Origin of the sequence: Bacillus sp. Pc3 (assembly GCF_000815145.1) — a bacterium.
Classification (GTDB): Bacteria; Bacillota; Bacilli; order Bacillales; family Bacillaceae; genus Bacillus; species Bacillus velezensis.
On record NZ_CP010406.1, the window covers coordinates 3,917,973 to 3,973,937 of the forward strand.

Genomic DNA, 55,965 nt, shown 5'->3' on the forward strand with positions numbered 1-55,965 from the left:
GAAATTAGAAGAAATCAAAGAGCGCAGCGGGGTGATTGGGGATGTCCGCGGTAAAGGCCTCCTGATCGGGGTTGAATTCGTTAAGGATAAAACGACGAAGGACGTTTTTTCGAAAAAACAGGCCTTCACCGAAAAAATCATTAAAGCGGCAAAAAAACGGGGCCTGCTTATTTACCCTGCAAAGCCCGGTATTGACAGCGGAGAAGGAGACGCCGTCATCATCGCCCCGCCGTTCACGATTTCATATGCCGAGCTGGATGAGCTGTCAGATCTATTTTCACAGGCCGCAGAAGAAGTTGAAAAAATGATGAAGAAGGATTGAGCTGATATGTCTATTTTTCATAAAAAAATCGATATTCATGAAGCAATTGCCGATGTCAAGGACGAATCTGTCATTATGTTCGGCGGTTTTGGGGGAGTGGGTTCACCTCCGTCATTAATCGAAGCGATTTTGGAAAGCGGCGTTAAAGAGCTGACCGTCATCTGCAATGATGCCGGATTTCCGGAAATCGGCATCGGCCCGCTTATCGTTCATAAGCGGGTAAAAAGGCTGATCGCTTCCCATATCGGCTCAAATCCTGTCGCGGGCAGACAAATGACTGACGGAGCGCTTGAGGTGGAATTTTCGCCGCAAGGGACGCTTGCTGAACGGATTCGCGCAGGCGGAGCGGGGCTAGGCGGTATTTTAACTGATATCGGCATTGATAACGCAACCGTTTGTGAAAACAAAGAAACCGTAACGATTGACGGAAAGTCCTATTTAGTTGAAAAAGCGCTGACGGCTGATTTCGCTTTTGTGTCCGCACATACTGCTGATGAATTCGGGAATCTGACGTTTGACAAAACGGCGCGCAACATGAACCCTCTGATGGCTGCGGCGGCCGAAAGAACATTTGCTGAGGCGGCAGAGATTGTGCCTGCCGGCGAACTTGACAGCGAGCATATTGTAACGCCGGGCGTTTTCGTGGAGGGTGTCGTGCAAAGTGAAGGAGTGAAGTGGAAATGGGCTTGGGAATAGCGGAAAGAGAGAGTATCGCGAGGCGGGCCGCCAGTGAAGTTACCTCAGGTATGATTGTCAACCTGGGGATCGGCATTCCTTCTTTAGTGCCGAACTTTCTGCCGGCCGGCATGGAGGTCATGCTGCAGGCGGAAAACGGCGTCCTCGGGATCGGCGGCAGTCCGGAGCGCGGAGAGGAGGATGAGCTTTTATGCAATGCGGCCGGATTTCCTGTCAGTACAGTTAAGGGAGCCTCCTATTTTGATTCAGCTCTGTCTTTTGCCATGATCAGAAAAGGGCTGATAGATATTACCATTTTAGGCGCGCTCCAAGTCAGCAGGACAGGTGATCTCGCCAATTGGCTCGTGCCGGGGAAAAAAGTGCCCGGAATGGGCGGGGCGATGGAGCTTGCCCAAGGCGCGAAAAAAGTGGTTGTCGTCATGAGCCACACCGATCAGAAAGGCCGGCCGAAGCTGGTCGAAAGCTGTTCATTGCCGCTTACAGCAGCGGGCTGTGCAGATCTCATCATTACAGAGAAAGCCGTCATCAGCATAGATGATGGGGCTTTTGTTCTTGAGGAACTGCTGAATGGCACGACCATAGACGATGTCATTCAAACAACGGATGCCGAAATCAGATTGGGAGAATGTTTTCTTAAAAGGGGGCCTGTCCATGGATCAATTAGAAAAGAAAGTCACTGAGTGGGCGGAAGAAAACACAGAAAAAGCGGTAAGCCTGCTGAAACGGCTGATCGGGGAAAAAAGCACGTTCCGCCATGAATTTAACGCACAGGCAGTCGTTTTGGAAAAACTGAGACAGTTTGACATGGATATTGATGTATGGGAGCCGAGTGTCAAACAATTGAAAGAGCATCCTTATTTCGTATCGGAACGCGAAGACTTCCATGAAAGCCCGAATATCACAGCCGTAAAGAAAGGGGCCGGGGGCGGAAGATCACTGATACTGAACGGACATATTGATGTTGTCCCGGAAGGAAATCCCGCCGCATGGACGTATGAACCGTTTACCGCTGTTGAAAAGGACGGCAAAGTTTACGGACGCGGTTCAACGGATATGAAAGGCGGCAATACAGCCCTCTTGTTTGCGTTAGAAGCGCTTGAAGCCTGCGGGATTACATTAAAAGGAGATGTTCTGTTTCAAAGTGTCGTAGATGAAGAATGCGGCGGCGCGGGAACACTGGCGGCTGTTATGAGGGGCTACAAGGCTGACGGGGCGCTTATTCCCGAACCGACTAATTTAAAGCTGTTTGTTAAGCAGCAAGGGTCTATGTGGTTCCGCATTACGGTAAGGGGATTGTCCGCACACGGAGGCACCCGCTATGAAGGGGTGAGCGCCATTGAAAAAAGCCTGCATGTCATCACAGCCCTTAAAGAGCTTGAACACGTCCGCAACGCCCGTATCACAGACCCGCTTTATCGGGACGTTCCGATTCCGGTTCCCATTAATATCGGCACCGTCCAAGGGGGAACGTGGCCATCATCGGTAGCTGACCGTGTGGTGATAGAAGGCAGGTGCGGAATAGCGCCGGATGAAACGCCCGAAGCAGTAAAAGAAGAGCTGGCAAGCTGGCTGAAAGATTTGGAGTACCGGGATGAATGGTTTAAACACCACCCCGCGGAAATAGAATGGTTTGGGGCTCAGTGGCTTCCGAATGATCTCCCGGATGAGCATCCGCTGATTTCCGCTCTGGAATCTTCTTTTGAGAAAATGAAAGGGGCAAAACCGGTTCGTGAAGCGTCCCCGTGGGGAACGGACGGAGGGCTTTTGCAGCACGCGGGACAGACGCCGGTCATCGTCTTCGGGCCGGGAGAAGTCAAGGCGGCGCATCAGGCGAATGAATACATTGAAATCCGGGCGTTAATCGATGCCGTCAAAATCATTTCTCTTTTTATCATGGAATGGTGCGGGGTGGCAGATGGGGGTGACGGAGCTGATAAAGGAACTGAGGGCTGAAAAGGGAGCGGCCGAGATTGATGCAGACCGTTTCAATGAGCGGCTCAGAGTCATTCGTTATGACGGACAGATCACGGCGCTTATTCCGGCCGTTTTGGCAGAAGCAAAGCAAGAAGGAGCCCAAAAGGTAATTTTCTTTGCCAAGCGCGGCGATGAGCCGGAATTTGTCAAGCATCTTTTTATTGTTGAGGGTGTCATAGACGGGTATTACAACGGGCATGAGGCTGTTGTGGTGGTGCGCTATTTAGCAGAGGAGCGGAGACGGTCAGATTCATATGTATCAGAAGATTCGACTGTTGACCGTTTATATGAGACACCGCGGCGGGGACTGACTCAGACAGAAAGCACGCTGATGTTCAGAAAAGCGGACGAAGATGATGCAGACCGTTTAACGCATTTATATAAACATGTTTTTCTTACCTATCCGACTCCTGTCTTTAATCCCCTTTATATTAAAAAAACAATGAGAGAAAACACCATCTATTATGCCGCATTCGATCAGGATCGTCTCATTGGGGCGGCAAGCGCAGATATCAATCCGGTATTGGGGCACGCTGAAATGACCGATTGCGCGGTTCTGTCAGTTTACAGGGGGAACTCCGTAACGGCACACTTGTTTAAAGCGTTGGAGCAGGAACTCGCGGGCCGGGGAATCTTCCATCTTTTTTCCTTGGCCCGTGCAGCGTCTTACGGGATGAATGCCGTTTTGTACCATGCGGGATACGGCTACAGAGGCAGGCTTGTGAACAACTGCCGCATTTCAGAAGGGCTCGAAAATATGAATATATGGTGCAAGACTTTACGTTTGGCCATTCATAAGGAGGAATTCGTTTGACAAACAAATGGTTTCAGCCGAAGCGTCATTGGAAGGAGATTGAATTGTGGAAAGATGTGCCGGAAGACAAGTGGAATGATTGGCTGTGGCAGCTCACCCATACTGTAAGAACCGTCGATGATCTGAAAAAAGTCATTCATTTGACCGAAGAGGAAGAAGAAGGCGTCAGGATGTCTGTAAAAACCATTCCCCTGAACATTACGCCTTATTATGCTTCTTTAATGGATCCCGATAACCCGAGATGTCCGATCCGCATGCAGTCCGTGCCGCTGTCAGAAGAAATGCACAAAACGAAATATGACCTTGAAGATCCGCTGTTTGAAGATGAAGATTCACCGGTTCCCGGTCTTACGCACCGCTATCCCGACCGCGTTCTTTTTCTGGTGACAAATCAATGCTCGATGTATTGCCGATATTGCACAAGAAGGCGTTTTTCCGGACAGATCGGAATGGGGGTGCCGAAAAAACAGCTTGATGCGGCCATCGCTTACATCCGGGAAACGCCGGAAATCCGTGACTGCCTGATTTCCGGCGGAGACGGGCTTTTAATCAACGATCAGATTCTGGAATATATTTTAAAAAACCTGCGTGACATTCCCCACCTTGAAATTATCCGGATCGGAACGAGAGCACCCGTCGTATTTCCGCAGCGGATAACGGATAACCTTTGTCAGATTTTGAAAAAGTATCATCCGGTCTGGCTGAACACTCATTTTAATACGAGCATTGAACTGACGGAAGAATCGGTTGCGGCGTGTGAAAAGCTCGTTAACGCAGGTGTTCCGGTCGGTAACCAGGCCGTTATTTTAGCAGGCATTAACGATTCGGTGCCGATTATGAAAAAACTCATGCATGATTTAGTGAAAATCCGCGTGCGTCCGTATTATATTTATCAATGTGATTTGTCAGAGGGGATCGGCCATTTCAGAGCGCCTGTGTCGAAAGGGCTGGAAATCATTGAAGGACTGAGGGGCCACACAACTGGCTTTGCCGTGCCGACCTTTGTCGTCGACGCCCCGGGCGGAGGCGGTAAAATCGCCCTGCAGCCGAACTACTTGCTCTCCCAAAGTCCGGAGAAAGTTGTGATCAGAAACTTCGAAGGGGTGATTACATCTTATCCCGAGCCGGAAAACTATATCCCGAATCAAGCCGACGACTATTTTGAATCTGTTTTTCCGGGAACGATGGCCAAACGCGAGCCGGTCGGACTGAGCGCCATTTTCGCGGACAAAGAGGTTTCGTTCACACCGGAAAATGTATCGAGGATCGACAGAAGGAAAACGTTTACATCCAACCCTGATCATGAAACGCTGAAAGACCGCAGGGAAAAAAGAGATGAATTGAAAGAAAAGAAATTTATTGCACAGCAAAAGAAAGAGCAAAAAGCAGGATCGGAAGTCGGAGGTGAGTCGCCGTGAAGCCATGCGAGTGGTGCGGCAATCAGAAGGCGTCAGCTTGTCAGGCGGCTGTGTACTGGGAGCTTCCTGACGGTACGAGGGCCATAGAAATTACAGAAACACCCTCATTCGCCTGTTCCTCCTGCGGCATGACTTATCAGGAGGAAGCGGTCATAGCGGAAATCGAAAATCAGCTTTTTTTAGTCAATGCAAAAAAATTACCGGAAACACTCACATATCAAGAGCTGATGGAGACAGAACGGATCTTGAAACGGAATTATTTTGACTTCTCCTAGTCTTCTTTTGTTGTAATTTCACACTTGAATTGTATAATAGTACAACAAAAGACAGTCATCAGGAGGGGAAACCCATGAAATCCTTTTATCACTATTTGATGAAATACAGGCATCCCAAGCCGCAGGACGCAATCAGCCAGTTTGCGAATCAGGCATACGAAGATCACGGCTTTCCGAAAACGTCAAGCGATTATCACGAGCTCAGTTCTTATTTAGAACTGAGCGCCGACTATTTAGAAACGATGGCGACATTTGATGAAGCTTGGGAAAAATATGAGACCGAGGTACATCACGCCTGACGAAAAACCGCACATTGTGCGGTTTTTTTCTGTTGAAATCACTCGCTTATGAGGTGCCGTATGATCAAATCCCGCAACGCCGTCCGTTTTGATCAGCACGTAAACAAATCTTCCTGACGGCACGTATCATAATCAGGAAGGAGAAGGTATAGCTGCAGAGTTCACCGGATCAGGCCTGCTGCCGGCGGGGTCCCGGGTAAGGAACCACTTTTCACGGAGAAATAATCAAACATTTAAATGAAGTGAGAGGAATCAAATGATCCATTAGGTAAGACTGATGAGGCACTGACGTTTGGACGGAAAAGGGGATTTTATGTGACAAGGTTGAAGCGGATTGAAGTTGTGGCTTCATTGAAAGCCGAGACGAGTTTGATTGTTTATGATAAACAAGCCATTGCAAATATGCAGCCGGAATTGAGTCTCCATACATCTTCGATGATGTGTTTCACGGCAAATCTTGAACATCACGGCGGTGATATTGTCAACATGCCTTCGGGCCGGGTATTTACCTTTGCGTCATACAAAGACTCATAAAAAATAGAAGCTTTTTGTCTCAGCACTGTTACTGCTCAGTCGATCGAGAGCGGAATGTCATCGGACGCTTCTGTTACGGTAAGTGAAAAAACGCACAAGCATGTTGCGGTTTTTGCCATTTTGAACAGGTGCAGAAATAGATATTTCCTGTGGTTTTCATGCCCATGCGAAATGATGGCGGCCGGCATACGATAGCGTATGACAGTCCGCGGCAAGGGGGAGACAGCATGAAGCCAGATAAACCGAAATTTCAAGTGGGAGACATCGTGGTCGTCGTGATGTACGGAACCGTCGGCACCATTACGAAGGTTCATCAAATTGATAAACATTATCTTTACGAAGTCAATCATAATGAAGTGCTTTATTTTGAATCGTCCATCCAGCTTTATAAAGATTATGAGGGCGTGATCGTCGATATGGAGAAATTGGATATTGAATATGAATTTCTGATCGGCGACGTCGTATATGTAAAGGACTACGGAAAGGAATTATTCCGTGTCATCGGCCACAGAACTGAAATATGGAGATATTTAGAGGATGGCTGGGAGGATATTATTTATGAGCTGACTCGGCTGAAAGACGGAGAGTGGCTTGAAACGGAGGAAGAGGATCTCACGCTGGTTCTGAGAAAATATGAAATGGATCAGTTTGTGCATCAGCTGCTGTTTGTCCACTATGTTGGGGAAGCATCTCATGAGATCGGCGAGGATACCGTCGCGTCTGCTCTTCTTCAGTTTGAAGGCGATGCTGATGATCCCGATGCCCTGCATGTGCTGGCGGTATCGATTGTAGATGAGCTGCTTGATATTTATAACGATTATAAGATTCTTTATCATTTGTTCGGTGACGAAGAATATAAAGATATGATGAATTTTGTGCTGGAAAGCCTGCGGGAGCATTTCAGCTAGCCGGCAAAAAAACGGACGGTGACATATAAAAACCAGGGCAGACAGCCGGCAAAGATGACAAACGACATTCCTTTCAGCACTTTTTCCAATACGATATCAAATCCATCTCCGTCCAATAAAGCCATCATTTTCGTCATCATCTTTTCTCCCTCCGGGGCTTGTTTTTTAAAAGTATATGAGCGGACAAAACGTTTAGAACTTTCGGGTATAATTTGAACGGTTTTTTCATAAAACATAAAAAAGGAGGCGGTGTTTGCATGAAAGAAATAGATCTTGTGATTGACACAGAAGAAATAGCTGATTATTTTTACAGTCAGCTTGCTATGCGCGGGTACATACCGAGTGAAGAGGAAATCTTCGAAATAGCCGACATCACCTTTGATTATTTATTAGAAAAATGTATGATAGACGAAGAGCTTGATGAAGACTGAAACTGCGGAACCGAAGTGAAAAAGCTTCGGTTTTTTCAATCAGCTCGGGAGAATGAAACATGGGGGGAAAACGTTGTACAAGCCAGCAAGCCTTTTCGCATTGTTTATTCTGCTCGCAGCAGCGATCCGGATAGAAGCCGTCCGGGTTTTTGATGAGCGTGTCATAGAAGCGGCTGTCAGGATCAGGGCTGCCTGGCTGAATGAATTGATGTTATGGATAACGGAGCTCGGCACGACCGCGGTGCTTTTGCCGCTTCTTCTTTTGACAGGCGCGGCTCTGTATATGTACAAAAAAACGCCGGATGTTGTTTTTTTGCCGCTTCTCTTTCTCATTGAACGGATTGTAAACATAAAAATAAAAGAATTGATTGAAAGAGCCAGACCCGCTTTTGAACCGCTCGTCCATGAAACCTCATACAGTTTTCCGAGCGGCCACTCCATGAATTCGGCAGTGATGTATCCCGTCATCGCTTACTTTTTGATCAAGCATGTTCCGTTTTTCACGAAAAGAAAACGGGTCGTCACCGTCTTTACCGGGGTTCTCGTCATTCTGATCGGATTCAGCAGAATTTATTTGGGCGCGCATTTTCCGACGGATGTGCTTGCCGGATTCAGTCTCGGACTTTGCCTCGTTTCGCTTTTTGCGCTCTTTGACGAAAAGTATCATCCGTTTCGACAAAAATAGAGACAGGAGAAATGAGAAAAAACGCTAATACTATTAAGAAATAAGAGGGAGGGATCTTGATGCTGTTATCGCTGCCCGTGTTTAAAAAAAAGACTTGCGCCTATGATGTGACGATTTTTCAAACACCCCGCTACGGCGAGAAAAAGGGATACAGGGTCGTCTATCGGACAGAGCTGGCCGCTGACAATCATCAAGACGCACTGGAAAGGGCATTTTCTGTTTTTAATGTGCCTGATACGGTCCCAAACGACTATCAAGCCAGATTCATAGCGACCGGAGATGTCATACTCATAGACGAAGGAAGAAAAGGAAAGACCTATTACAGGCTTAACCCTGCGGGATGGAGCAAAATTAACCGGCTGCTCGTCCAGCCGAGGTAAGATGGGGCCGGCTGAATCTTCAGCCGGCTTCCGTATTGTCTGGGAAACACAGTGTTAAGGCTTCCGTTTAGCGGCGGAATGCTCTTTTCCATGCGCTTCATCAGCTGCAATGACGTCTGAAACGGGCACGTGATTGTTCTTTTTCTGGCCGGTCACCCGGTTGCGCTGTTTTTTGCCCATTATGTTCACTCCTTTTTCTTTAGGCTTGTCATCCCGCATATTCTGCCCAAGATCGCCCTGATCATGCTGATGATTGTCTCTTACCGTTATTCAGTGTACAATGGGTGGGAGTTTGAATAGGCAGGAGGAAAAGGAAATGAGTGTACATATAAACGCTGAAAAAGGCCAAATTGCGGATACAGTGCTTTTGCCGGGAGATCCGCTCCGAGCGAAATTTATTGCGGAAACGTATCTTGAAAATGTGGAATGCTATAATGAAGTCAGAGGAATGTACGGATTTACGGGTACATATAACGGCAAAAAAGTATCAGTTCAAGGCACCGGCATGGGTGTTCCGTCTATCTCTATTTATGTGAATGAACTGATTCAAAGCTATGATGTTCAAAACTTAATCAGAGTCGGCTCATGCGGAGCCATCCGTAATGACGTGAAGGTGCGTGACGTGATTTTGGCTATGACGTCTTCAACGGATTCACAGATGAACCGTGTCGCCTTCGGCAGTGTAGATTATGCTCCTTGCGCAGACTTCGAACTGCTTCATAAAGCGTACCAGGAAGCGCAAAAAAACAATCTTCCCGTAGCGGTCGGAAGCGTATTCACCGCCGATCAGTTTTACAATGAAGACTCCCAAATCGAAAAGCTTGCCAGATACGGCGTTCTCGGCGTAGAGATGGAAACGACTGCTTTATATACGCTTGCCGCTAAATACGGCAAAAAAGCGCTGTCTATCCTGACTGTAAGCGATCACGTATTAACGGGAGAAGAAACAACGGCAGAGGAGCGTCAAACGACTTTTCATGATATGATTAAACTGGCGCTGCATACTGTTTCGTAAACTTGAGATGAGGGTTATGCTGATTAAAGCAGCCCTCTTCTTTATGCATCGCCCTGATTCAAAAAAAGAAAGGTAAGTGTAAAATGAAGAAATCCACTAAATGGTTCTCGCTCGCTGCCGCTCTCAGCGTAACCGCAATCGTGGGAACCGGCTGCAGCATTTCAGGCGGCGACAGCCACAAGGACACAAAAACAGCAGCTGAAACAAAACAATCAGATGACACATCAAGCAAAAAAACAACGAAGGCAGAAAACAGCGATTTTGTATTGGAGAGCAAATATTTTAATGATATTAAAGAAGTGAACGGGCTTGAGACCATTCAAAACCCGACAAATACACTTGCGCTCGTGAATAAGACATACACGCTGCCGGGAGATTATAAACCGAATGATCTCGTGATCCCGAAAGTCGAATTTTCTTTTACTGAGAAAATCGAGAAACGATATATCCGCAAACCTGCCGCCGATGCTTTGGCGAAACTATTCAGCGCCGGGAAAAAAGAAGGTTATGACCTGGTTGCCGTTTCAGGATACCGCTCTTATGACAGACAGAAAGTTATTTTCGATAATGAAGTCAGTCTGAAAGGTGAAAAAAAGGCGAAAGAAGCCGTCGCATATCCGGGGCAAAGCGAACACCAGACGGGGCTTGCCATGGACATTTCCAGCAAAAGCAACGGATATGAGCTGAATGAAGCGTTCGGAAACACGGCGGACGGCAAATGGGTGAAAGACCATGCGTATGAATACGGCTTTATCATCCGCTATCCTAAAGGCAAAGAAAATGTCACAAAGTATGAGTATGAACCATGGCATTTACGCTATGTAGGCAAAAAAGCGGCAAAAGCCATCCATGACCATCAATTAACGCTTGAAGAATATTTTAATGAAGTAAAGAAAGTGTAATAAGAAGAAGCCCGCTTGAAAAATAGAAAGCGGGCTTTCTTTATTACCAGAAGAGTAAACCTCCAAGCGCAAATCCGGTAATTAAACCAAGGCCGATACCGTAGGCTGCTCCCCAGCCTCCCCAGCCTCCCCAATAGCCGAACCCGTATCCTCTGTGACGGCCGCCGACAGGGGCGATATACACTTTGCTGTTAGTCACCCGTACGATTCTTCCGACGTGGACTCTGCCGTTTCGTTCTGTAATCCTTGCTACTTTTCCCTGGTGCTGCCGGCAAAGATGATAATAGTTTTGCATCTTTTCTCCTCCTATCCAACCTATCTTTCTATGTCAGCTTATGATAGAGTGCGGTAAAAAGGTTGGACGAAAACAGGAGGACAATCGCCGTTTTACTTGTAAGCGACAAAAGCGCAGTGTCCCATATATTCACGGTACGTCTGCATAAGCTCGTAATGAGCCGTCAGCGTATCGTAGTGAACCGGCTGAATAACGGGCGATAAATCCATTTCTGTAGTCGGCTCCTGCGCATTGTTTTCATAGACAGCGGGAATGAAATCCGCTTTTTGAAAGCCTTGCTGAAGCAATCTCTGTTTCCATGACGTTTCATCCTGCAATACGGTAAAACCGTAGAAGTCTTTTATCTGCGTGATGGCATTTTCCGGCATGGGCTTTTGTAAAGCAGCTTCAATGCCGATCAGCATACCCCCGGGTTTAAGGACCCGCAGGATTTCAGACAGCGATGAATCAAGATTTGAAAAGGTGAGAACTGATTCGGAAAGAACGGCGGAAAATTGATTTTCAGCAAACGGGAGCCGCTCAAGCTCCGCCAAATAGCCCGGAATGGTTAAGCCTTCAGCGGCAAATCGTTTTGCTGCTTTTTCAAGCATAAGGGGATCCTTATCAACACAGGTGACGGGGTACAGCAGGTGGCCGAGATAAGCGGCCGTCTGTCCCGTTCCGCAGCCGGCGTCAAGAATCGGTTCGCCAGGAGGAGGAGCCGCTTTTGTGAGAACGGCTTTGGAAAAAGCGAGCCCGCCCGGGTGAGCCCCTCCGACTCCGAATAAGGACAGCATTTCTAAATATTTGCTCAAAGGCCGAATCCTCCTTTTTTCCTCAGCATATGTTGAGAGAAAAACATAGGTTTGGGTAAACGGGAAAGAAGGGCGCCTCACGTTTGAAGTTGACGAATGAGCGTTCGTCTATGATAATAATGTAAGAATAAAAAGGTGGTGTTTTCTTGAAGCGGCAATTTAAACTGTTTTTTATTATATTGATCACCGCGGTCGCAGCCTCGGCGCTTACGCTGTTTATCACGGGCAATACGACCATTTTCGGACAAGGCTCGGCTGCTTTGACGAACAGCAAATTTGAGAAATTCAATAAAGCCTACGAACAGATTAAAAGTGATTACTATCAAAAAACAGATGACAGCAAATTAGTAGACGGAGCGATAAAAGGCATGATCAGTTCCCTGGATGATCCATATTCTTCTTATATGGACCCGCAGGAAGGAAAGTCTTTTGAAGAAACAATTTCCGCTTCGTTTGAAGGCATCGGCGCACAAGTGGAAGAAAAGGACGGCAGTATCCTGATCGTATCGCCGATTAAAGGGTCACCCGCGGAAAAAGCGGGGGTTAAACCGAATGACCAGATTTTGAAGGTCAACGGCAAAAGCGTTAAGGGCCTTAATGTAAACGAAGCCGTCGCATTAATCCGCGGCAAAAAGGGAACAAACGTCAAGCTCGTGCTGCACAGAGCGGGTGTCGGCGATCTGAACCTGTCGATCAAACGTGACACCATTCCGGTTGAAACGGTGTACTCTGAAATGAAAAAAGGAGACATCGGCGAAATCCAAATCACATCCTTCTCCGAATCGACGGCAAAAGAGCTGAATTCAGCCATTGACAGCCTCGAAAAACAAGGAGCGAAAGGATACATTCTCGATTTAAGGGGCAACCCGGGCGGACTGATGGATGAAGCCATCAAAATGAGCAACATGTTTATCGATAAAGGGAAAAATATCATGCAGGTCGAATACAAAGACGGCACGAAAGAGGTTATGAAAGCGACGAAAGAGCGCAAAGTGACAAAACCGACAGTCGTCCTCGTCAATGACGGCACCGCGAGCGCCGCAGAAATCATGTCGGCTGCGCTGCATGAATCATCGGGCATTCCGCTGATCGGCGAGAAAACGTTCGGAAAAGGAACCGTGCAGACGGCAAAAGATTACAGCGACGGTTCTACCGTTAAACTGACAATCGCTAAATGGCTGACAGCGGACGGAGAGTGGATTCATAAAAAAGGCATCAAACCGCAATATCAGGTTAAGCTTCCTGAATATGCGAACCTGCCGTATTTAGATGCGAAAAAAACATACAAATACGGGGATTCCGGAACGACCGTCACAAATGCGCAAAAAATGCTGAAAGCGCTGGGGTACAGCGTGAAAGTAAACGGCACGTATGATAAAGCATTTGAACAAGCCGTTAAACAATTCCAAGCAAAAGAGAAACTGAAACAAACAGGCATTATAAAGGGAGACACAACGGCAAAATTGATGACGGATCTGCAAAAACAGCTTGCGGACAACGATACACAAATGAAAAAAGCCGTTGAAACATTAAATAAGAATATGAAATAGTAAAAAACACCCGATGCGCCGCTCGCGCATTGGGTGTTTTCTGTTTGCGAAAAGCCCGTCTTATGTCGTTTCCTGTTCAAAAAGGTGGCTGTTCGCCTGAATGAAAAACTGTGATTGCTCATAGTGATAGGTGACTTTTGAGAAGTCAAACGGCTGGCCGTTGGTTAAATGAAAAATCGTTTCAACGCAAAGCTTAGGCGCTCCTGTAAACAGGCCTAAGTACTCCGCTTCTTCCTCATTTAACATCCCCGCGTACAGATATAAATCTGAAAAACCGCGCTTTAATCCGAGACCTTCTCTAATATAATCAAATATTGATTCTGCCACGATCTCTTTATTCAAATACGTAATAATCGATTTGTTGTAAAATGACTCTTCGATACACAATGTCAGCCCGTCAATATATCGGATTCGCTTGACATAATACACGTCGCCGTCAGGCGGCATATTCAGATTTTGGGCAGCCTCAGGCGTGGGTTTTCTCACTTCCAGCGCTAATAATTTGGAAGTGACATTAAAATCTTCCAGCGATTCTTTAAATCCCTGATTAGAAAGCAGACTGATATACCCTTTTCTTTTATTCCGTCTGACAAAAATGCCGCTTCCCCTCACTTGAAACACAATCCCCTTTTTTTCTAATAAATCTAAGGACTTGGTGATCGTGCTTTTGCTCACGTTAAACCGGGTCATTAAGGTTTGCAGCACAGGCAGTTTATCCCCTTGCTGCAGCTGATGTTCTTCTATGTATTTTTCAATATCTATCGCGATTTGCTGGTATTTTAACATATACATTCCTCATTCATTTATTGTCCCGCTTCTTCCAGAATTATAGCATAATCGTTTTTAAAAGCCATTTCGTAAATTAACTATAATTGTTTATGTATTGATAAATTATACCGGTACAATTATAATGTAAACGTATAATATGAAAATGAAGGCAGGAATTCTTCTGCACTTGCGAAGCGGATGCTTGAAGCGGCTGCAGTGCATTTATTCGGCATGCAAGCGGCAGTCAAATAAAGGAGGATATAAACGATGGGGACATTGCCAAAAGATTTTTTATGGGGAGGCGCTCTGGCCGCCCACCAATTTGAAGGGGGATGGAATAAAGGCGGCAAGGGACCGAGTGTAGTGGACGTTATGACAGCAGGTGCGCATGGTGTGCCCCGGAAAATAACAGATACAATTGAAGAGCGGGAATTTTATCCGAATCATGAAGCGATTGATTTTTATCATCGTTATAAAGAGGACATCGCATTATTCAGCGAGCTGGGTCTGAAATGTTTAAGAACGTCCATCGGCTGGAGCAGAATTTTTCCTAAAGGTGATGAAGCCGAGCCCAATGAGGAAGGATTGGCTTTTTACGACCGGGTGTTTGATGAATTGCTGAAACATGGGATTGAACCGGTAATCACGTTGTCACATTTTGAGATGCCGCTGCATTTGGCGAGAGAATACGGCGGTTTCAGAAACAGAAAAACAGTCGGATTTTTTGTAAAATTCGCTGAAGTGTGTTTTGAACGCTATAAACATAAGGTGAAGTATTGGATGACGTTTAACGAAATCAATAATAAGATGGATGTGAATAATCCTATCTTTTTATGGACGAACTCGGGCGTCGCCGTCAAAGAAAACGAAAACGCAAAAGAAGTCATGTATCAGGCCGGCCATCACGAACTGCTGGCAAGCGCATTGGCTGTTTCGAAGGGAAGGAAAATCAATCCCGAGTTCAGGATCGGCGCGATGGTATCACATGTTCCGATTTACCCGTACTCATCTCACCCCGACGATGTGATGCTGGCTGAAGAAACGATGAGACAGCGTTTTTTCTTCCCGGACGTGCAGGTTCGCGGATATTATCCAAGCTATGCGTTAAAAGAATTTGAAAGAGAAGGCTATCAGATACACTTTGAAGACGGTGATGAAGAGATTTTGAAAAACGGCCGAGTGGACTACCTCGGATTCAGCTATTACATGTCTACAACCGTAAAAAGTGATGTATCAAACGATAATACCGGGGATGTCGTAAACGGAGGATTGCCAAACGGCGTGGAAAATCCTTATATTACAGCGAGTGATTGGGGCTGGGCGATTGACCCGACCGGTTTACGATACACATTAAACCGCTTATACGACCGCTACCAGATTCCATTATTTATCGTGGAAAACGGATTCGGCGCCATCGACACATTAGAAGAGGACGGTTCAATTCATGACACTTCAAGAATTGAATATTTATCGTCACATATAAAAGCTTTGAAAAAAGCAATCACATATGATGGTGTGGATGTAATGGGCTATACACCATGGGGAATTATTGATATCGTGTCATTTACAACCGGAGAAATGAAAAAACGCTACGGCATGATTTATGTTGATCGGGATAATGAAGGCAACGGTTCAATGAGGCGGCTTAAGAAAGACTCATTTGAATGGTATAAAAAAGTGATTGAAACAAACGGCTCATATGTATCTTAAAGGTGTAAAAAGGGAAGGCTTCACCGTTGTGTGAAGCCGGCTTTTTATCAGTAATTTTGAAAGCGTATTCATTTAAGCGGAAAGGAGGTGACTGTCCGGCTTTTCATTTAGAATCGCTTATAAAAATAAGGAAAGGGATGGTGGTTCATGTTTTTTAAAAAAGGTCTGCACATGACCCTGGTTTTTCTTATGTTTTTCTTTTTCATATCAAGCAGCACGGAAACCGAAGTGTATGCGGCTGATCGGAAGGCTTCAGACAAAAACAAAGTAAGGGTGTGGTTCAGTTCTGAAAAAGATCCGGCTTCCCGTACGTGGTATGACGGGCCGCTGGAAGTGAAATACGCCTTAGACGAACAAACACCGCTTACATTGACAAAAAAGAAGGCTTCTGACTCCGCCGCTGTGTATATTGATCCGTCGCGCCGCTATCAAAGTGTGTTAGGCGTAGGATCGTCCCTGGAAGAATCCACAATCCATAATTTATCAAAAATGACACCCGCAAAAAGAAAAGAAGTGCTGAAAAAACTGGTTGATCCCAAAGATGGTATCGGAATGGACGTTATGCGCATAACGATCGGGACATCTGATTTTACGGCACAGGAATTTTATACGTATGACGATATGCCTGAAGGCCAAACAGATCCTAAGCTCCATCATTTCTCGATTCAAAAGGATATTGATTTACACATTACAGCAACCATCAAGGAAGCGCTGGCGATAAATCCGGAACTGAAAATCATTGCCTCGCCGTGGAGTCCGCCGGCTTGGATGAAAACGAATGAAAACCTCAAGCGGGGAAAGCTGAAAGATAAATATATCGGCGCACTGGCCGTTTACTTCCGCAAATTTATTGAGGCGTACGAAAAGCAAGGAATTCCGATTTATGCCATGACCCTTCAAAATGAACCTTTGCTGGAAATCGACTATCCGAGCATGTATATGCCGCCGTCTCAGCAGCGCAAACTGGCACTGGCCTTAAAAAAAGAAATGAAAAAACACATAATTGACACGAAAATTTGGATTTATGATCACAATGCGAGCGGGGCGTGGAACTATATTCCGCCGATTTTAGATGATAAAAAAGGAAACCGGGCGGCAGACGGCATCGCTTTTCACGATTATGACGGTGATCTTTCCGTCATGTCGGAGATCGGAAAGAGATATCCTGATCAATCTATTCACTTAACGGAGCGGTCTGTCTGGGGGACGGCAGGGGCGGACCGGATCGCGCAGTATTTCCGCAACGGCGCGTCGAGCTACAATGCGTGGGTGACGATGCTCGACAGTCAAATCAAGACGCATCATTGGATAGGCACCCCAGACCCGACGCTGTTTATTCAGGATGCTAAAAACCCTGACCGCTATTGGAATATCCCGATCTTTCATATGACAGGCAACTTTTCAAAATTTATCGACCGGGGAGCAAAGCGGATAGAAAGTAATTACGGCTCCAAAAACACAGTCTCGAATGTATCGTTCCTTAATCCTGATCAATCCGTTGTGACAGTCGTAATCAACCAGACATCCGCCGATCAGAAATTCCATGTCGTTTCAGAAAATCGGCAGTTTGAAGCCGTCATCCCGGCTAAAACCGTAGCTACCTACAAATGGAAGTGGAAAAAGTAAAAAACCGGCACATTTACGTGCCGGCTTCTTTCTGTTAAGCGCCTTTTTGGTTCAGTTCATCAGAAGGCGCTTTATTGAATAAACCGTCTTTGACGGCGTTTGAAGCCGCTTTTTTTACAAAAAACGGGTTGAGGACAATAACGGCTGCCATATTAGCGGTCAAACCCCAAAAGCCTTCATATATACCGTGGGCGGATTGGGTGATATTTACCGTGAATGTCACGATAAGACCGACGAGAAGACCGATAATTGTCGCTTCTTTCGTTTGATTCTTCCAAAACAGACTGACGGCGATAGCCGGAAAGATCTGAACCATGCCGGAAACACCGAGAAGCTGAAGGGTAACGAGCGCAGTCGGGAACAGCATGCCGAATAAAAGCGCGAGCCCGATGACGACAAATACCATTGAACGGGTGATCATCGTCAGCTTGCTTGGTGACACATTCGGGTGAATCAAATCCCGATATAAGTTATTCGCAAATAAGTTTGATGCTCCGATGGCCATGATAGAGCAGGGAATCAATGACGCAAGAGCAATCGTGGAGTAAGCAAAGCCCTGCGCGACTCCGCCGTAAGACGTTTGAATCAGCTTCAATAAAGCGAGCCGCGGATTGGTATCTTCCGGCAGGACAAGAAACGCGATAAAGCCGAGAAAAATAACAAGAATCAAAACAATATTATAAAGCGGCAGAAACATGCTGTTTTTGCGGACGGCATCTGCGCTTTTTGCCGTAAATACGCCGGTTGCCGCATGCGCCCACATAAAGAGCGCCAGCGCAGATACGATGGAAGCTGTGATAAACCAAGGAATTCCTTTCGGCCCCGAGTCCGGAATCGTCAGCATTTGCGGCGCTTTTTCAGCCAAAGTGTGAATCATCGGCGTCCAGCCGTGAAAATGGATCAGCGGGAGTGAGACGACCATAAACAGCATAATCACCCACACGAGAATGTCTTTAATAATCGCCGTAAACGTCGGCCCTTTAATTCCGCTGAAAAAAGTATACAGCGCTACAAGAATAAAAGAGATGATGACGACCATATTGACATTAATGACACCCGTTCCGGCCACCTGAAGCGTATCTTGAATTCCGCTCAGCTGGAGACAAATATAAGGAATGAGCATAAGTACGCCGACAATGGCGACAAGACTGGCCAAAAGTTTACTGTCAAAACGCTCACGGGCATAATCGGCAAGCGTCGTTAATTTGTGTATTTTTGCCACTTTCCACAGCTTCGGCAGAAAGAAATACGCGATAAAATACGCCAAAACAGAATACGGGATTGCAAAAAAAGCAACGCTTCCCCCTGTGTAGGCAGTGCTTGTTAAGCCTAAAAACGTATAAGCCGTATAGAGATCCGCGCCGACTAAAAACCAGACGAGGAGCCCCCCGAACCGTCTGCCGCCGACAGACCATTCCTCAACAGAAGTGCGTGATGATTTGTCTCTCCCGGCTATAAAGCCGATACAGACAACGGTTAAAACGATGACGGCTGTAATGATCAATGCTGTTATATTTGCGGGCATCAGTCCAGTCCTCCTTGTTTCTTCTGCAGCCTATAAATAAGAAACGAACATAATGGAGTGACTGCGATCCATAAAAGCAGCCAGAAATGAAAAAAAGGCAGCCCGATAATGATCGGATGAACCCGATTAGCGACTGACAGCAGGGCCAGCTGGCTGAAAGGGATTAAGATGAGAACGAAAATTAGTGCTTTTCTGACCATTTACTTTCCTCCTGAAACTTGATAATGCTCCTTATCATAGCAGGTGTCAGATAAGATCACAAGATATTTTTCAGAAAAAAAAGAATTCTATTACTTTTTTAACTGAAACACTTTAGTTGCATCTTCATTCATATTAAATTAGAATAGTTAATATCTCGAAATCAAGATATTTAGGAGTGAATACATTGAATACACAAGGATTGCACCATGTTACCGCATTTGCAAAAGATCCTGCTGAAAATCTTCGGTTTTATACTGAAGTGCTGGGTTTGCGGCTCGTTAAAAAAACCGTTAATTTTGACGACCCGGCCACTTATCACTTTTATTTCGGCAACCAAAACGGAGAGCCGGGTACGATCATTACATTTTTTCCTTTTCAGGGAAGCCGCCCGGGAACCGTGGGAAAAGGGCAGGCCGGAAGAATTTATTTCTCCGTGCCGAAAGGAGCACTCGCGTTTTGGAAGCGCCGGCTTGAAGAAAACGGCTTGTCTGTAAAAGAACAGATCATGCTGTCTGAACAAGTGCTTCTCTTTAATGATACAGAAGACCTGCCGCTTGCCATAATGGAAGATGAAAGAAGCGGACAGAGTGAATGGTCTCCTGAGGGCATTACTGAAAAAGAAGCGATCACAGGCATGAGAGGTGTTCTTCTGTACTCGTACCGTCCTGAAGCAACCATTCAATTTCTCATAGAACGCTTCGGTTATTCAAAGACAGGAGAAGAACAGCAGATTGTCAGGCTGCAATCGGAGGCGCGGATCGGACATATTATAGATGTTGATCTCGCGCCGAAAGAAGCAGGTATCGGCGGTTACGGGACGGTTCATCATGTCGCTTTCCGCACTAGCGAAAAAGAGCAGGCGGAATGGAAGGATATTCTTGCTGATTCTCATCTTGTTTCATCTGACATTCTTGACAGGTCTTACTTTACATCAATCTATTTCAGGGAAAGCGGCGGCATTTTATTTGAAATGGCAACCGATGAACCGGGGTTTATGACGGATGAATCCTTTGAAAATCTCGGAACAGAGCTGAAGCTTCCGGAATGGCTGGAAGAGCATCGCAGCCAGATTACAGCTGTTCTGCCCAAAATGGAGAAAGGAGAATGATGATGAAACATGTGTTTGAACAGGGAACGTCAGAAAATGTTCTGCTGCTTTTGCACGGAACGGGAGGAAATGAACATGATCTTCTGTCGCTCGGACGTTTTATCGATCCGAACGCAAGTCTGCTCGGGGTCAGAGGATCAGTGTCGGAAAACGGCATGCCCCGTTTTTTTAAGCGGCTGAAAGAAGGCGTATTTGACGAGAAAGATTTAATTGAACGGACGGAAGAATTAAAGAATTTTATTGATGAAGCGGCGCAAATGTACGGATTCAGCAGAGAAAACGTGATTGCTGCCGGCTATTCAAACGGCGCCAATATTGCAGCAAGTCTTTTGTTTCATTATAAAGATGTACTGAAAGGAGCGGTTCTGCATCATCCGATGGTGCCGATACGCGGAGTGAAGCTGCCTGATATGGAAGGGATGCCTGTGTTTATCGGTGCGGGAAAACGCGATCCCCTATGTACAAAAGAAGAATCGGAGGAGCTTTATCAGTATCTGACAGATGCCCATGCATCCGTTTCTCTTGTTTGGCAGGAAGGCGGTCATCAGCTCACACAGCAGGAAGCAGAGCAGGCACGAACCTGGTACAGTGAGCGATTCCTATAAAAAACCCTTAGTCCGCTTAAGCGGACTAAGGGTTTCTTTCATCTTACAGCCAAGTTGACACTTTAGATACAGGCAGCCGGTTGCTTTTATGCGCCGGCTTAACGGCTTTACCGATTGAAATCAGCATGACGGGCACGAAACGCTCGCTCACGTCGAATTCCTTAACGAATTGCTCTTTATTGAATCCGCCGATCGCGCAAGTGTCGTAGCCTTTTGCTTTAGCGGCAAGCATCAGCTGCATCGCTGCTAAAGAAGCGTTTAAAAATGCTGAATCACGGGCAAACTGATCATTTTGATATGCACCGTTAATCTGGCCTAAAAGCGTTTGTTTAATCTCTTCTGTGATATTGCCTTGCTCAGCCAGTTCAGCATAAACGTCTTCACCATTTTCATTTGCTTTTAAATCGCCTAATACGGCAATAACTGCTGATGAATCAATAATCTGTTTTTGATTAAAAGCAACCGGAAGCAGGGCAGCTTTTGCTTCATCACTGTGAAAGACTTGAAAATGCCAATGCTGAAGGTTCCAGGCGGAAGGCGCTTGCGTTGTGATTTCAAGGAGTTCTGTTAATTCCTCTTTTGTAATGACCGCGTCTTTATCGTATTCTTTAACAGATGCGCGTTCTTTTAAAACGTCTAATACGGATGTCATCATGTTTCCTCCTTCGGATAAACGTGTTATCATAATAGAAAAGTTAGAAGCTTACTAAATGTAACTCGAAAACTAATTTTAATGGATCACAAAAAACTTGTCAATTCATAGATGAAGGGATGAACTCACGTGGGATATACAATGTGTCCTAAAATGGAATCCGCTTTTTCTCTTTTGGGAAAGCGCTGGAACGGCCTCATTATCCATGTACTGATGGACGGGCCGAAACGATTTAAAGATATGACCGAAACGATACCGACAATCAGCCAAAAAATGCTCGCGGAGCGGCTCAAAGAGCTGGAACAAAATGAAATCGTCGAGCGTCAGGTGCTGCCTGAAACACCTGTCAAAGTCATTTATAAACTGACTGATAAAGGCTTGGCCCTGCAAGCCGTTTTTCAGGAAATGCAAAAATGGGCAGACAGTTTTTGCGAGCCCGGGGGATCTGACAACGACACATGTGATGAATAACAAAGGCTGCCCAAGGCAGCCTTTTCTTAATGATCATGTTTACTCGTCATAAAAACCATTAATATCAAAATTGTTCAGATTGAGATTCAAGTCTTTTAATTGCTTTAATAAAGCATCGAATGTAAGGAAATGATCATTTTTATATTCCGCCGGGACATCATTTGGAGAAAATAGTTTCATTCCTCCCTCAATCCACTGTTTCCGGTATAACTGAAATGCCGCTTCAATTAAATGATCAGGCGTTACAATAAACCCTAAGCTTACGTCATGGTCCTCGCTGTAGCCGAATTCAAACCCGCAGCAGGGGCAAATATCAAATGTTTTTTGATATTCGCCGTTATAAACGGGACTTGTCTCTAATCCTTTAAATCCGCATATTAAACAAGGATACAACTCACTAACCAACATACATCCCTCTTTTATTCAGTTTGCAATCATTCAGAACAAGCCGGGAGGCCTTTTACAGTTTCCCGGTTAAAAACTGAGCCTCACCAAGCCCGAAGCTCCAATCGGCGTTCCCGTTTTCTGTAATGGAAATCATGACGTCCTCGGGTGATATGCCGCATTCTGTTTTAAGCTGATCAGCCATCAGTTGATATAACGTTTCTTTTTGATGTTCGGTGCGCGCTTTGCTGACAATGCTGATGATGACAAGATCTTTGCTTCTTTTGAAACCGAGCCCGGTATCTTCAATGATAAGCTCATGAGGCCGATGCTGGTGAACGATCTGATAACGGTCCGTTACAGGGACGTCAAAAGCTTTAACCATGGCGTAATGGGCGGTATCCAGTAATTTCTTTAATGCTGCGTCATCCCGGCCTTCAATAACGTCAAAACGAAGTAATGGCATATTTTATTCCCCCTGATGGTTTTTTATCATGTCGCAACTTGTAAAAAAGTATAACAGTTAATCAAAATGTAATCAAATTATAACCAAAATATTTATACATTAATGCAATATCACAGAGAGGCACATGTTGTTACAATCGCCCAATCAATTTCCTCATTTTATGAATACGCTTAAGAATAGGCAGACATAAAGGAGGAAAAACATGTACCCTCGTCATGCATTGTATCGCGGGAATTTCGGTCCTGCCGGATTTCCGGCGAGAAGTCCTTTTTTGTTCGGCGCTCCTTTATTCGGCGGATTTTTAGGCGGTCTTCTCGGAGGCGTGATTGCCACAGGCTTTACAAGACCCCGCTATCCGTACGGGTTCGCCGGTTACGGATACGGAGGCGTCCCATACGGCGGTTTCGGGCCGGGTGCCGGCGGTTATCCGCCATTTTATTAAAGAAAAAACGGCCTGCATCGCGCGGGCCGTTTTTTTATCTTAAAATCTCCACTTCCGATAGATTGTAGTCTTCCTGTTTTGAAAACATAACTTCAATCATCCCGTCTTTATAGACTGCTTTTGTTCCTTTCCGTTTGACGAGGCTCGGAAGGACGATTTCTTTTTTTCCTTCTCCCAGACTGCTGTTCTCTACAACGAGGCTGTGTGACGTATGCTTAATCCTGATACGGTCGAGTTCCTCTTGTTCGGCGGGAATTTTCGCAAAAACATGATCGGATGTTTCAAAAAGGTCAATTTCCGGCTTGGGCGGTTCCGCTTCGACCGGCTCGGCCTTTTTGGACATTGGGTCGCGAAAAGGGAACTGTCCGGCATAACCGGCGCCGAATACGCTTTCCATCACTCGGTTGACATATGTCTCGACATCTTTCGGATCAGCATTTTTAAACGTTTCTTTAGAGAACTGATTTTGGAAGGGAAAATATCTGTTCCAATCAAACACGGCATCTCACCCTTTCTTAACGGACAACATAGTATATGCCCGCCGGAAGCTTCCCGTGATATAATATAATCTGTTTACAGAAAGGAAGGGGAAGGCCGTGCAAGGGAATAACGCAAGAAAAGGAATCATTTATACCGCTTGTTCTTTCGTCATGTGGGGGCTGTTTCCGGTCTATTGGAAACTTCTTGAACAAATACCCGCATTGGACATTTTAGCTCACCGGATTTTATGGTCATTTGTTTTCATGTGTGTGCTTTTAACTGTGCTTAAGAAGTGGAAAACCGGATGGCGTGAACTGCGTCTTTTGAAATCGGAAGGGGGCCTGCTGGCGCTTTTTTTCGCTTCCGTTTTAATTTCCGTTAATTGGTTTGTGTACATATGGGCCGTCAATCACGGCTTTTTGCTTGAAGCAAGTCTCGGGTACTACATTAATCCGCTCGTTTCCGTTCTTTTGGGCATCCTATTCTTAAAAGAAAAGCTTAACAAGATGCAAACAGCAGCCGTTTCTATTGCCGGGGCGGCCGTGATCATATCTGCGTTTCAATATGGCGCGGTTCCTTATATCGCATTGCTGCTTGCATTCAGCTTCGGTCTGTACGGCTTATGTAAAAAAAGAACCCGCATGTCCAGCACGATCGGACTGACGCTGGAGACGCTTTTGATTACCCCGGCTGCACTTATTTATTTAGGATATACAGCTGACGGGAGCACTCCCGGGTCCTTGGGGGCAGGAACATGGGCGCTCCTATTCTTCGCAGGCGTATTTACGGCTCTGCCGCTGTTGCTGTTTGCAGAGGGGGCAAAGCGTCTGCCGCTGTATCAAGTCGGCATTTTGCAATATATAGCGCCGACCATTACCCTTATGCTCGGCGTATTTGTGTATCATGAACCGTTTTCCGGGCAAAAAGCGTTTACCTTCATTTGTATATGGGCAGCATTGCTTTTGTTTACCTTTTCACAGATAAAATGGAAGCGGCCGATAAAAAGCCGCTAAGCCTTTCGCTTTCCAGCGATAGCTTAAATTATGTATAATCATTACGAGTATGTAAAGGAGCTGTACAATGGGCACTGATAAAGACATAGCAAAAGCCTATCAGGCACTGTGGAATAACCGCACTCTCCCGGCTTCAACTCTTGAAGAAGCGGAGAAGGCAATTGATCTTGAACTGCTTGATCAAAGAACACATCCGAGGCTCCGGAAGTCACCCGAGGAAAAGTTTGCTCTGGCGGTGCAGCGAATTGTAGATTCCCGGCTGCGGCCGATTGAGAAATATGAATTGGTTGAACTACATACGAAGCGTTTGCAATTTTTAAAAGAAGAAAGAGGGGAGCAGCTATGAAAGCGATCATAAAAGAAGATGTGCAAACTTCTTTAGAGCGATATGCCGATCGTCCTGTATATATCCATTTGGAAACAACGACCGGTTCTTATTCAGCGCATCTGAATGAGAAAAACATGACGGTTGTAGCCTATATACGCAATGCAAAAGTGACGTACCATCAGGCGAAAATCAAAGGAAACGGCCCGTACCGCGTCGGTTTGAAAACGGAAGAAGGCTGGATTTACGCAGAAGGTCTGACTGAATATACAGTAGATGACGAAGACCGCTTGTTAATGGCAGGGCATCTGCCGGGCGGAAAATTGGCGATTTCGCTTCAAATCAGCGAAAAGCCGTTTACAGTTTAAAGAAAAGGGTGAAAATCATGAAAGAACATGTACTCGTCATCCTGCCTCACCCTGATGATGAATCATACGGAGTGGCAGGGCTGATTGCTTTACACAGACAAAAAGATATTCCCGTTACGTATGCATGCGCAACGCTTGGCGAAATGGGCCGGAACATGGGAGATCCTTTTTTCGCGAACCGTGAAACACTGCCGCTGTTAAGAAAACAAGAGCTGATCGACGCATGCAAAGCAATGGACGTTACTGACCTTAGAATGCTCGGGCTTCGTGATAAAACACTTGAATTTGAAGATGACGAGTGGCTCGCGGATATGATGGAAGAGATTATCGACGATGTAAAACCGAGTCTGATTGTCACATTCTATCCGGAGCACGGCGTCCATCCGGATCATGATGCATGCGGCGAAGCGGTTATCAGAGCGCTTTACAGAAAGAAAAAAGAGGACCGCCCGCGCACGCTTTGCATGGCAATCACCCGCAACAGGGAGGAAGCCGTCGGCAAGCCTGATGTTATTCTTGATATTAAAGAGGTTGCCGATATTAAAATGAATGCCTTAAAAGCGCACCGCACCCAAACGGAAGGCATGCTGAGAGAGCTGGAAGAAAAAATAAAAAATAACGAGCCGGTTCTTCAGACATGGTTTGAAGAAGAAGTGTATTGGACATATCCGTGGAAAGACTGATAAAAAAAGGGATAAGGCTGAAATGCCTTATCCCTTTTTTTGTGTCAGATCGGAAGCGATCGCTTCTGCAAGCGAAGACCTTATTGATAAATTTGAAAAACTCAGTCCGAGCTGCACTGCGGTTTGGGCGATTTCAGGACGGATTCCGGATATTGTCGCTTTCACGCCGAGCATTCCGAGTGATTCAATTAAGGTGAAAAGCTGTTGGGCAACCATCGTATCAATCATGGCTACGCCCGATAAATCAATGTACAGCTGCGTGATGCGCTTCTCTGAACACTGGTGCAGCGTATTCTCCAAGATCATTTTTGCTCTTGCCGTGTCAATATCCCCGATCAGCGGCAGCAGTCCGACATTGTCAAAAAGCACAATTACCGGCGAGCTCAGCTCGGTGATCAATTCTTTTTGCGCTTCAAGCTGAATGTTTGTGTTTTTATACATTTCCTCTATGAAAATATGAATCACCACATCAAACGATTTAATCAGCGTATGGAATATATCTTCGGCATCTTCTTCTGTCAAGGTGTCTGAATGAAGTCTGGTAAACTGCTTGACATGGCCGACATACAAATCACGAACTCTGATAAACTCGCGAATGATGTAATGGATGGGAGTTTTTAAATGTTCTTCATCCCGTGCGGCTTCAAACGCCCACTTTTCCAATGCCGCTGTATATACTTCCTTCTCTTCAGAAAAAATCCGATTGAGCTGATAATTAAACGCCAGATTTTGTTTTTTCAGATTCGTGAGTACAGCCGGGTCAGTAGAAGCATAAACAGAATCAGGATCCGTATCATGAAGCGTATCAAACCATGTCTGACTGATGTCCTCCGCCCGTTCAGTTAAATAATCGTACAGCAGTTTATGTTTTGGCATTGCTGCTCCTCCTTTATGAAATTATCATTTTTTTTACATAACGCGTTTGCAGCTTCATCAGTCTGAAGAATAAACCGACAGCTCCTGCGGCAAGTCCCGCAATTAAACCGATCCAGTAGCCGTATGCCCCGAGGCTCGTATAAGTGCCGACTGCGTAACCGAGCGGAAGCCCGATGATCCAATACGACACAAAAGCCGCGCCAAGTGTATAGTTGACATCCTTATATCCTCTCAGAGCGCCTTGTATCGGAGCTGCTACGGCATCAGAAAGCTGGAAAAACAGCGCATAGATTAAAAAGTGCTGCGTCAACATGAGCACCGCCGGATCTGATGTATACATTCCGGCGATTTGCGGCCTGAACAGTAAAATGAAAGCCGCCGTGCATAAAGAAAAACTAAGCGCCATCACGATCCCGATATAGCTGTATGAGCGGGCATCTCTATAGCGATTTGCACCTGCTTCAAAGCCGACCAAAATGGTCATGGCCATGGATACGCTGAGCGGCAGCATATACAAGAGGGAAGCAAAATTCATTGCCGCTTGGTGGGCTGCAATCGTCACCGTCTGAAAATGGCTCATAAGCAGTGTGACAGCCGCAAAAATGCTCGTTTCAAAAAATACCGCAAAACCGATAGGCAATCCGATTTTCAAAAGCTTCCTGCATTCAGACGGAGAAAAACGGTACAGTTTCCGAAATACAGAGTACCCGGCAAACGGCTCAAATCTGCAGACGATAAAAAAGCTGATGGCGCAAATACACCAGTAAGTCAGGGCGGAAGCGAGCCCCGCCCCGACTCCTCCCAATGCCGGCATGTTGAATTTCCCGAAAATAAATACATAATTTAAAACAAAATTAATAGGCAATGAGCAAAGCGTAATAAGCATTGTGACTCGCGTTTTGCCGAGTGCGTCAATAAACGAGCGCAAAACGTTGTACACAAACAAAGGAAAAATACCGAGGGATAAAAATCCTAAAAAGTGTTTTGCGATCGTCCGGACACGAGGTTCCAGGCCCAAATGTCCCAAGATCATATCAACGGTGAAAAAGCCGATCAGGATAACCGCCGCACTGAGAACGGCCGCTACATAAACGGCCTGGATGACGGAAAACGGCACTTCCTTTTGTCTGCCGGCTCCAAACAGCTGCGAAACAACGGGCGTAACGGCCATTAATATTCCTGCCAGGCCCGTATAAACCGGCGTCCACAGGCTTGAACCGATTGCAACCCCGGCTAAATCGGCAGCGCTCACTTTCCCTGACATCACCGTATCCAAAAAGGTGATCAGGGAAAGGCCCGCCTGTGTGATTAAAATCGGAATGAAGATATGTAACAGCTGTCTGACCTTTTGGCCGATCGTGTTCGTTTCTCTCAAGTTAGGTTCCCCGTTTCTTTATTTTAACGAGAGAAATTATAACATTTTATGTATAAAAAGCAATGAAAGCCGGCCTACTCTTTTTTGTCCGGTTTCGGCTTTTTAAACATCTTGGCATAAATGAATGAAAGTGAAATGACCCCTAAAAAGGTGCAGATATATTGCATCAGCCGTGCGAATTCCATATGATGTGCGCCTCCTTTCATGATTATGGTGCACACAGCGGCGCATATCCATGCGCACGATGCAGAAAATAAGGGAAAGGAGCTGATGTGACATGCGCCACACTCAAATGACGGAAAGCGCGTTTACCGCTGCCGTTCAAACGTATTTGAAACAAATTACAGAGGATGCCGGAATGATACTGCGGACATTGAATGAAAAAGACCAATGCCTTCTTTGCGAATTAGATGAACTGGGACATACGTTTCAGGAAATGCAGGCTGTCGCTTCGTCGTTTTACCTGCAGTCATATATCGAACATTTCACGCCTTCCTATACAGAGCTGGCGAGGGCCGTGCAGCATCTGGCGGAAGAAAAACACGGAGCGCTGATTGTGATTGAACGTGCAGATCCGCTGGACGGAATGATACAAAAAGGGACCAGCCTGCATGCCGAGATCAGTGCAGCTTTAATTGAGAGTATTTTTTATCCCGGCAATCCGCTTCATGACGGAGCCGTATTGGTCAGAGAAAACCGAGTTGTATCAGCAGCCAATGTGCTTCCGCTCACAACAAAACATGTCGATCTCAAATACGGGACGCGCCACAGGGCCGCGATGGGACTTTCGGCCGTGACTGATGCACTCGTGCTCGTTGTTTCAGAAGAAACGGGAAAAATGTCCTTTGCTAAAGACGGCGGACTGTATCCGCTTGTTTCGCCGCGGGCGCTTCATACGAAATAATAAGAAAATGGGAATATTGTACCCATTTAATATTAATAAGGTGAACATCTTTACCTTTTTCTGTATTGATGTTATCGTTTAAATATACATAAAATTTAAAAGAATAGGGAGTGGAAAGATGGCAAATGTATTGATGATCGGCTTTCCGGGAGAAGGCCATATCAATCCGTCTTTAGGCGTCGTAAAAGAACTGAAGGCAAAAGGGGAACATGTCGTATATTACGGCGTGAAGGAATATGAGAACAAAATCGCGTCAAGCGGAGCGGAATTCCGTGAATATGAAGATTTCCGAAAAGATGAATTCGGAAAAAACGCAACGGGTGATGAACAGCGGGACGCTACCGAGTTTTTGCTTTTAATGATTGAGACTTCCAAAAAAGCCGCACTCCGTATTCTTGAGGAAGTAAAAGATGAATCCTACGACTACATCCTGTATGATCATCATTTTCTGGCAGGAAGGCTCGTGAGAAACCAGCTGAAACTGCCGGCATATTCACTTTGTACGACATTTGCAATGAATGAAGCATTTATTAAAGAAGTGTTTTCAAATACAAACCTTGTATCAGAGGAATCATCTCATTATCCGGCTTATACCGAAGCGGTCAGCCGGCTCAATGAAGAATTCAGCGCAGACATTAAAACGCCGTATGATATTTTCTCAAATGACGGCAGAAAAACCATCGTATTTACTTCAAGAGCGTTTCAGCCGAAAGAAGAAGAGTTTGGCGATTCTTATCTCTTTGTCGGTCCGTCCATAACCGAAAGGGCGGCGGCTCAAGATTTCCCGTTTGAACAGCTTGCAGGAGAAAAAGTCCTGTTTATTTCCATGGGCACGATTTTTAACAATCAGAAGGAATTGTTTAATAAATGCTTAAAAGCGGTCAGAAACTTTAACGGAAAAGCCGTCATGTCAATCGGCAAACATCTTGATCCTGCGGAGCTTGATGAAATTCCTGATAATGTCATTGTCAAGCCTTATGTTCCGCAGCTTGAGATCCTGAAAAGAGCGGACTTATTTATCACTCACGGCGGAATGAACAGTACGAGCGAAGGGCTTTACTACAAAACCCCGATGATCGTCATTCCGATGGGCGCAGATCAGTTCGCCGTCGGAAGCCAAGTGGAAAACACGGGCGCGGGCAAAATGTTTAAAAAAGAAGATGTAACAGCGGAACTGCTCACTGAAGCAATAAAAGAATTGAGCGAAAATCCTGAATATCAGACAAAAGCTTCTGAAATCGGAGAATCCCTGAAAGCGGCCGGCGGAGCACAGCGTGCAGCGGAATTGATAGCAGAAGACGTGAAAACTGCCGAGACCCGGGTTCTGTAATCAGCCGTCACCCGCTTCCTTTAAAGGAAGCGGGCTTTTTTTGATTGTTTTTCGGGAGGATTTTTCACGCCGTAAAGAGAATTGTATGAAAAACAGACAAGAAAGGTGGAATGTCGCGGAAAAAAGCCATGTTATGAAAATGATTCCAAAGTCTTTTGTGAAATGTTCTCAATTTATGTAAAATGTGTGGCATTGGTGATGATCTAAGGCCAAATGAATCGGAATTAATGTCGACTTCTGAATGAATCCTGCATAACAGGCGGCGTCCAAAAAAAAGGAATGTCCCTTTCAGCAATGATAAATAGGAGGTTTTTCGTTATATGAAGAAAAAAATCGCAGCCGGACTGGCTGTATCTGCAGTAATGACTTCAACCTTCGCCGTGCATCCCGCTGAAGCAAAAACCATTCAAGTAAAAAGCGGCGACTCTCTTTGGAAGCTTTCCCGGCAATATCATACCAGTATTTCAGCCCTGCAGGCGGAAAATAAACTGAAATCAACGATACTCCACCCAGGACAGCGGCTGCACATTCCTGACGGCAGCGGCACACATAAAACGGGGCAAAAGGGAAAACGAAGCACGGGTGCCTACACAGTTACATACGGAGACTCGTTATGGGTGATCGCAAAAAAATACAAAATGAGCGTTTCTGAGCTGAGAAGCCTGAACCGTTTGAGTTCAGATGTCATCTATCCCGGCCAGAAACTGAAAATTAAAGGGTCTGCCGGCGGCACGGACGGAGGCGGCAGACAGACAAAGCCTGATAAAGGCGCATCAGGGACTTACACTGTGAAGCCGGGTGACTCGCTGTGGAAAATCGCCAATCAAACCGGCATCACCATCGCCGATCTGAAAAAGCTGAATCAATTAACATCAGACATGCTGTATCCGAATCAAGTGTTAAAGATCAAAGGTTCTTCACATAACGGAAACAGCGGCACAACACCGCCATCTCATTCAAACCCTTCTGAGAAGCCATCCACTTACAAAGTAAAAGCAGGCGATTCCCTCTGGAAAATTGCTAATCGGTTCGGCATCACCGCTCAGCTCATCAGAGAAAAAAATAAATTGACAACTGATGTGCTTCAAATCGGACAAGTTCTGGTGATTAACGGAACGGGAAAAACAGAAGATCCTGTACGGCAGCCGGATAACAAACCGGCAAAACCAAACAAGCCGAATACTCCCGAACCTCCGGTGACAGGGTCAAAGATTGACAGAATGATAGGCGAGGCGAAAAAACATGTCGGCGTGCCTTACCGCTGGGGAGGCAATACGCCTGCGGGCTTCGATTGCAGCGGTTACATCTATTACCTTTTAAATAAGGTAAGCTCTGTTTCCCGTCTGAGCACGGCCGGATATTGGAATACGATGAAACATATCAGCCAGCCGTCAGCAGGCGACTTTGTCTTCTTTACGACATATAAAGCGGGCCCTTCTCATATGGGAATGTATTTAGGCGGAGGAGATTTTATTCACGCAAGCTCCTCCGGGGTTGAAGTTTCAAACTTAAGCAATCCGTATTGGAAAAAAGCTTATTTAGGAGCGCGCAGTTATTTTTAAAAAAAGCCTTTCGGGGCTTTTTTTGTTTACCATTTTCACGTTTTGACAAGACTGATGGGTAAAAAAATAAGGGGGAGGAAGCATGAATCGTCTCTTGCTTTTTCTCATGCTCGCATCAATTACGCTTTGCGGCTGCGGGGGGAGACCCGCTCCTGTTCCGCCCAAAAAACATGGGGAAAGCCGCGCATTGGAAGCATCTGCATACCGTGAGCATGCCGGACTCATCAATCAAAACGGAAAAACGATCGGATATATCGAAGTGAGGGAATCTGATGATGAAGGGTCAGACATTCATATATCAGCGGGGCATCTGCCGCCCGGCACTTCTCTCGGGTTTCATATTTATGAAAAAGGGACATGTCAGGCACCTGATTTCGAATCAGCCGGCGGTCCGTTCAACCCTTTGAACAAAGAACACGGCTTCAACAATCCGATGGGTCATCACGCCGGGGATCTCCCCAATCTTGAAGTGGGGGCTGACGGTAAAGTGGATGTCATTATGAACGCGCCGCAAACTTCATTAAAAGAAGGGAGCAGACTCAGCCTGCTCGACCGGGACGGAAGCGCGTTCGTCATTCATGAACATACGGACGATTATTTGACAAACCCGAGCGGAAATTCCGGAGCCAGAATCGCCTGCGCTCCCCTGACAAAAAGCGCCCGCAGGGAATGAGCCCTTTTGTATTGAGTATACAAGGGCTTTTTTAGTATACTCGGTTATGGAATACAAATGGAAAGGAAACATCACCTATGACTTCAGAATTACAGCACCTATCACTTCCGGAAGATATACAAAACAAACTGCAGGCTTATCAAAATCATCCCGTTTCCCAAGAATTCCGGGATTTAATCGGATCATCAGGCTATGAGGCCGAAGATAAAGCGATTGTATTCGATGCCGTCATTGCTTTGACAATGGGAAAAAATATCTTATTAAAAGGACCGACGGGTTCAGGGAAAACAAAATTGGCGGAAACGCTTTCGAACTATTTTCATAAACCGATGCACAGCGTCAACTGCTCCGTAGACCTCGATGCAGAAGCGCTTGTCGGCTATAAAACGATTGAAAATGAACAGGGACAGGCGACAATTGAATTCGTTCCCGGACCTGTAACAACCGCAATGAACGAGGGACATTTGTTATACATTGACGAAATCAATATGGCAAAGCCTGAAACCCTTCCGATTCTAAACGGCGTGCTAGATTACAGAAAAATGATGACAAATCCCTTTACAGGAGAAGTGATTAAGGCAAGCGAAGGATTCGGTGTTATCGCCGCGATTAATGAAGGCTACGTCGGCACCGTTCCGCTGAACGAAGCCCTTAAAAACCGTTTTGTCATCATTGATGTTCCGTATATTAAAGGAAGCCTCCTGAAACAGGTGCTGACCTCTCAGTCTGTTTTAAAAGATGAGAAATTAATTGAGCGTTTTATGACGCTGTCTTCTGATTTAATCGCACAAGCGCATAACGGACAAGTGTCAGAAGAAGCGGCGTCCATCAGGGCTCTCATTGATACGTGCGACTTGGCTGCGTACATCCCGCCGAAACGGGCGATTGAAAGAGGCATCGTAGAAAAACTTGACGACGACAGGGAAAAAGCCGCTGTCAGAAATATTGCAGAAACGCTGTTCGAATGAGGGATATACAATGAAGTTTATCAAATTTAATGACAGCACGATTGATTCGTTTTTGTTCATGATGCTGACTGATCTGGCCAAAACACTGACCAGAAGCAGTGAAGTTGAAGTGGAATACGGCGTGCAGTCTTACTACAATCCCTTTGAAAAGAAAATTTACATGAGCCACTTTTGGAAAGACCGATCAGCCGGGGATATGGAAGCCGGCCTGAAAAGCGATGTCTATTTGCGCGCTGTCGGAACACGCAGCAGCTCATTTCGGGTATTTGCGGGGTTTTTAAATGACGTTCACCGGCACTTCACCCGCCAAAGCTTTGCCAAGCAGCTGTTTATGCTGCTTGAGGATATCAGAATTGAAGAGCTGATCAAAAAAGAACGGCCGGGAACGAAACGTGTTTTTCAGAAGCGGAGGGAGATGTACAGGAAATATTTCACGACGCAGCTGACATTGAATTTAGAACGGAGCATTTTCACCGACGCTTTGTATTGCGCGATGTTTGTCAAGCTGACGGCTGAGTCTCCGCTTGAAGGCATTCCTTCCATGCATGAACATATTGATATGATGATACCGTATATTGAACGTCAGCTCATCCGGGTGTATGAGGCGGATTCTACGGAACAAATCGCAAAAATAACGGAAGACCTCATGGAAGGCCTTGATGAAGTGCTTGAGAAAGATATGCTGAACACGTACTTTTTTCTGCCGGAACTTGATTACGAAAAAGCGGCTGAAGAGCCTTTATTCGAAAGTGTAAAAAAAGAGCCTTCGTTAAGTGACGATCTCACGCTCCCTGAGTCTTCCGACGGAGATGAAGAAATCCTTGAAGAGAAAATGAATACGTGGCACCGGGAAACCGAAGCGCCGTCAAAAAGTTTCCTTCAATTTGATATTGAGCACGGCGCGAAATCAGATCTTGGGAAAGACGCGGCCAGAGAAGGCGATGACGGTGACCAGGCGCTCGGCTCCGTCCAAGGTTCCGCACGTCAGACGAAAAGAGAGGATTACTCCAAACTGGAAGCGCTTGAATCCATTCAGGATGAACATGAGGGCGCGGGGCTGGCTGACGGAAAAGAAAACAAATTTGCCTTCCCGGTTTATCAAACGCCTCATAAAGCGTCTCCTGAAGAGGAGCAGTCTTATAAAGAACAGGCAAAAACGATAGAATCATATCAAAAACGCCTGAAGCAGATGATACAAAAAACACTTGAGCACAAAAAAACGCTCCCGCGGACCGACCTTCACGCAGGCCGGCTGAATCGCAAACTGATCCGCTATTTTACGGAGCGGAACCCGCGCCTTTTCTATAAAAAGCAGGACCCGTCTTCAGACATTGACGCCGTTTTTACATTGCTTGTCGATTGTTCGGCCAGCATGTTCGACAAAATGGATGAAACAAAAAGAGGGATCGTTCTTTTTCATGAAGCCTTGAAATCAGTGTCCGTACCGCACCAGATCGTCGGATTTTGGGAGGATACAAACGAAGCGACCGAAACGAGCCAGCCGAATTTCTTCAATACCGTCATTCCGTTTGAAGAGTCGCTGCTGCAGGCGGCGGGTCCGCTGATCATGCAGCTTGCGCCTGAAGAAGATAACAGAGACGGATACGCCATCAGACAAATGACGAAACAGCTGATGCGGCGGAGTGAGGCGCAAAAATTTTTAATCGTGTTTTCAGACGGAGAGCCGGCAGCATTCGGATACGAACAAAACGGCATCGTCGATACGAGCGAGGCTGTCATCGAAGCGAGAAAAAAAGGGATAGAAGTCATAAATGTTTTTCTGTCCAATACTGCGATAGAGGAATCACAGATGAAAACCATTCAGGATATGTACGGAAAGTACAGTATTTTTGTTCCGGATGTCGATCAGCTGCCCGATGTGCTGTATCCGCTCTTGAAAAAACTGCTTCATAAAAGCATAGGATAGGCTTTTTCCTATGCTTTTTCGCTTTTTATTTTAAAATGATTTAATTTTTTCGGTATTGATCTGTTTTTTTTACTATTTTGTGAACAATCAAGGTAGAATCCAAACGCAATCAGTGGTAAAATATCCTTGGAAGCGTTTTTATTACATAATTTTGGGCACAGCGTTCAAAAGTTATTTCAAGATAGTGAATTGATCACTTGATTATCTAGGTTGGGGGTAATATTCAAATGTTTCAAAATAATATGAAACAAAGAATGAATTGGGAAGATTTTTACGGACCGAACCTCGGCTACGCACTGGAGCTGTACGACCAATATGCTGAAGATCCAGACAGCATTGATCCGGATCTGAAAGACATGTTTGACGAACTAGGCGCTCCGCCAAGCCAAATAAAAGAGGCATCGGGAACAAAGGAACAGGGACGCGTCACCGCAGATCTGATTCAAAAGATCGCAGCAGCAGTTAAACTTGCAGAAGATATTCGAACCTATGGCCATCTGAACGCTTCCGTCAATCCGCTCAGAAAGGATCCGAAAAAGAGCGAGCTCTTTCCGTTATCCGAGTACGGGCTTACAGAAGAAGAAATGAAAGCAATACCCGCGTCTGTCATCTGTAAAGACGCACCTGCCAATATAACAAACGGCTTAGAAGCCATCCAGCATTTACGCAATACCTATAAAAGAACCATCTCCTTCGAGTTTGACCATGTGCATGATTTCGAAGAGCGCGCATGGATTACAAAAATGGTCGAATCCGGAGAACTGTTCCGGAAAAATTCACCGGAAAAACTGTCAGCCGTTTTAGAAAGACTGACGGAAGTAGAAGGATTTGAACAATTTTTACACCGGACATTCGTCGGTCAGAAGCGTTTCTCAATTGAGGGGTTAGACGCGCTTGTGCCGGTTCTTGACGACATTATCGCCCAGTCTGTGAAAGCGGGCACAACCAATGTCAATATCGGGATGGCGCACAGAGGCCGTTTAAATGTGCTTGCGCATGTGCTCGGCAAACCGTATGAGATTATTTTCTCAGAATTCCAGCACGCGCCGAATAAAGATCTTGTGCCGTCTGAAGGATCGACCGGCATCAGCTACGGCTGGACGGGCGATGTAAAATACCACCTCGGTGCAGACAGACAGCTTCAGGATGCTGAAACCAAAAGCGCGCGGATTACGCTTGCAAACAACCCGAGCCATTTGGAATTCATCAATCCGATTGTTGAAGGAAGCACGCGGGCGGCACAGGAAACAAGAACGCAAAAGGGGTACCCGGTTCAAGACGAAACAAAATCGCTCGCCATTTTAATTCACGGTGACGCAGCGTTTCCGGGAGAAGGCATTGTCGCCGAGACGCTGAACTTAAGCTCTCTGAAAGGCTATCAGGTCGGCGGGGCCATTCATATCATCGCCAATAATATGATCGGCTTTACAACTGAAAGCGATGAATCACGATCCACGAAATATGCCAGTGATTTGGCGAAGGGCTATGAAATTCCGATCGTTCACGTCAACGCGGATGATCCGGAAGCATGCCTGTCAGCCGTTAAATTTGCGGTTGAATACCGGAAGCGGTTCAATAAAGATTTCTTAATCGATTTAATCGGGTACAGACGGTACGGCCACAATGAAATGGATGAGCCGTCAACGACACAGCCGATGCTGTATGACGCCGTCAGAAAACACCCGACTGTCAAGCGGATCTTTGCGGAAAAACTCGTAAGTGAAGGACTGATCAGCGAGGAAAAAGCGCAAAACATCGAAACGACAGTGACAAAACGAATTGAAGACGCCTATAAAAAGGTGCCCGCCAAAAAAGAAGACGCCGTACGGGAAATTGAATTGCCGGAACCGGTGTCCAACGGTTTTCCCGATGTTGACACAGCCATTGATTTTGATGTTCTCCGCAAGCTGAACGGCGAACTTATCAACTGGCCGGAATCTTTTAACGTGTTCGGCAAGCTGAAAAGAATCCTGGAAAGACGTGCAAAAGCGTTTGATGATGACCGTAAAGTTGAATGGTCATTGGCTGAATCGCTTGCGTTTGCTTCCATTTTGAAAGACGGCACGCCGATCCGGCTGACCGGACAGGATTCAGAGCGCGGAACGTTCGCTCAAAGAAACCTTGTGCTGCATGACAGCGAAACAGGAGAAGAATTTGTTGCCCTCCATCACTTAGACGACTGCGCTGCTTCATTTACGGTGCATAACAGCCCGCTCTCTGAAGGATCGGTTCTCGGCTTTGAATATGGATACAACGTGTATTCGCCTGAAACGCTTGTGATGTGGGAGGCGCAGTACGGGGACTTTGCCAATGCGGCTCAAGTCTATTTTGATCAATTCATATCTGCAGGACGGGCAAAATGGGGACAAAAATCAGGACTGGTCATGCTGCTGCCTCACGGTTACGAAGGGCAGGGCCCTGAACACTCCAGCGGCCGCGTCGAGCGGTTCCTGCAGCTGGCGGCGGAAAACAACTGGACGGTGGCCAACCTGACAAGTGCGGCTCAGTATTTCCATATTTTAAGAAGACAAGCGAAAATGCTGCTTCGTGAGGAAATCCGCCCGCTTGTGATCATGACGCCGAAGAGCCTGCTGCGCAACCCGAATACGGTATCTGAAGTGCAGGAACTGAGCGAAAGCCGATTCAAGCCTGTCTATGAGCAGTCCGGTCTTTCCCATGCTTACGAAAAAGTGACTCGCGTCGTATTATCAAGCGGAAAAGTGTCAATTGATATCAGCGATCACTTCAACAAAATGGAAGGCGATAAGGATTGGCTTCATATTGCCAGAATCGAACAGCTGTATCCGTTCCCGGCAAAAGATACGAAGGAGCTTTTCGCCAAACTGCCGAACCTGCAAGAGATCGTTTGGGTTCAGGAAGAGCCGCAGAACATGGGGGCATGGAGTTATATCAGCCCGTATCTGACGGAAATCGCGCCAAAAGGAGTAAATGTCCAATACATCGGCCGAAGAAGACGATCCAGTCCCGCAGAAGGAGATCCGACAGTCCACAAAAAAGAACAGGAACGCATTGTATCTGATAGCTTGACTCGCAAAAACTAAGGGGGAAATGAAAAAATGGCGGAAATTAAGGTACCTGAATTAGCAGAATCAATCTCAGAAGGAACGATAGCCCAATGGTTAAAGCAGCCCGGTGATTATGTAGAACAGGGTGAGTACTTGCTTGAACTGGAGACGGATAAAGTAAATGTTGAATTGACAGCAGAAGAATCGGGTGTTCTAAAAGAGGTATTGAAAGATTCGGGTGATACCGTCCAAGTAGGAGAAATTATCGGTACCATTACAGAAGGCGCTGGCGAAAGTTCTGCACCCGCCCCTTCAGAAAGTGCTCCAGCTAATGAACAAACGAAAGAGGAAGCAAAAGCTGAACCTGCTGCACAAGAAGTCAGCCAGGAAGCACAATCAGAAGCGAAATCCAGAACGGTAGCGTCTCCGGCTGCACGCAAGCTGGCAAGGGAAAAAGGAATTGATCTATCACAAATTCCGACGGGAGACCCGCTCGGCCGCGTGCGCAAACAAGATGTGGAAGCTTATGAAAAACCGGCTTCAAAACCTGCGGCACAGCCGAAACAGCAGGCTCCAAAAACACAGCAAAGCTTTGACAAACCTGTCGAAGTGCAAAAAATGTCCCGCCGCAGACAGACGATCGCGAAACGATTGGTTGAAGTGCAGCAGACTTCTGCGATGCTGACTACATTTAACGAAGTTGATATGACGGCCGTTATGAATCTAAGAAAACGCCGTAAAGACCAATTCCTTGAGCAAAACGAAGTAAAACTCGGTTTCATGTCGTTCTTTACAAAAGCCGTCGTGGCTGCATTGAAAAAATTCCCGCTCCTTAACGCTGAAATTCAAGGCGATGAGCTGATCGTGAAAAAATTCTATGACATCGGTATTGCTGTCGCGGCTGAAGAAGGGCTTGTCGTCCCAGTCGTGCGTGACGCTGACCGTCTGACGTTTGCCGGCATTGAAAGAGAGATCGGCGAACTTGCGAAGAAAGCGCGAAACAATAAATTAACATTAGGTGAGCTGCAAGGAGGCTCCTTCACGATCACAAACGGAGGTACATTCGGATCGCTTATGTCAACACCGATCCTAAACAGCCCTCAGGTTGGGATCTTAGGTATGCACAAAATTCAGCTGCGCCCAGTAGCGATTGATGCGGAGCGCTCTGAAAACCGTCCGATGATGTACATCGCTTTATCATACGATCACAGAATTGTAGATGGTAAAGAAGCGGTCGGATTCCTTGTCACCATTAAAAACCTGCTTGAAGATCCGGAACAGCTGTTGCTGGAAGGATAATTTGAGACAGACAAAAAGTACACTGCCCTTACAAGCAGTGTACTTTTTTATTGAGAGAAGGGGAGAATTTATATGAAAAGCTGTTATCCGCTTGAGATCGAATTTGAATATAATGAAGAATTGCATTCTATCACTCCGGTTCTTCTGCAAGACGAACATGACACGATATTAATAGACTGCGGATATCCCGGTTTTACAAACCATCTTCAACATGCCGCTGCCCGGCATGGAATGTCGCTTCATTCATTGACAAAAATCATTGTAACGCATCACGACATAGACCATATCGGCTCACTCGCTGCATTATACCGTTTACATCCGGATGTCAGCGTGACAGTACATGAGCGTGAAGCGCCGTATATTGACGGCTCTAAAAAATCTTTACGGCTTGAGCAGGCTGAATCAACGTTTTGTTCATTGCCAGACGATGCAAAGCCTTATGCAAAACAGTTCATCCGCTCTCTTCAATCAGTCGAATCGGCTCCAGTTCACCGGACAGTTACTGACGGCGAGCTGCTGCCTTGGTGCGGAGGCATTCGCGTTGTAGCCACGCCGGGTCATACACCCGGCCATATCAGTCTTTATCTGCCTGCCGAAAAAACTATGGTCACAGGTGATGCGGTCGTCATTGAAGACGGAAAGCTGAACCTTGCTAATCCCGGCTATACGTTACATATGGATGATGCGGTCCGTTCTGTGCGGCGGCTGCTCGATTACGATATCCGCCAATTGATTTGTTATCATGGAGGTTTATTTCAGGGGGATGTAAAAAAAGCGCTTTTGCGTCTGTTTCGTGATCTGCAGAATCAACAAGGATAGGAGCGGCAGCAGCCTATCCTATCCTTGTTCAGTTATGAAAACGGAATCTTTGCCGTTTCTTCAACTTCGGCGCTGTTTTTCTCTTTTTTCTTAGACCAGTAGGTGGCAAGAACAGACCCCGACAGATTGTGCCATATGCTGAAAATTGCGCTCGGCACGGCTGACAAAGGGGAGAAATGCGCTGTCGCAAGCGCTGCGCCCAGTCCGGAGTTTTGCATTCCGACTTCGATCGCAATCGCTTTTTGTGAAGCATAATCCATTTTGAACAGCTTTGCAGTCAGGAATCCTAACAAATATCCGATTCCGTTATGTAAGATGACGACAGACACAATCAGCAGTCCTGATTGAAGCAGATGCTCACGATTTACGCTGACGACAGAGGATACAATCGCTACGATGCCGATTACCGACACGAGAGGAAGCGCGTGCACGGCTTGTCCGACCTGTTTTTTGAAGAACAGCTTCACAATCACCCCGAGGACGATCGGCAAAAGCACGGCTTGCATAATGGAAACAAACAGTGAGCCGAAAGAAACGGGGAGCCACTCTTTCGCAAACAGCATAATAAGTGCCGGCGTTACAATAGGAGCAAGCAATGTTGAGATCGTGGTGACCGCAACAGAAAGCGCCGTATTGCCTTTCGCCAAAAACGTCATGACGTTTGATGCCGTACCGCCCGGACAGCATCCGACCAGAATGACGCCCGCGGCGATTTCTGCGGGGAGGCGGAGCCCGATTGATAAACAGAAAGCCGTAAGCGGCATAATCGTAAACTGGCAAGCGACTCCGATCACGACATGCCAAGGCTTTCTGATTAATTCTTTAAAATCGTCTGCTTGAAGAGTAAGCCCCATCCCAAACATAATAATACCAAGGAAAATCGTCATATAAGAACTGATCCAAGAAAACAAATCAGGGCAGGCGAATCCTAAACCGGCAAAGACGATAACCCACAAGCCAAAGGTTTGGCCCGCAAACCCGCTTATTTTTTTCAGCCATTCCATAAACACAGCTCCTTTTACATTAAATCAGTCAGAAAATATGACTGACTTTTCTGTATTCCATTATAAATAATGTTCTGAATAATTCAATATTAAATATAAGTTTTCAATAAAATTATTATGTAAACTAATATCTTCTTGACTATTCAGACATATATTCTTACAATTGATTTTTATACTGAAATGAATTGGGAGTGCTGAAGTGAAAGAAGCTAATCAATGGTCATCTAAGCTGGGATTTATTTTAGCTACGGCCGGCTCTGCAATCGGGCTCGGCGCAATATGGAAGTTCCCTTACGTAGCGGGAACCAGCGGAGGCGGCGCTTTTCTGCTTGTTTTTATTTTATTTACTGTATTAATCGGACTGCCGCTTTTGCTTGCTGAATTTATTATCGGCAGAAAAACACAAAAAAACGCCGTTGAATCCTATAAGGCGCTCGCGCCGGGGAAAAAGTGGCACTGGATCGGATATCTCGGAATCATTACGTGTTTTATTCTATTATCCTTCTACAGCGTAGTGGGGGGATGGATATTAATCTACATTATAAAAGGCTTTACAGGCGGCTTATCGCTTTCTTCGGGATTTGATACGTTATTTATCGATACCATTTCAAATCCTTATGCAGCCGTTTTCGGCCAGCTGCTGTTTATCGTGCTGACGATTTTAGTTGTGGCAAAAGGGGTGAGCAGCGGCATTGAAAAAGTGAGCCAGGTGCTGATGCCGGCTCTGTTTATTCTGTTTATTCTCTTAATGATCCGCTCCGTAACACTGCATGATGCAGCAAAAGGATTAAAATTCTTTTTTATGCCTGATTTTGGCGCGATGGATGCCAATACCATTTTATATGCGATGGGACAATCATTTTTCTCGTTAAGCGTCGGAGTGTCCGTAATGGTTACATACAGCGCATATTTAGAAAAAGAAGAAAATATTGTTCAATCCGCCGTATCGGTGACGGTATTAAATGTCCTTGTTGCTGTGATGGCGGGAGTGGCGATTTTTCCGGCGGTGTTTGCATTCGGCCTCAAGCCGGATCAAGGCCCGCAGCTTTTATTTAACGTGCTGCCGACCGTCTTTAACCAAATGCCGTTGGGCATCGTGTTTTTACTCGCCTTTTTGCTGCTGTTTTTATTTGCGACGCTGACATCGGCTTTTTCAATGCTTGAAATTTTAGTTGCTGTTTTGTCAAAAGGCGATTCGGCAAAACGGAAGCGGTATGCATGGATCGGGGGACTTGCTATATTTATTGTCGGGGTCCCTTCGGCGCTCTCGTACGGAATTTTGAGTGATGTTTCTATTTTTCACCGCAGTATTTTTGACGCTGCGGATTTTCTGGTCAGCAATGTCTTAATGCCGCTGGGCGCGCTTTTAATTGCCGTTTTCGTACCGCTGAAAATCCCGAAACAGATGCTGTTTGACGAACTGAAAAGCGGTTCCGGTATAAAACGAAAATGGTTTGCAGTCTGGCTCCTATTAATCCGTTATGTGGCTCCTGTAGCCATTATTATCGTTTTTCTGCACGTCCTTGGTATTTTTTAAACCAAAAGAAGCAGGCCCCCGTTCAAGACGGGGGCTTTTTTAATAAAGCGGCCATATCACGCGGTGCGCTTGCTCGAACCGTTTCTCCGCCTCCCGCCAATCAACGACATTCCACCATTGATCCACGTAAGCCGCTCGGTCGTTTTTATATTGTAAGTAATAAGCGTGTTCCCACACATCCAGCGGAAGCAAAGGAATGACGTCCCACTGGCTGTAGAGCTGATGCTTCTCAGCGGCCAAAATCTCCAGCCGCCCGGCGCGCGGCGCCCAGACTAGGATAGCCCAGCCGACTCCTTCGACTTTTTTCGCCGCTTGAGAAAATTGCTCTTTAAAAGCGGAGTAGCTTCCGAATGACACATCAATCATTTGAAAGAGCGCCCCCGTCGGCCGTCTTTTTCCGTTTGGATTCATCGAAAACCAGAAAATACTGTGCAAATAATGGCCCGCCCCGTGAAACGCCAATTGCCGCCCCCAATGCGCCACTAAGTCGTACTGTTTCGTCTGTCTCGCTTTTTTGAGCTCCAGTTCTGCTTTATTCAGACCGTCAACATAGCTCTGATGGTGTTTGGTATGGTGCAGTTTCATAATCTCTCTTGAAATATACGGTTCCAGTGCGGAATAACTGTAAGGCAGTTTAGGGAGGACATGCTTGCCGATCGGCACATAAGCTCTGCGCTCATCCGGCTCTTCGGGTTCAGTAATGTCCCGGTAAAGTGCTGATGCCTGTTCGTACCATTCGGCCTCCGTTAATCCATCATCCTGAAGGGTGTGAAAAATCCGGTCGATTTGTGCCGCGAAGCGATCGAACCGACCTTGCTGAATAACTTGTTCCTTCAAGGTTTCACACCAATTCAGCATCTCGGTTTGATAAGCGTGCCGTTTCATTTTTCTTCCTCCTTTTCACTCATTTTCATAAAAGTGCTGAGCGCAAGCAAAGAAAACACATACGGGTAGCTGTGATACCTGATGTAAAACTGCTTCGGCAGGCCGATTCCGGTCGGATAGCTGAAAGCGGCTCCTTCGTAATGCCGGTTTTCAATAAGAAAAGATATGCCTTTTGTGACGGCTTGATGATGAGTTTTTTCGTATTGCAGCAAAGCTTCGGCCGCCCAAGCCGTCTGTACAAGCGTCCCGTAATAAAGCGGAACATAGGTTTTGACTTCTGCGCTTTTACAGGATTCTCCCCAGCTTCCGTCCTCGTTTTGAATGGACTTCAGCCAGCGGATCGCTTTTTTCACGGCCGGGTGGTTTTGGCTCACGCCGCAAGCCTTCATCCCTGTCAGCGCTGCCCATGTGCCGTAAATATAGCAGACACCCCATCTGCCGTACCACGATCCGTCCTCTTCTTGATGGCGGATCAGCCATTGGACGGCCTTTTCAATCTGAGGGTGATCAGAAGAAAGCCCCGCTTCTCCTAAACAGTGCAGCACCCGTCCGGTTAAGTCGCTTGTTGAAGGATCGATGGCCGCTTCCTCAGCCGATTCCAGCGGCAGCAGGCGGACCAGCGGATGATTGACATTTTTCTCAAAAGCAGAGAAGCCGCCGTCACTGTTTTGCATGGACAAAAGCCAGCTCAGTCCGCGTTCCCATGAGGCGGGATAAAGTTTTCGCGGAATGGCTTTGAGCACTGCGGCTGTGTCATCACAATCAGGATTATTTGTATTGATGTTTGAAAAACCCCATCCTCCCGGTTCAGCATGCGGGTTGTGAACGGCCCAATCAGCGACTTTCGTCTGCTGCCGTTCACGCAGAAACCGGGCGGCGCTGGTTATCATCTGATCGTTATCTGAGATGCCGCTTTTCATAAGCGCATAGTTGAGAAGCGCCGTATCCCAAACGGTCGACGTTGAGTTTTCCAGGTACGGTAAATCGCCGCAAGACGTGAGCAAAGCTTTCGTGCCGGCAAGTGCTTTTCTGATAACGAGGGAGTGGCGCGATACACCGAGAGCGAGCAGGCCGTACACCATAAAAATAGTGGCGCTCGCATAGCTGTATAATGTGCCGTCTTCTTCAATCCGGTCAAGCATATACGTTTTGGCCGTACGCAGACCGAGCTGGTGAAAAGCGGCAGGAATCTGCAAAAGCCGCTTCCAGTGCGCGAAAAGAGAAGAGAGGTCTCTGTTCTCGTCCTGATCGGAACGAAGCCATGTAAACGGATTTTTAGTCATATGCCGATCTAAATGCGCGAGAGACGGAACGTTGGGATTTTTCAGCGAAAATCTTTTGTTAAGCGTCACGGCCATCGGTACAAAATGAATACGGGCGTATGTACTGAACTGGTAAAAATGCAGCGGGAAGGATGGGGGAATGACTAAGAAAGATAATGGCAGATGCAGCGCGGGCCATGGATAAAGGCCGTTTGCCGCAAGCATCCACTTTGTCATGAAGTGTACGTTGCGCAAGCCGCCATTTGAGATGATAAAGCGTTCGGCCTGAATCATATGCGCCTCAGAACGGCTATATAAACCGGAAGCCAGCAAGCCGGCATAGCCCTGTACAGTGGCGGTCACATTTCCTTTCCGGTCATCAGGATAGTTGGCAAAAGTTCCGTCCGGGCGCTGTTTCGCGCGAATGCCTTCTGCAAGCTCAGCGATCAGTTCTTTATCATTGTCTCCAAGAGAAGTGAGGAGGAGGATCAGAAAGGCGTTTGTCAAAATCGGTCCTTCAAAACAAAATGACCATGAGCCGTCCGCATTTTGCGTTTCTCTTAATAGAGAGATGGTTTTCTTTTGGCGGCTTCTGACGTTTTCATGAATTGTGCTCACACTCGCTCAACTCCTTCAGAAGCATATATATTCATATGTAAAAGGCGGCATGACAAAAGAAAGAAACTGCTGACAGGCAGCAGTTTCTTGTTTGATTAATCTTCCAGATTGATCCAGACGCTTTTCACTTCTGTATAATTATCCAGCGCGTAAGAGCCCATTTCCCGCCCGAGGCCGGATTGCTTATAGCCGCCGAAAGGAGATGCCGCATCGAAAACATTGTAGCAGTTGACCCAAATGGTGCCGGCTTGGAGACGGTCAGCAATGTAATGGGCGTTTTTCACATTCTCAGTCCAAAGTCCGGCTGCAAGGCCGTATTCCGAGCGGTTCGCCCTCTCAATGACTTCATCTACCGTATCATACGGAATGGCTGCTAAAACAGGGCCGAAAATTTCTTCTTTTGCGATGGTCATGCTGTCATCCACATCCGCAAATACAGTCGGGGAGACAAAATACCCTTCTTCAAACGGGCAGCTGCCGCCCGCGACAGCTTTGGCTCCTTCCGCTTTTCCTTTTTCAATATATGAAAGCACGCGCTCATGCTGTTCCTGACTGACGAGCGGGCCGATTTGTGTATCTTGGTGAAGGCCGGCGCCTTGCTGAAGCGATTTCGCATATGAAACCATTTCGCTGACGACCTCATCATATTTGTCTTTGTGAATGAAGACGCGGGAGCCTGCGCAGCATACCTGCCCCTGATTAAACATGACCCCGTTTAAAGCGCCGGGAATCGCTTTCTTCAAATTGGCGTCAGGCAAAATGATGTTAGGTGACTTTCCGCCAAGCTCCAGTGTCACGCGTTTAATTTTTTTTGCGGCTTTTTCCATGATTTTTTTGCCGATTTCTGTAGAGCCGGTAAAAGCGAGTTTATCGACATCGTCATGGTTGGTCAGCGCTTCCCCGGCCGTCTCGCCGAACCCTGGGACAATATTGATGACGCCGTCAGGGAAGCCCGCCTGATCTATTAATTCCGCTAAATAGAGGGCGGTCAGCGGTGTCTGCTCGGCCGGTTTCAAAACGATTGTGCAGCCTGTGGCAAGGGCGGCGCCCATTTTCCACATCGCCATAAGGAGCGGGAAGTTCCAAGGGATGATCTGCCCCACGACGCCGACAGGCTCATGGCGGGTGTAATTAAAATATGAGCCGGCGACCGGAATCGTTTGTCCGGTTATCTTTGTAGACCACCCGGCATAATAACGCATATGCTCAATTGCGAGCGGGATATCCCCATTCGTCGTTTCATTAATCGGTTTTCCGTTATCAAGTGTTTCAAGCTGCGCGAGTTCCGTTTTGTGCTCTTCCATTAAATCGGCAAGCTTATACATCAGCCTGCTTCTGGAAGCGGCCGGCATAGTGCGCCATTCGCCGTGATCAAAGGCTTTGCGTGCCGCTTTCACTGCACTGTCAATGTCTTCTGACTGTGCCTCGTAAAGCGTCATCAGCGTTTCTCCGGTTGCCGGATTCGGTGTGACAAATGTTGATCCTGAAGCGCTCGGAACAAATTTTCCGTCAATATAAAGTTTCTTCGTGCCCTGTAAAAATGTTTCCAGCCTTTTTGTGATCTGCATCGTTAAAGAACTCATTCGTAACAAACCTCCCGAAATTTTTTTATGGTCTGTTTTGAGCATCTTGATGTCCGCGCAAAGTAAGCGCATACAGTCATTTTATAATAACAGCCCCGGTAAAATCAATTGATAACCGTTATTGCAATTCACAAGAAAAAACGGCTACAATAAGCTTATCGATTAAGAAAAGGAGTTTTATAAATGATTCATAATAATTGGCAGACAAAAGAAAGCGTCAAAAAGGTCAAATGCGTACATACAGATGCGAAAAAATACATTGTCAAAAATGTGCTGACGCCGGGTAAAGAGTATGAAGTCAAAAATGAAACAGAAGAATTCATTTTTGTTGTAGACAATACAAACAAAGTCGGAGGCTTCTACAAAGAGTATTTTGAAGAAGTTTAAAGCTGAATGAATTCATTTTGCCTGAGCCATACTAAAAAAGACTACATATAAAAGGTGGCTGCAAAATGAAAAAAACAGAGCAAGACAAACAAAATAAAACATCAGATCAGCTTCAGCAAGTGCAACCTGAAGAAGGCACCGACACGACGATGGAACAAATTTCAGATACCTATAAAGAAGGAACGATTGAAGATACGGATCGTTGATGTTTTGTTGAAACCGCGGCATTGGAGAAGCCGCGGTTTTTTATGGCGAAAATAAAAAACTGACTTTTCGAAAAAAATACCGTTTTCTTGAAACCTTTTCTTCCGTTGAACCGTATTACTTCATAACAGCGGCACCTTTCGCGAAGGGCTTTTTTGATGAACGTTCTAAAAATGTAATCTGTTCGTAATGGTTTAAATGCCGTCTATGTCGTATTCTTATATAGGGATAAAGAACTTATTTTTTTATGATTGTAATAAAACAATAGTATAGAAGCAGAAAGTGGGGTTCTTCATTGGGAATTTTTTCTGTCAGCAGATCAACCGACACAAAAAAGCTGGAGGCTTTGCTCGTTGAGGGAGAACGGATCGAAACGATTTATAAACTGCGGGTTGACCAAATATGCTTTACGAATAAACGAGTGATTTTCTTTGATAATAAAATGTTCTCCAAAAAGAAAGTGCGCGTATTTCTTCCATATAAAACAATTGAAAGTTTCGCCATTCAAGAAGCGGGGATGTTTGATCCAGATACCGGGCTTGTATTAATGACAAGGGGAAAAACTTTCGAATTGGAATTTGCAAAAGAAACGGACTTGACTGAGGTTCAAGCCATCTTAACAAAATACTTATGCAGTTAAATATCACATAAAAGCCATCCGAATGCATGCGGATGGCCTTTTTATTATATAATGCTTGTTTTTCCGGAGTTCGAATCAATGAGATCCGGATCAGCGATAGAACTGATGGGGATATAAATCGGCGCCAAATCACCATTTTCTTCACCGAATCCGTAGTTGATCTTATTGGATAAAAAATAATCGATTTGCTGATACGGGCCGATCGTAATGGAAGAACCGCGGTCGACTGCATTTACTTTAAAGCCTCCTACATTTACCAAAACCGGCGAAAACATCATAATGGGCCTCCTTTTCCGGCAGGGATTTTATCGCATGCAGACTCAAAGGCAGATGGAGAATCAATTTGATCCCGGTCATCCACTTTGCCGTTCGTACCGATGAAGCCGCTTGCATCTCCGAAGTTCTGTCCGTATCCCTGATTCTTTTTATCAGAATTCTGCCATTCCGCCAGTAAATTTTGTCCGACATTCACCGCTGAAGCATTTTCAAAGGAATTAATTTTCAACATGAAAATATTAATATTGATATATGGAGTTGGTTGAACCACAGGCAAACCTCCTTTAATACAGGTGTATGCCGGCTGTTATGACCGTATGCTTAGACAGGGGGCGATAAAAATGGATTTCGATAAGATGAAGCAGTGGATGGAAATGGCGCAAAACATGTCCGGCGGCGACTTTTGGAAAAACGTTTTTGATGATGAACAACTGAAATCATTTCAAAACGGCCATTCTCATTTTCCCTTTCAACAGGGAGATGGGCAAATGAAAAGAAATGAGGATGCTTTTCCTCTTATAGATATTGTGGAAACCCATGATGAGCTCCAATTTTTACTGTATCTGCCCGGCTACCGGAAACAAGATGTTCAGCTGCTGTCCTACGGAGAATATATCGTCGTAAAAGGCACGAGAAAATCCTTTTTTAATGAACAGGATTTTAAACAGAAGACCGGAAAATACGGCGATTTTGAAAAAAAACTCGACCTTCCGCATTCCGCTCAGGGAACGAAGGGAATGCAGGCGGTATTCAAAGACGGGATTTTATATATATCGATTGCTAAACATCTGGGGGATGCAAGCCAGATCATTATCGAAGGCTGATCTTGTTTGCTGTGCCATCTATCAGATCTGAATCATCGATACTCGTGATAGGGATGACGACAAGGGTGCAATCACCGTTTTGTTCACCGTACCCTTCATTTCTTTTATTGGCTGCTGTGTTTCTCACCATAACGGAAGAGCCGGTGTTAAAAGTTGCTCCGCCGCTGATTCCGTTCATTTTTATATACTCAAAATTGATAACGGATGGAAAAAACATCATGATTCGCCTCCTTTTTGTATATCATGTTTATATATTCGCAATGCGGGGCGCATAGAACTTTCCAAGAGTGACGGGGAAAGAAGTGATTTTCTTTGAAAAAAATAATGAAAGAGATTTTCAAAAAAGTGTGTGAAGAAGAATTAGACCGGCTTAAGAAAGTGGAACAACAGCTTGATGAGCTTCAGGATAAGTGTCATTTTGAGCCGCAGACGGTGGAAGGGGAAAAAACATATGTCCATATTGAGCACGTCAAAGTGGACAAGGTTGAATACAATATTGATTTTGAAAATCTGAGTATAGAAGAGCTGAGCGGTATGCTGAATATCGGCGCCACTTACCATACACCGGCGCACAGGCTCAAACAAACCTGCGCTGAAGAATTTCGGGACAACCCGCAAAATGATGCTGCGAAAGAAAAAAGACAGACAAAGCAGCAGACACCCAATGTCACCATCAGGGGGAGAAAGCATTGACCCCGTTGTTTCAGCCTCCTTTTTCGAGGGTATGTATTAACAGATGCAGCGAAGAATACAGACGAAAAAGGAGATGATGAATATGTCATTATCAAAAGAACAGCAGGACAGCCTTTATCATAAATTAATCGATTTAAAGGAAAGTCTTCAGGGAGAATCAAAAGAAAATCATTCAATGAGCGAAGACACAGGAGAACTGTCGAACGGAGTAGATAATCACTTAGCTGATCACGGAAGCATTTATTTGGACAGGGTCACGAATCAGACGCTGGACGGTGTCGATCAGAATCTTTTAGATGAGGTGAATGCCGCGCTTGAACGAATGGAAAAAGGTACATACGGGATTTGCGAGAAAACGGGAAAAGAAATTCCTTATGAAAGACTTGAAGCCGTGCCGTACGCCAGAATGACCGTCGAAGCGCAGCGAGAAACAGAAGGGGATGTGAAAACAGACGCTCCGTCATATGAAAGGGAATTTCACGAGCAGGTGAAAGACCTCTCAAATAAAGAAACCGTTGATCAAAAAAGCTCACAAACTTACGAAATCCTGGATCGTGAGCAGGATTCACAATAATAGCAGCAGGTACATTCATATGTACCTGTTTTTTTATTCCATAAAAAATCTCAAAATCGAAATAAAATCATTGACTTTATATAAAAAAGAAAGTAACATACTATTTGTAAGTAAATATTAAAAGATTACCGGGAGGAATTTAGAATGTCTCAAGTATTATTTGTAAAATCAAGTGACCGTACGGCTGAAGAAGGCGTATCCGTAAAATTATACGAAGCGTTTCTGGCTGCTTATAAAGAAAACAATCCGAATGATGAAGTGATCGAACTTGATCTTCATAAAGAAAACCTTCCTTACCTCGGAAGAGATATGATTAACGGAACATTCAAAGCTTCAAAAGGAATTGAAATGACAGACGAAGAGAAAAAACAAGCGTCAACTGCTGACATTTACTTAAATCAATTCGTCAAAGCTGACAAAGTCGTGTTTGCATTCCCGCTTTGGAACTTCACAGTGCCTGCTGTGCTTCATACTTATGTTGATTACCTGTCTCGCGCAGGAGTTACTTTCACATACACGCCTGAAGGCCCTAAAGGTCTGATGGGAGATAAAAAAGTAGCGCTCTTAAACGCACGCGGCGGCGTATATTCTGAAGGACCGATGGCATCTCTTGAAATGTCATTAAACTTCATGAAAACCGTCCTCGGTTTCTGGGGTGTCCAAGATCTTCACACTGTTGTCGTTGAAGGCCATAATGCTGCACCGGATAACGCTCAAGCGATCATTGAAAAAGGACTGCAAGAAGCGAAAGATCTGGCTGCAAAATTCTAATTTCCATTAACTCTTGCGCCCCTACAGGGTGTGAGAGTTTTTTCTATTATAGAAGAAACTGGCGGAAGCTTTCGATCTGATCTTATATTGATATATTGATATCTTGTCGAAAAAACAATTTTTATGTAGAATAAAGCATTTTTCACAAAGAAAAAAGGTTTTCTGTAAAAGAATTAACCCTCTTGCCAAAATACGACTGATGGTGTAGGATATAAGAGAAGCTACATTGTTCGTATTGTTAATTAAGTTTTAACCTTTAAGCTGTAATAGGGAGTTTTATATCGAAGCCGGAATGTCATGCCTCCATTGCAGAGGACGACAGGAACGCTTCTGCAAACACCCACTTTGAGGAGTGGTGGTTTAAAACTTTCTTACTTGCGTACGGCATACGTAGCGAAAGCCATTTCCCTTGCGGAGATGGCTTTTTATTTTGAATTGCCCTTGAGCAGCGTACTTTATCAGTATGATAAAATAAAAGAATCAAAGACAAAGTGAGGTTTTACAAGATATGCTGGAGAAAGCCCAATCCCTTCTGGCGCATTATTTTGGCTACGACAGTCTTCGCGCGGGCCAAAAGCAGGCGATACAATCAGTTGCAGAGAAAAGAAAAAACACGGTCTGCATTATGCCGACGGGGGGCGGAAAATCAATCTGCTATCAGATTCCCGCACTGCTGTTTGAAGGAACCACAATCGTTATTTCCCCTCTTATTTCCTTAATGAAAGATCAAGTCGACGCGCTTGAAGAAGCGGGTATCGCGGCAGCTTATATTAACAGCACCCAGACAAGTCGTGACATTTATGAGCGCCTGACCGGTTTGAAACAAGGGGCTTACCGGCTCTTTTACATCACACCGGAGCGTTTGACTTCTTCTGAATTCATTCACATCCTGCAGAATATTACGGTTCCTCTTGTCGCCATTGACGAAGCTCACTGTATATCGCAATGGGGACATGATTTCAGGCCGAGTTACCGGAATATCGAAATCCTTTTTAATGAACTAAAAGAACCGCCCGTCATCATCGCATTAACGGCGACGGCTACGCCTGAGGTTCATGATGACATCTGCAAGCAGCTTCATATTAAGAAAGAACAAACTGTATATACCGGTTTTGCCAGAGAGAATTTAACGTTTAAAGTAGTAAAGGGCGAAAACAAAGACCGGTTTATCGAGCGGTATCTGGAAAAAAATAAACACGAAGCCGGCATTATATATACAGCGACAAGAAAAGAAACCGACCGTTTATATGAGAAATTAAAACGCAGCGGCATCAATGCCGGCCGTTATCACGGCGGATTGGCGGATGATGACAGAAAAGACCAGCAGGAGCGGTTTCTTAACGATCAGATACAAGTGATGGTAGCTACGTCCGCTTTCGGAATGGGAATCGATAAGAGCAACATCAGGTTCGTTTTACACGCGCAGATTCCGAAAGATATGGAGAGCTATTACCAGGAAGCCGGACGGGCCGGGCGCGACGGTCTTAACAGCGAGTGTGTGCTCTTGTTTTCGCCGCAGGATATTATGGTGCAGCGTTTTTTAATAGACCAATCGGCCGCCGGAGAAGAAAAACAAAAGCAGGATCTCAAAAAACTGAGACAGATGGTGGATTACTGTCATACGGAAGATTGCCTGCAGCGGTTTATTCTGAAGTATTTCGGCGAGAATGAGGCGGAAGCTTGCGGAGCATGCGGCAATTGCACTGATACAAGGACCGCCCATGACGTCACAAAAGAAGCGCAGATGGTATTGTCATGCATCATCAGAATGAATGAGCGCTTCGGAAAAACGATGGTGGCGCAGGTGCTTAGCGGGTCTAAAAATAAAAAAGTGCTGGAAAACGGCTTCAGCAGCCTGTCCACTTACGGCATTATGAAGCATCAATCCGCAGCGGAAATCAGTGATTTTATCGAATTCCTTATTTCAGATGAATATATCAGAATGGCGGACGGCACATTTCCGACGCTTATGGTCACCCAAAAAGGCAGGGACGTCCTGCTTGGAAAAAGCGCAGTCGCGAGAAAAGAAGCCTTACAGGCCGCCGCCGTTACCGAAAATGATGAATTATTTGAGCTTCTCCGGCGTCTCCGCAAAGAGATTGCAGCTGAACAGGGTGTGCCTCCATTTGTCGTGTTCTCAGATCAGACGTTAAAAGAAATGTCGGCGAAACTTCCGAAAACAGATCAGGATCTTCTTTCCGTAAAAGGGGTCGGGGAACAAAAAAGATTGAAATACGGAGCGGTTTTTTTAGAAGAAATCCGAAATTATGTAAGAGAAACAGAGTGAAAAAAAGTTTTTTTAGAAATTTGCACATTGTATTTTTCATTCGCGCCGGAAAAATCAGAAGCTTGAAAACCCTTGCTGTATCAAGGTTTCAGCAAGACTTACCAAGCGAGAGAAATGTTTCATGTAAAGGAACTGTAATCTAATTCAAATCGTTTTGTTATTGAACTGACATTTTCATATGTTACGATATCACCTGTTAGCCGCCAATAAAAAGCTAACAAGGGAGGATTTACTTATGAAGAAGACGATTATGTCCTTTGTCGCAGTTGCAGCAATTTCAACAACTGCATTTGGAGCTCACGCTTCTGCTAAAGAAATCACGGTGCAAAAGGGTGACACGCTCTGGGGGATCTCGCAAAAAAACGGAGTGAACCTAAAGGACTTAAAAGAATGGAATCAGTTATCTTCTGATTTAATTATTGAAGGAGAGAAACTGACTATTTCTTCAGTAGAAACAACCACATCTGGGCAGTACACAGTGAAGCAGGGCGACAGCCTCTGGAAAATTGCTCAGAAATTCGGAACATCAGTAGGCAATCTGAAAAGCTTGAATAACTTGCAATCAGATATAATTTACGCAGGCACAACGTTAAATGTGAAAGGTCAGGCTCAGGCTGCACAGCCGGCTCAAGAAGCCAGCCAGCCGCAAACTGAACAAAAACCAGCTGCCGAGACAGAACAGCCGAAACAAGAAGCTGTCAAAAACGAGCAGCCTAAACAAGAACCTGTTCAAGAACAACAACCTAAACAAGAAGCGAAGGCTGTCGAAGCAAAACAGCAGCCTGTTCAATCAAATACAAACCAACAAGAGCCTAAAAAGCAGCTGACAATGACTGCAACTGCTTACTCTGCTAACGACGGCGGCATTTCCGGTGTAACGGCAACCGGTGTTGACTTAAACAAAAACCCTGATGCAAAAGTCATCGCGGTAGACCCTAGTGTCATTCCGCTTGGCTCTAAGGTTTATGTTGAAGGTTACGGAGTGGCAACAGCAGCAGATACAGGCGGCGCAATTAAAGGAAATAAAATTGACGTATTTGTTGCAAAGAAAAGTGACGCTAACAACTGGGGCGTCAGAACAGTAAATGTTAAAGTATTAGACTAGTTTCATATAGAGATGAAGAACACAAGGCGAAATGCTTTGTGTTCTTTTTTTCTTCCCTTTTTTGACTGTTTATAATCGTTATATGCGGAAAAAGAAAAAGCGTTTCTCTAATATAATAAGGAATGGATGTGAAAACGGAATCTGAAGGGATGTATGAATCTGATGGAGCCGGAATTTATATGTTTATGGAATGCCTTCACAGAATCACCGGTGTTTCAAGCAGGTATATGCACCGCTTTCGCCATTGTGCTCGTTATCGGACTGTCTTTGCCTGCTGTCAGGCTGTTTCAGGCGCTTGACAGAGGGAGAGGAAGGCCAGCCGTTATTGAAAAGGTGAGACGTACTGGCGTGATGAAGAATGGCAGGCACGAGCTTGTGCTTATTTTAAACGTAAAAAACCAAGACGGAACGCATGATAAACGTGAACTGACACATGC

At 45.6% G+C, this 55,965-nt stretch carries 66 protein-coding genes and 1 other RNA gene (2 of these 67 running past the window's edge); 47 read left to right on the forward strand and 20 right to left on the reverse strand.

Annotated elements, in window-relative coordinates; all coding sequences use genetic code 11:
• The 10 genes from SB24_RS18915 to SB24_RS18960 form a co-directional block, all read left to right on the forward strand.
• Window positions 1-322, forward strand: the 3' end of a protein-coding gene (locus tag SB24_RS18915) for an aspartate aminotransferase family protein (protein ID WP_039254832.1). It extends 1,010 nt beyond the left edge of the window; only the last 322 of its 1,332 coding nucleotides appear in the window; its start codon lies off the left edge, out of view; it ends in the stop codon at window positions 320-322.
• Between the two features lie 6 nt (window positions 323-328).
• Window positions 329-1,018 carry a CoA transferase subunit A gene (locus SB24_RS18920; RefSeq protein ID WP_015240035.1) on the forward strand — a complete coding sequence of 230 codons (690 nt, stop codon included), beginning with the start codon at window positions 329-331 and terminating at the stop codon, window positions 1,016-1,018.
• Window positions 1,003-1,698 (forward strand): 3-oxoacid CoA-transferase subunit B, encoded by a 696-nt coding sequence (locus SB24_RS18925; RefSeq protein WP_015240034.1) that lies wholly within the window; start codon window positions 1,003-1,005, stop codon window positions 1,696-1,698. Before SB24_RS18920 ends, SB24_RS18925 begins: the two co-directional genes overlap by 16 nt.
• The gene (locus SB24_RS18930; protein WP_039254836.1) at window positions 1,670-2,971 is read left to right on the forward strand and encodes a peptidase; all 1,302 of its coding nucleotides are present in this window, start codon (window positions 1,670-1,672) and stop codon (window positions 2,969-2,971) included. The genes SB24_RS18925 and SB24_RS18930 overlap by 29 nt, the downstream gene beginning before the upstream one ends.
• Window positions 2,934-3,806, forward strand: a complete 873-nt coding sequence (gene ablB / locus SB24_RS18935) for a putative beta-lysine N-acetyltransferase (RefSeq protein ID WP_039254840.1) — start codon at window positions 2,934-2,936, stop codon at window positions 3,804-3,806. The genes SB24_RS18930 and ablB overlap by 38 nt, the downstream gene beginning before the upstream one ends.
• On the forward strand, window positions 3,803-5,224 hold the full coding sequence (gene ablA / locus SB24_RS18940; RefSeq protein ID WP_031379013.1) for a lysine 2,3-aminomutase: 1,422 nt from the start codon (window positions 3,803-3,805) through the stop codon (window positions 5,222-5,224). The genes ablB and ablA overlap by 4 nt, the downstream gene beginning before the upstream one ends.
• Window positions 5,221-5,499 carry a YokU family protein gene (locus SB24_RS18945; RefSeq protein ID WP_007407940.1) on the forward strand — a complete coding sequence of 93 codons (279 nt, stop codon included), beginning with the start codon at window positions 5,221-5,223 and terminating at the stop codon, window positions 5,497-5,499. The genes ablA and SB24_RS18945 overlap by 4 nt, the downstream gene beginning before the upstream one ends.
• 74 nt (window positions 5,500-5,573) lie before the next feature.
• Complete coding sequence (locus tag SB24_RS18950; RefSeq protein WP_007407941.1) at window positions 5,574-5,798, forward strand: YozE family protein; 225 nt, start codon at window positions 5,574-5,576, stop codon at window positions 5,796-5,798.
• A gap of 315 nt (window positions 5,799-6,113) precedes the next feature.
• Complete coding sequence (locus tag SB24_RS18955; protein ID WP_039254843.1) at window positions 6,114-6,332, forward strand: VOC family protein; 219 nt, start codon at window positions 6,114-6,116, stop codon at window positions 6,330-6,332.
• A gap of 227 nt (window positions 6,333-6,559) precedes the next feature.
• Complete coding sequence (locus SB24_RS18960) at window positions 6,560-7,240, forward strand: hypothetical protein (protein ID WP_003153690.1); 681 nt, start codon at window positions 6,560-6,562, stop codon at window positions 7,238-7,240.
• Here SB24_RS18960 and SB24_RS20280 read toward each other — a convergent pair.
• Window positions 7,237-7,380 carry a hypothetical protein gene (locus SB24_RS20280; RefSeq protein ID WP_012117771.1) on the reverse strand — a complete coding sequence of 48 codons (144 nt, stop codon included), beginning with the start codon at window positions 7,378-7,380 and terminating at the stop codon, window positions 7,237-7,239. The two genes, SB24_RS18960 and SB24_RS20280, sit on opposite strands and share 4 nt — an antisense overlap.
• 117 nt (window positions 7,381-7,497) lie before the next feature.
• Between SB24_RS20280 and SB24_RS19855 the strand changes: the two genes are divergently transcribed.
• From SB24_RS19855 to SB24_RS18975, 3 genes are all read left to right on the forward strand, one after another.
• On the forward strand, window positions 7,498-7,671 hold the full coding sequence (locus SB24_RS19855; RefSeq protein ID WP_003153696.1) for a YozD family protein: 174 nt from the start codon (window positions 7,498-7,500) through the stop codon (window positions 7,669-7,671).
• Window positions 7,672-7,744: 73 nt separating this feature from the next.
• Complete coding sequence (locus SB24_RS18970) at window positions 7,745-8,356, forward strand: phosphatase PAP2 family protein (RefSeq protein WP_015417649.1); 612 nt, start codon at window positions 7,745-7,747, stop codon at window positions 8,354-8,356.
• A 59-nt stretch (window positions 8,357-8,415) separates the two neighbouring features.
• Entirely contained in the window at window positions 8,416-8,736 is a 321-nt protein-coding gene (locus tag SB24_RS18975) for a YodL domain-containing protein (RefSeq protein ID WP_003153700.1), read from the forward strand.
• 54 nt (window positions 8,737-8,790) lie between these two features.
• On the opposite strand, the gene SB24_RS20095 is transcribed toward SB24_RS18975, so the two are convergent.
• Window positions 8,791-8,916: a hypothetical protein gene (locus SB24_RS20095; RefSeq protein WP_003153701.1), complete on the reverse strand. Its 126-nt coding sequence runs from the start codon at window positions 8,914-8,916 to the stop codon at window positions 8,791-8,793.
• Between the two features lie 136 nt (window positions 8,917-9,052).
• Here SB24_RS20095 and deoD point away from each other — a divergent pair, with 136 nt between their 5' ends.
• On the forward strand, window positions 9,053-9,751 hold the full coding sequence (gene deoD, locus SB24_RS18980; RefSeq protein WP_003153702.1) for a purine-nucleoside phosphorylase: 699 nt from the start codon (window positions 9,053-9,055) through the stop codon (window positions 9,749-9,751).
• Between the two features lie 83 nt (window positions 9,752-9,834).
• A complete protein-coding gene (locus SB24_RS18985) occupies window positions 9,835-10,653 on the forward strand; it encodes a M15 family metallopeptidase (protein WP_015417648.1) in 819 nt (272 codons plus the stop codon).
• A 43-nt stretch (window positions 10,654-10,696) separates the two neighbouring features.
• On the opposite strand, the gene SB24_RS18990 is transcribed toward SB24_RS18985, so the two are convergent.
• On the reverse strand, window positions 10,697-10,948 hold the full coding sequence (locus SB24_RS18990; RefSeq protein ID WP_007612011.1) for a hypothetical protein: 252 nt from the start codon (window positions 10,946-10,948) through the stop codon (window positions 10,697-10,699).
• 92 nt (window positions 10,949-11,040) lie between these two features.
• On the reverse strand, window positions 11,041-11,742 hold the full coding sequence (locus SB24_RS18995; protein ID WP_015417647.1) for a class I SAM-dependent methyltransferase: 702 nt from the start codon (window positions 11,740-11,742) through the stop codon (window positions 11,041-11,043).
• A gap of 146 nt (window positions 11,743-11,888) precedes the next feature.
• On the opposite strand from SB24_RS18995, the gene ctpA reads away from it, so the two are divergent.
• The gene (gene ctpA / locus SB24_RS19000; protein WP_039254848.1) at window positions 11,889-13,292 is read left to right on the forward strand and encodes a carboxy-terminal processing protease CtpA; all 1,404 of its coding nucleotides are present in this window, start codon (window positions 11,889-11,891) and stop codon (window positions 13,290-13,292) included.
• Between the two features lie 60 nt (window positions 13,293-13,352).
• Here ctpA and SB24_RS19005 read toward each other — a convergent pair whose 3' ends face one another.
• Window positions 13,353-14,078: a GntR family transcriptional regulator gene (locus tag SB24_RS19005; RefSeq protein WP_015417645.1), complete on the reverse strand. Its 726-nt coding sequence runs from the start codon at window positions 14,076-14,078 to the stop codon at window positions 13,353-13,355.
• 249 nt (window positions 14,079-14,327) lie between these two features.
• Between SB24_RS19005 and bglA the strand changes: the two genes are divergently transcribed.
• Together bglA and SB24_RS19015 are read left to right on the forward strand one after the other, a co-directional pair.
• Window positions 14,328-15,770, forward strand: coding sequence for a 6-phospho-beta-glucosidase BglA (bglA, locus tag SB24_RS19010; RefSeq protein WP_033574672.1), 1,443 nt, complete (start codon window positions 14,328-14,330; stop codon window positions 15,768-15,770).
• A gap of 147 nt (window positions 15,771-15,917) precedes the next feature.
• Window positions 15,918-17,396: a glycoside hydrolase family 30 protein gene (locus tag SB24_RS19015; protein ID WP_039254852.1), complete on the forward strand. Its 1,479-nt coding sequence runs from the start codon at window positions 15,918-15,920 to the stop codon at window positions 17,394-17,396.
• Window positions 17,397-17,430: 34 nt separating this feature from the next.
• Here SB24_RS19015 and SB24_RS19020 read toward each other — a convergent pair whose 3' ends face one another.
• Together SB24_RS19020 and SB24_RS19025 are read right to left on the reverse strand one after the other, a co-directional pair.
• Window positions 17,431-18,921, reverse strand: a complete 1,491-nt coding sequence (locus SB24_RS19020; RefSeq protein WP_015417642.1) for a sodium:solute symporter family protein — start codon at window positions 18,919-18,921, stop codon at window positions 17,431-17,433.
• A complete protein-coding gene (locus SB24_RS19025; protein ID WP_003153716.1) occupies window positions 18,921-19,121 on the reverse strand; it encodes a DUF3311 domain-containing protein in 201 nt (66 codons plus the stop codon). The genes SB24_RS19020 and SB24_RS19025 overlap by 1 nt, the downstream gene beginning before the upstream one ends.
• A 185-nt stretch (window positions 19,122-19,306) precedes the next feature.
• On the opposite strand from SB24_RS19025, the gene SB24_RS19030 reads away from it, so the two are divergent.
• On the forward strand, window positions 19,307-20,230 hold the full coding sequence (locus SB24_RS19030) for a ring-cleaving dioxygenase (protein WP_039254856.1): 924 nt from the start codon (window positions 19,307-19,309) through the stop codon (window positions 20,228-20,230).
• A gap of 2 nt (window positions 20,231-20,232) precedes the next feature.
• Window positions 20,233-20,835, forward strand: a complete 603-nt coding sequence (locus SB24_RS19035) for an alpha/beta hydrolase (protein WP_023356960.1) — start codon at window positions 20,233-20,235, stop codon at window positions 20,833-20,835.
• 43 nt (window positions 20,836-20,878) lie between these two features.
• On the opposite strand, the gene SB24_RS19040 is transcribed toward SB24_RS19035, so the two are convergent.
• The gene (locus tag SB24_RS19040) at window positions 20,879-21,487 is read right to left on the reverse strand and encodes a nitroreductase family protein (RefSeq protein ID WP_003153727.1); all 609 of its coding nucleotides are present in this window, start codon (window positions 21,485-21,487) and stop codon (window positions 20,879-20,881) included.
• Between the two features lie 129 nt (window positions 21,488-21,616).
• Between SB24_RS19040 and SB24_RS19045 the strand changes: the two genes are divergently transcribed.
• Window positions 21,617-21,958: a transcriptional regulator YodB gene (locus SB24_RS19045; protein ID WP_039254860.1), complete on the forward strand. Its 342-nt coding sequence runs from the start codon at window positions 21,617-21,619 to the stop codon at window positions 21,956-21,958.
• Window positions 21,959-21,997: 39 nt separating this feature from the next.
• Here the strand turns inward: SB24_RS19045 and SB24_RS19050 are convergent, their stop codons facing one another.
• Both SB24_RS19050 and SB24_RS19055 read right to left on the reverse strand, forming a co-directional pair.
• Entirely contained in the window at window positions 21,998-22,366 is a 369-nt protein-coding gene (locus SB24_RS19050; protein WP_039254861.1) for a hypothetical protein, read from the reverse strand.
• A gap of 52 nt (window positions 22,367-22,418) precedes the next feature.
• Complete coding sequence (locus tag SB24_RS19055) at window positions 22,419-22,808, reverse strand: tautomerase family protein (RefSeq protein WP_003153733.1); 390 nt, start codon at window positions 22,806-22,808, stop codon at window positions 22,419-22,421.
• A 202-nt stretch (window positions 22,809-23,010) separates the two neighbouring features.
• Between SB24_RS19055 and SB24_RS19060 the strand changes: the two genes are divergently transcribed.
• Window positions 23,011-23,250: a hypothetical protein gene (locus tag SB24_RS19060; RefSeq protein WP_003153736.1), complete on the forward strand. Its 240-nt coding sequence runs from the start codon at window positions 23,011-23,013 to the stop codon at window positions 23,248-23,250.
• 34 nt (window positions 23,251-23,284) lie between these two features.
• Here the strand turns inward: SB24_RS19060 and SB24_RS19065 are convergent, their stop codons facing one another.
• The gene (locus SB24_RS19065) at window positions 23,285-23,749 is read right to left on the reverse strand and encodes a hypothetical protein (RefSeq protein ID WP_039254863.1); all 465 of its coding nucleotides are present in this window, start codon (window positions 23,747-23,749) and stop codon (window positions 23,285-23,287) included.
• 151 nt (window positions 23,750-23,900) lie between these two features.
• Here SB24_RS19065 and rarD point away from each other — a divergent pair, with 151 nt between their 5' ends.
• The 4 genes from rarD to bshB2 all read left to right on the forward strand — a co-directional run bounded on the left by rarD (window position 23,901) and on the right by bshB2 (window position 26,119).
• Window positions 23,901-24,743: an EamA family transporter RarD gene (gene rarD / locus SB24_RS19070; protein ID WP_228750729.1), complete on the forward strand. Its 843-nt coding sequence runs from the start codon at window positions 23,901-23,903 to the stop codon at window positions 24,741-24,743.
• Window positions 24,744-24,810: 67 nt separating this feature from the next.
• Entirely contained in the window at window positions 24,811-25,089 is a 279-nt protein-coding gene (locus SB24_RS19075; protein WP_003153742.1) for a hypothetical protein, read from the forward strand.
• Window positions 25,086-25,436: a YojF family protein gene (locus tag SB24_RS19080; protein ID WP_007611980.1), complete on the forward strand. Its 351-nt coding sequence runs from the start codon at window positions 25,086-25,088 to the stop codon at window positions 25,434-25,436. Before SB24_RS19075 ends, SB24_RS19080 begins: the two co-directional genes overlap by 4 nt.
• Before the next feature lie 17 nt (window positions 25,437-25,453).
• Window positions 25,454-26,119 (forward strand): bacillithiol biosynthesis deacetylase BshB2, encoded by a 666-nt coding sequence (gene bshB2 / locus SB24_RS19085; RefSeq protein ID WP_007407961.1) that lies wholly within the window; start codon window positions 25,454-25,456, stop codon window positions 26,117-26,119.
• A 27-nt stretch (window positions 26,120-26,146) separates the two neighbouring features.
• Here bshB2 and SB24_RS19090 read toward each other — a convergent pair whose 3' ends face one another.
• Window positions 26,147-26,995, reverse strand: a complete 849-nt coding sequence (locus SB24_RS19090; protein ID WP_015417636.1) for an STAS domain-containing protein — start codon at window positions 26,993-26,995, stop codon at window positions 26,147-26,149.
• 13 nt (window positions 26,996-27,008) lie between these two features.
• Window positions 27,009-28,370, reverse strand: a complete 1,362-nt coding sequence (locus SB24_RS19095) for an MATE family efflux transporter (RefSeq protein WP_015417635.1) — start codon at window positions 28,368-28,370, stop codon at window positions 27,009-27,011.
• Window positions 28,371-28,647: 277 nt separating this feature from the next.
• On the opposite strand from SB24_RS19095, the gene cdaS reads away from it, so the two are divergent.
• The 9 genes from cdaS (at window position 28,648) to SB24_RS19140 (ending at window position 40,878) form a co-directional block, all read left to right on the forward strand.
• Window positions 28,648-29,274, forward strand: coding sequence for a sporulation-specific diadenylate cyclase CdaS (cdaS, locus tag SB24_RS19100; protein ID WP_015417634.1), 627 nt, complete (start codon window positions 28,648-28,650; stop codon window positions 29,272-29,274).
• A 118-nt stretch (window positions 29,275-29,392) separates the two neighbouring features.
• A complete protein-coding gene (locus SB24_RS19105; RefSeq protein ID WP_039254869.1) occupies window positions 29,393-30,604 on the forward strand; it encodes a macrolide family glycosyltransferase in 1,212 nt (403 codons plus the stop codon).
• A 320-nt stretch (window positions 30,605-30,924) separates the two neighbouring features.
• Window positions 30,925-32,166, forward strand: a complete 1,242-nt coding sequence (locus SB24_RS19110; protein WP_039254872.1) for a C40 family peptidase — start codon at window positions 30,925-30,927, stop codon at window positions 32,164-32,166.
• 82 nt (window positions 32,167-32,248) lie between these two features.
• A complete protein-coding gene (locus tag SB24_RS19115; protein ID WP_007407968.1) occupies window positions 32,249-32,839 on the forward strand; it encodes a superoxide dismutase family protein in 591 nt (196 codons plus the stop codon).
• Window positions 32,840-32,916: 77 nt separating this feature from the next.
• Complete coding sequence (locus tag SB24_RS19120) at window positions 32,917-33,807, forward strand: AAA family ATPase (protein ID WP_033574665.1); 891 nt, start codon at window positions 32,917-32,919, stop codon at window positions 33,805-33,807.
• Between the two features lie 10 nt (window positions 33,808-33,817).
• Window positions 33,818-35,734, forward strand: coding sequence for a vWA domain-containing protein (locus tag SB24_RS19125; RefSeq protein WP_039254875.1), 1,917 nt, complete (start codon window positions 33,818-33,820; stop codon window positions 35,732-35,734).
• Between the two features lie 227 nt (window positions 35,735-35,961).
• On the forward strand, window positions 35,962-38,796 hold the full coding sequence (gene sucA, locus SB24_RS19130; protein WP_007407971.1) for a 2-oxoglutarate dehydrogenase E1 component: 2,835 nt from the start codon (window positions 35,962-35,964) through the stop codon (window positions 38,794-38,796).
• Between the two features lie 15 nt (window positions 38,797-38,811).
• Window positions 38,812-40,059 (forward strand): 2-oxoglutarate dehydrogenase complex dihydrolipoyllysine-residue succinyltransferase, encoded by a 1,248-nt coding sequence (gene odhB / locus SB24_RS19135; RefSeq protein ID WP_007407972.1) that lies wholly within the window; start codon window positions 38,812-38,814, stop codon window positions 40,057-40,059.
• Between the two features lie 72 nt (window positions 40,060-40,131).
• Complete coding sequence (locus tag SB24_RS19140; protein WP_039254878.1) at window positions 40,132-40,878, forward strand: MBL fold metallo-hydrolase; 747 nt, start codon at window positions 40,132-40,134, stop codon at window positions 40,876-40,878.
• Window positions 40,879-40,910: 32 nt separating this feature from the next.
• On the opposite strand, the gene SB24_RS19145 is transcribed toward SB24_RS19140, so the two are convergent.
• Window positions 40,911-41,882 (reverse strand): bile acid:sodium symporter family transporter, encoded by a 972-nt coding sequence (locus tag SB24_RS19145; RefSeq protein WP_033574662.1) that lies wholly within the window; start codon window positions 41,880-41,882, stop codon window positions 40,911-40,913.
• 199 nt (window positions 41,883-42,081) lie between these two features.
• On the opposite strand from SB24_RS19145, the gene SB24_RS19150 reads away from it, so the two are divergent.
• Window positions 42,082-43,419 (forward strand): sodium-dependent transporter, encoded by a 1,338-nt coding sequence (locus SB24_RS19150; RefSeq protein ID WP_007407975.1) that lies wholly within the window; start codon window positions 42,082-42,084, stop codon window positions 43,417-43,419.
• A gap of 39 nt (window positions 43,420-43,458) precedes the next feature.
• Here the strand turns inward: SB24_RS19150 and SB24_RS19155 are convergent, their stop codons facing one another.
• The 3 genes from SB24_RS19155 to SB24_RS19165 all read right to left on the reverse strand — a co-directional run bounded on the left by SB24_RS19155 (window position 43,459) and on the right by SB24_RS19165 (window position 47,767).
• Window positions 43,459-44,304 (reverse strand): superoxide dismutase, encoded by an 846-nt coding sequence (locus SB24_RS19155; RefSeq protein ID WP_007407976.1) that lies wholly within the window; start codon window positions 44,302-44,304, stop codon window positions 43,459-43,461.
• Window positions 44,301-46,184, reverse strand: a complete 1,884-nt coding sequence (locus SB24_RS19160; protein WP_039254881.1) for a terpene cyclase/mutase family protein — start codon at window positions 46,182-46,184, stop codon at window positions 44,301-44,303. The genes SB24_RS19155 and SB24_RS19160 overlap by 4 nt, the downstream gene beginning before the upstream one ends.
• Before the next feature lie 95 nt (window positions 46,185-46,279).
• Window positions 46,280-47,767 carry an aldehyde dehydrogenase family protein gene (locus SB24_RS19165; RefSeq protein WP_039254884.1) on the reverse strand — a complete coding sequence of 496 codons (1,488 nt, stop codon included), beginning with the start codon at window positions 47,765-47,767 and terminating at the stop codon, window positions 46,280-46,282.
• 183 nt (window positions 47,768-47,950) lie between these two features.
• On the opposite strand from SB24_RS19165, the gene SB24_RS19170 reads away from it, so the two are divergent.
• From SB24_RS19170 to SB24_RS19175, 3 genes are all read left to right on the forward strand, one after another.
• The gene (locus SB24_RS19170; RefSeq protein ID WP_007407979.1) at window positions 47,951-48,154 is read left to right on the forward strand and encodes a DUF6501 family protein; all 204 of its coding nucleotides are present in this window, start codon (window positions 47,951-47,953) and stop codon (window positions 48,152-48,154) included.
• Window positions 48,155-48,219: 65 nt separating this feature from the next.
• Complete coding sequence (locus SB24_RS20100; protein ID WP_003153781.1) at window positions 48,220-48,360, forward strand: DUF4025 domain-containing protein; 141 nt, start codon at window positions 48,220-48,222, stop codon at window positions 48,358-48,360.
• A gap of 293 nt (window positions 48,361-48,653) precedes the next feature.
• Window positions 48,654-48,998, forward strand: coding sequence for a PH domain-containing protein (locus SB24_RS19175; RefSeq protein ID WP_003153783.1), 345 nt, complete (start codon window positions 48,654-48,656; stop codon window positions 48,996-48,998).
• A 44-nt stretch (window positions 48,999-49,042) separates the two neighbouring features.
• Here the strand turns inward: SB24_RS19175 and SB24_RS19180 are convergent, their stop codons facing one another.
• Together SB24_RS19180 and SB24_RS19185 are read right to left on the reverse strand one after the other, a co-directional pair.
• Complete coding sequence (locus tag SB24_RS19180) at window positions 49,043-49,276, reverse strand: hypothetical protein (RefSeq protein ID WP_003153785.1); 234 nt, start codon at window positions 49,274-49,276, stop codon at window positions 49,043-49,045.
• Window positions 49,273-49,545, reverse strand: coding sequence for a hypothetical protein (locus SB24_RS19185; protein WP_014418114.1), 273 nt, complete (start codon window positions 49,543-49,545; stop codon window positions 49,273-49,275). Before SB24_RS19185 ends, SB24_RS19180 begins: the two co-directional genes overlap by 4 nt.
• Before the next feature lie 70 nt (window positions 49,546-49,615).
• Between SB24_RS19185 and SB24_RS19190 the strand changes: the two genes are divergently transcribed.
• On the forward strand, window positions 49,616-50,098 hold the full coding sequence (locus SB24_RS19190) for an Hsp20/alpha crystallin family protein (protein WP_025284853.1): 483 nt from the start codon (window positions 49,616-49,618) through the stop codon (window positions 50,096-50,098).
• Here SB24_RS19190 and SB24_RS19195 read toward each other — a convergent pair.
• Entirely contained in the window at window positions 50,085-50,318 is a 234-nt protein-coding gene (locus SB24_RS19195) for a hypothetical protein (RefSeq protein ID WP_039254890.1), read from the reverse strand. The genes SB24_RS19190 and SB24_RS19195 overlap by 14 nt on opposite strands.
• Before the next feature lie 92 nt (window positions 50,319-50,410).
• Here SB24_RS19195 and gerPC point away from each other — a divergent pair, with 92 nt between their 5' ends.
• The 7 genes from gerPC to SB24_RS19225 form a co-directional block, all read left to right on the forward strand.
• Window positions 50,411-50,791: a spore germination protein GerPC gene (gene gerPC, locus SB24_RS19200; RefSeq protein ID WP_039254893.1), complete on the forward strand. Its 381-nt coding sequence runs from the start codon at window positions 50,411-50,413 to the stop codon at window positions 50,789-50,791.
• A gap of 82 nt (window positions 50,792-50,873) precedes the next feature.
• The gene (locus SB24_RS19205; RefSeq protein WP_015417624.1) at window positions 50,874-51,365 is read left to right on the forward strand and encodes a TraR/DksA family transcriptional regulator; all 492 of its coding nucleotides are present in this window, start codon (window positions 50,874-50,876) and stop codon (window positions 51,363-51,365) included.
• 144 nt (window positions 51,366-51,509) lie between these two features.
• Window positions 51,510-52,136, forward strand: a complete 627-nt coding sequence (locus SB24_RS19210; RefSeq protein ID WP_003153791.1) for an FMN-dependent NADH-azoreductase — start codon at window positions 51,510-51,512, stop codon at window positions 52,134-52,136.
• A gap of 215 nt (window positions 52,137-52,351) precedes the next feature.
• Window positions 52,352-52,537, forward strand: a non-coding RNA gene (ssrS, locus tag SB24_RS19860) — 6S RNA.
• Between the two features lie 107 nt (window positions 52,538-52,644).
• On the forward strand, window positions 52,645-54,423 hold the full coding sequence (gene recQ, locus SB24_RS19215; RefSeq protein WP_039254897.1) for a DNA helicase RecQ: 1,779 nt from the start codon (window positions 52,645-52,647) through the stop codon (window positions 54,421-54,423).
• A gap of 235 nt (window positions 54,424-54,658) precedes the next feature.
• Window positions 54,659-55,528 (forward strand): 3D domain-containing protein, encoded by an 870-nt coding sequence (locus SB24_RS19220; RefSeq protein ID WP_007407985.1) that lies wholly within the window; start codon window positions 54,659-54,661, stop codon window positions 55,526-55,528.
• A gap of 162 nt (window positions 55,529-55,690) precedes the next feature.
• A protein-coding gene (locus SB24_RS19225; protein WP_039255092.1) for a hypothetical protein crosses the window boundary here: on the forward strand, window positions 55,691-55,965 show its 5' portion. Its footprint extends 118 nt past the window's final position; only the first 275 of its 393 coding nucleotides appear in the window; it begins with the start codon at window positions 55,691-55,693; the stop codon falls past the right edge of the window.

Coding starts and splice junctions, on each gene's coding strand:
- SB24_RS18920 (WP_015240035.1), top strand. CDS start 329: ATGTCTATTTTTCATAAAAAAATCGATATTCATGAAGCAATTGCCGAT.
- SB24_RS18925 (WP_015240034.1), top strand. CDS start 1,003: ATGGGCTTGGGAATAGCGGAAAGAGAGAGTATCGCGAGGCGGGCCGCC.
- SB24_RS18930 (WP_039254836.1), top strand. CDS start 1,670: ATGGATCAATTAGAAAAGAAAGTCACTGAGTGGGCGGAAGAAAACACA.
- ablB (WP_039254840.1), top strand. CDS start 2,934: ATGGGGGTGACGGAGCTGATAAAGGAACTGAGGGCTGAAAAGGGAGCG.
- SB24_RS18950 (WP_007407941.1), top strand. CDS start 5,574: ATGAAATCCTTTTATCACTATTTGATGAAATACAGGCATCCCAAGCCG.
- SB24_RS18960 (WP_003153690.1), top strand. CDS start 6,560: ATGAAGCCAGATAAACCGAAATTTCAAGTGGGAGACATCGTGGTCGTC.
- SB24_RS20280 (WP_012117771.1), bottom strand. CDS start 7,380: ATGATGACGAAAATGATGGCTTTATTGGACGGAGATGGATTTGATATC.
- SB24_RS19855 (WP_003153696.1), top strand. CDS start 7,498: ATGAAAGAAATAGATCTTGTGATTGACACAGAAGAAATAGCTGATTAT.
- SB24_RS18975 (WP_003153700.1), top strand. CDS start 8,416: ATGCTGTTATCGCTGCCCGTGTTTAAAAAAAAGACTTGCGCCTATGAT.
- SB24_RS20095 (WP_003153701.1), bottom strand. CDS start 8,916: ATGGGCAAAAAACAGCGCAACCGGGTGACCGGCCAGAAAAAGAACAAT.
- deoD (WP_003153702.1), top strand. CDS start 9,053: ATGAGTGTACATATAAACGCTGAAAAAGGCCAAATTGCGGATACAGTG.
- SB24_RS18985 (WP_015417648.1), top strand. CDS start 9,835: ATGAAGAAATCCACTAAATGGTTCTCGCTCGCTGCCGCTCTCAGCGTA.
- SB24_RS18990 (WP_007612011.1), bottom strand. CDS start 10,948: ATGCAAAACTATTATCATCTTTGCCGGCAGCACCAGGGAAAAGTAGCA.
- SB24_RS19005 (WP_015417645.1), bottom strand. CDS start 14,078: ATGTTAAAATACCAGCAAATCGCGATAGATATTGAAAAATACATAGAA.
- bglA (WP_033574672.1), top strand. CDS start 14,328: ATGGGGACATTGCCAAAAGATTTTTTATGGGGAGGCGCTCTGGCCGCC.
- SB24_RS19015 (WP_039254852.1), top strand. CDS start 15,918: ATGTTTTTTAAAAAAGGTCTGCACATGACCCTGGTTTTTCTTATGTTT.
- SB24_RS19020 (WP_015417642.1), bottom strand. CDS start 18,921: ATGCCCGCAAATATAACAGCATTGATCATTACAGCCGTCATCGTTTTA.
- SB24_RS19025 (WP_003153716.1), bottom strand. CDS start 19,121: ATGGTCAGAAAAGCACTAATTTTCGTTCTCATCTTAATCCCTTTCAGC.
- SB24_RS19035 (WP_023356960.1), top strand. CDS start 20,233: ATGAAACATGTGTTTGAACAGGGAACGTCAGAAAATGTTCTGCTGCTT.
- SB24_RS19040 (WP_003153727.1), bottom strand. CDS start 21,487: ATGACATCCGTATTAGACGTTTTAAAAGAACGCGCATCTGTTAAAGAA.
- SB24_RS19050 (WP_039254861.1), bottom strand. CDS start 22,366: ATGTTGGTTAGTGAGTTGTATCCTTGTTTAATATGCGGATTTAAAGGA.
- SB24_RS19055 (WP_003153733.1), bottom strand. CDS start 22,808: ATGCCATTACTTCGTTTTGACGTTATTGAAGGCCGGGATGACGCAGCA.
- SB24_RS19060 (WP_003153736.1), top strand. CDS start 23,011: ATGTACCCTCGTCATGCATTGTATCGCGGGAATTTCGGTCCTGCCGGA.
- rarD (WP_228750729.1), top strand. CDS start 23,901: ATGTGGGGGCTGTTTCCGGTCTATTGGAAACTTCTTGAACAAATACCC.
- SB24_RS19075 (WP_003153742.1), top strand. CDS start 24,811: ATGGGCACTGATAAAGACATAGCAAAAGCCTATCAGGCACTGTGGAAT.
- SB24_RS19080 (WP_007611980.1), top strand. CDS start 25,086: ATGAAAGCGATCATAAAAGAAGATGTGCAAACTTCTTTAGAGCGATAT.
- bshB2 (WP_007407961.1), top strand. CDS start 25,454: ATGAAAGAACATGTACTCGTCATCCTGCCTCACCCTGATGATGAATCA.
- SB24_RS19090 (WP_015417636.1), bottom strand. CDS start 26,995: ATGCCAAAACATAAACTGCTGTACGATTATTTAACTGAACGGGCGGAG.
- cdaS (WP_015417634.1), top strand. CDS start 28,648: ATGCGCCACACTCAAATGACGGAAAGCGCGTTTACCGCTGCCGTTCAA.
- SB24_RS19105 (WP_039254869.1), top strand. CDS start 29,393: ATGGCAAATGTATTGATGATCGGCTTTCCGGGAGAAGGCCATATCAAT.
- SB24_RS19110 (WP_039254872.1), top strand. CDS start 30,925: ATGAAGAAAAAAATCGCAGCCGGACTGGCTGTATCTGCAGTAATGACT.
- SB24_RS19115 (WP_007407968.1), top strand. CDS start 32,249: ATGAATCGTCTCTTGCTTTTTCTCATGCTCGCATCAATTACGCTTTGC.
- SB24_RS19120 (WP_033574665.1), top strand. CDS start 32,917: ATGACTTCAGAATTACAGCACCTATCACTTCCGGAAGATATACAAAAC.
- SB24_RS19125 (WP_039254875.1), top strand. CDS start 33,818: ATGAAGTTTATCAAATTTAATGACAGCACGATTGATTCGTTTTTGTTC.
- sucA (WP_007407971.1), top strand. CDS start 35,962: ATGTTTCAAAATAATATGAAACAAAGAATGAATTGGGAAGATTTTTAC.
- odhB (WP_007407972.1), top strand. CDS start 38,812: ATGGCGGAAATTAAGGTACCTGAATTAGCAGAATCAATCTCAGAAGGA.
- SB24_RS19140 (WP_039254878.1), top strand. CDS start 40,132: ATGAAAAGCTGTTATCCGCTTGAGATCGAATTTGAATATAATGAAGAA.
- SB24_RS19145 (WP_033574662.1), bottom strand. CDS start 41,882: ATGGAATGGCTGAAAAAAATAAGCGGGTTTGCGGGCCAAACCTTTGGC.
- SB24_RS19155 (WP_007407976.1), bottom strand. CDS start 44,304: ATGAAACGGCACGCTTATCAAACCGAGATGCTGAATTGGTGTGAAACC.
- SB24_RS19165 (WP_039254884.1), bottom strand. CDS start 47,767: ATGAGTTCTTTAACGATGCAGATCACAAAAAGGCTGGAAACATTTTTA.
- SB24_RS19170 (WP_007407979.1), top strand. CDS start 47,951: ATGATTCATAATAATTGGCAGACAAAAGAAAGCGTCAAAAAGGTCAAA.
- SB24_RS20100 (WP_003153781.1), top strand. CDS start 48,220: ATGAAAAAAACAGAGCAAGACAAACAAAATAAAACATCAGATCAGCTT.
- SB24_RS19180 (WP_003153785.1), bottom strand. CDS start 49,276: ATGATGTTTTCGCCGGTTTTGGTAAATGTAGGAGGCTTTAAAGTAAAT.
- SB24_RS19190 (WP_025284853.1), top strand. CDS start 49,616: ATGGATTTCGATAAGATGAAGCAGTGGATGGAAATGGCGCAAAACATG.
- SB24_RS19195 (WP_039254890.1), bottom strand. CDS start 50,318: ATGATGTTTTTTCCATCCGTTATCAATTTTGAGTATATAAAAATGAAC.
- SB24_RS19205 (WP_015417624.1), top strand. CDS start 50,874: ATGTCATTATCAAAAGAACAGCAGGACAGCCTTTATCATAAATTAATC.
- SB24_RS19210 (WP_003153791.1), top strand. CDS start 51,510: ATGTCTCAAGTATTATTTGTAAAATCAAGTGACCGTACGGCTGAAGAA.
- recQ (WP_039254897.1), top strand. CDS start 52,645: ATGCTGGAGAAAGCCCAATCCCTTCTGGCGCATTATTTTGGCTACGAC.
- SB24_RS19220 (WP_007407985.1), top strand. CDS start 54,659: ATGAAGAAGACGATTATGTCCTTTGTCGCAGTTGCAGCAATTTCAACA.